Origin of the sequence: Aliivibrio sp. S10_S31, from assembly GCF_014694495.1 — a bacterium.
Lineage (GTDB): Bacteria > Pseudomonadota > Gammaproteobacteria > Enterobacterales > Vibrionaceae > Aliivibrio > Aliivibrio fischeri.
Genome location: NZ_JAAUWR010000024.1, coordinates 1 through 57460, shown reverse-complemented (window position 1 = coordinate 57460; position 57460 = coordinate 1). Strand labels below are relative to the sequence as shown.

Here is a 57460-nt window from a genome sequence, read left to right as displayed (position 1 = left end):
AATCTTCAAATCAACAACAAAACTATGCTGTATTGATTTTGATGCGGGCAGGTTTGTGCTTTGGTAATGGTATTGCAGACAAGCTTGAACAGCTAGGTAGCAATGTATCAATAATTTTCGTCAATGATGATCTGATTTCTAACGAAGACCTCGAAATTGTTAGAGACAAGAACATTATTATTGTTGATGCAGTAATAAATTCAGGTAAAAGTGTTTTTGGCCTGATTGACCAACTTCCAAATACGGACTCTGTAAAGCTCGCTACAACAGTGATCCCAAGTTCTTCGACTGAGCTACTTGAGAGCTATGATTTATATACTGTACGAGTATCAGATAACAAGTATGAGGGAGCAAAGGTTCAAGTCATCTCAGGTGGAAAGGGACCTGATACTGGCGATAGACTGTTTAATACATATAGCTAAGACATTTACCAAGCAAGAGCAGTATCATTTACCATATTGCTCTTGTTTGGTGTTATATGAGTCAATAGAAAACTATTTGTCAGCATTCGCTACTATATAAGCAGCAGTACCCCATAGAGGGACTGTAGAAAGGCTGTGTTTGAAACTACCTTCCGTTTCTTTTGTTGTGTATGACAAGTACAGCAACGTCTGATTTTCAGCATCGTAAATACGTCTAACTTTCATTGATTTGAAGAAAATACTTTTAGATTGCTTGAAAACAACCTCACCAGATTTACTTCTGTCAATTTGAGCGATCATTTCAGGTGTGATTTCACCTGTTTGACGACATGAGATAGAGCTGTCACTTGGATCTGAAAGGCTTAAATTTGCTTCAACTGATGCGATGTGGCAAGTAACACCAGGGATCTTTTCATCATCCAAGTTTGAAATTTTGATGTCTTTCATCGTGAACATACCTAGTGATACATCACCAACTTCGTTATCAGAACAAGCGCTAAGCAATGTTGTGATAGCAAGTGCAAAAATGATTTTTTTCATTAAAGATTCTCTGATTTTAAACGATATAAAAGAGTGTAGCATAAGCGCGATTTGATTTAAGCATCGACGTTATACTAAAAAAAGAAGCTATGTCATTACTTTAGCATAAAGTAACTAACTTTATGTACTAAAGGAACTAATTGGATTTTTGAATTCAGATGATATGTATTAGTATGCGTTGGATAAAATATATGAGTGGAGATATAACTTGAAAAAACAAATGATTACTGTCGCTTTAATGGCTCTTCTATTAACGGCTTGTAGCTCTCCATCCCAACCACGCATGTGCGTTCCTGATTTTTGCAATATATGGGGTCAATGATTTAAGTTAGATTGCTTTTATCTTCGATTCAACGTATCAATCTCATCAATTTAAGCCTATAATCAACGGGTTCAAGACATTGTTAGGATTTTAGAATGAAAGTATGTGGCGTAGAGCTTAAAGGTAATGAAGCAATCATTTGTTTAGTTAATAAATCAGATGGCATGATCGACTTACCTGATTGTCGAGTAGCTAAATTTGATATTGTTGAGCCATCAAAAACGGAATCAATCCGTGATTTTCAATTTAAATTTAAAAAATTAATGCAAGATTACCAAGTTGAAACGGTTGTTATCAAAGAACGTTTAATGAAAGGTAAATTTGCAGGTGGTGCTGTTGGCTTTAAATTAGAAGCTGCAATTCAACTTATTGAAGATGTTGAAGTAGAAGTTCTTAGCGCTGCTGATCAAAAAGCAAGCCTGAAACGCGCTCCAGAAATGATTCGCGTAAAAGAAATTGGTCTAAAAGGCTACCAACAAGATGCCTACGAAACAGGTTATGCATTTTTGAATTTCTAATTTAAATAAAGGATGGGGTACCATCCTTTTTTGTAGGTGATATGAACAGCGAAACATTCAACAAGAACAAGTTATCTTGGTTGGCAGAACAGGTAAATGTTGATTTCCCAACCCCTGAAAGTCTTAGAGGTAGAGATATCTACCTAAGTCAAAATGCATGCGTACCAACTAAGCTTGAATTTGTTAATTCAAATATTCCTGATGGCGTATTTGTTTTACCTGTTACAGAGCATAGGCTAACCATTCGTTGGGCAATGATTGTTGCAAAACAATGGGATAAAGAATATGACGACGTTCTTGAGTTTTTGACTCAAATCGAATTGTCAGAAGAATATCAGTTATTTGTTGCTTTAAATGGAATGATGCCAATTGCTGCGTGTTTATCGCAAGTTATTGATGGCGAATTATTTATTTCAGATATTGTTATTACGGATAATACCCTTGATGTTGATGGATTCTTAGGATCTGTAATGGAGCAACAATCAAGTTTACATGGGACTACTTTTACAACTTGTATTAAAGCCTAATACATCTTCAGAGTCTTGAAACATGCGTCATTACCTATCTCTAGTTTGTGGTTTTATTTTCTTATTTGCACCAATGAGTTTGTTTGCTCATGAAATGAAACCACTGAACATACTCGTGTTGCACTCATATAGCCCATCTTATGAATGGACAATGAATATACAACAGGGGATTTCAGAATCCATTGCTAAAGTTGATCGAAATGTTCGACTTTCTGTTGAGTACATGGATTCTAAGCGTGTAAACGGTAACGACTACAAAGCGCAATATCTAACATATTTGAAGCACAAATACTCGGAAGGGTATTTTGATGCGATCATTGCATCGGATGATAATGCACTTAATTTCTTAATTAAAAACGCAAACACAACTTTTCCTAAGCTACCTATCGTTGCTGTAGGTATCAATAATTTGTCAATTGATTTAGCTGATATTGAAGATAGAACAACCGTTTACTATGAACGTGACCATATCGTAAAAAATTTAAAGCTCTCGCAATCTCTTTTCCCTGAAAGAAAAACAGTATATTTGTTTAGTGATAACAGTTTAACTTCCCAACTTGTAAGAAAGCAATTTATAGAAGACGCTAAGGTGTTTCCTAACTTAACAGTTAAAATCATTGATGATTTATCTTTAAGAGAAGCAGAGCAGTTCTTAGCAAGGGCAGGCGATGATTCGGTCGCTTTCTTAACTCATTTTAATACTGAGTTAAAAAAAGGGAATTACTATGACTATGGGGCGATAGCTTCAGTGTTGTCCAAGAAAAGCAATATACCTATTTTTGTATTTTGGGAACACTATATTGGATATGGTGTATTAGGTGGTTATGTTAACCGTTCTTACGCTTTAGGGATCCAATCCATTTTATCGCTATCAAATAAACTACATTTTACGGTTAACGAAAAAGTATCAGCATATCCTGTAGCATGGGAAGGTTATGTATTTGATTATGGAATTGTAGATAAATTCAATATAGATAGAGACGATTTACCTTATGCTTCAAGCATTGTTAACGAGCCTGAATCATACTTATATAAAAACAGAAATATCATATCCGTAACGGCTCTACTTATCATTATGATGTTAGGGATAATCGTTACTCAGTACATTGCGATTTTACGTAAAAAAGAATTAGATGAGAATAAAACGCATATTCTTAAATTACAAAAGAAAACGTTGAACGTTCAAAAAGAGATGATCAACGTCCTCGGTGAAGCAATCGAGACCCGTTCAGGTGAAACGGGTAATCACGTAAAGCGTGTGGCAAAAATGTCTTCTTTGCTTGGGCGTTTATATGAGTTACCAAAATCAGAATATAAATTGCTTGAAGTTATTAGCCCTATGCATGATGTTGGAAAAATAGGGATCCCTGAGGCTATTTTAGATAAGCCCGGCAAGTTAACACCAGAAGAAAGAACCATTATCGAGACCCATACTATTATGGGGTACAAATTATTAATGTCTGGTGATGGCGAAATAATGCAATCAGCAGCTCGAATTGCATTAGAGCACCATGAAAGATGGGATGGGAAAGGGTACCCAAATCAGTTAAAGGGTGAAGAAATTCATATTTTCGCAAGAATAACAGCCATTGTTGATGTCTTTGATGCCCTTATGAGTAAACGTTGTTATAAAGAAGCGTGGCCATTGGAAAGAGTTATTGAGCTGTTTAAACAAGAACGAGGTCGACAATTTGATCCCAATTTGTCTCAATTATTTCTAGATAATATATACAGTTTTATTGATATTCGACTTGAATACCCAGACTAAAAATAAAGTTAACAAAAACAACTTAACTTCTTGGTATAAAAAAAGCCCTAACTCCATGAGAGGTAGGGCTTTTTTCTTGGTTTTTTCTTATCCGATAAAACTGATGTAAGTTTGTAAGATAATCAAATTTACAATATCAATAAAGAAAGCACCAACAATTGGAACGACCATAAATGCTTGTGGAGAAGGGCCGAAACGAGAAACCAATGAGCCCATGTTCATCACTGCTGTCGGTGTAGCACCAAGACCAAAACCACAATGACCACCAGCCATTACAGCTGCATCATAATTTGAACCCATTACTCTGAAGGTTACAAAATATGAGAATAATGCAAGTACAACCGTCTGAATAGAAAGAATGATAAGTAATGGAATCGCTAGATCAAAGATATTCCACAGCTTAAGACTCATCAATGCCATTGCTAAAAACAGAGCCAATGAAACGGTACCTAAAATATCGACAGTTTCAGTGTCGATTTTATGTACTTTAGTGACTTCGGTAATATTTGTAATGAATACACCAATGAATAGAGCGTATACAAAATCAGGTATTTTTAACCATGCGATGTCGAATGTTGCAATGAAGTCACCAAGATGACCAGCACCAACCACGCAAAGCAGTAATACAAATAACGTCTCGATTACTTTTTTTGCGGTTACTTTTTCTTCTTCACGTTCATTGTAGGTAACAACTTCAGGGAAGCGTGAATGTGTATCAACGCCAGTGCCGTATTCTGATTCTAAGTTATGTTTATGAATTAATTTTTGTGCGATAGGGCTACCAATTAATCCACCCATGATTAAACCAAATGTAGCTGAAGCCATTGCAAGCTCAAGCGTATTTAAATGGTATGTCTCAGCAAATGTATGTGACCAAGCTGCACCTGTACCATGACCGCCAGATAGTGTAATTGAACCTGCGATTAAACCCATAAGAGGGTCAAGTCCCATTAAGCTAGCAAGGCTTACGCCAATACCATTTTGAATAATGATATAAACAGAAGCTACAGCAAGGAAGATAAATACTTTACTTCCGCCTTTAATTAATTGTTTGTAGTTTGCAGCAAGTCCAACTGTACTAAAGAACATCAACATGAATGTGCTTTGTAATGGCAGTGAGAACTTTAAGTTAATCCCTTGGAAATGTAGGATCGTAATGAAAAAAGCTACGATTAATCCGCCTACAATTGGCTCTGGGATATTGTATTTTTTAAATAGTACGACTTTTGAATTGATCAAGTGGCCGAGGAATAACACGGCAATTGCAATTAAAAATGATTCAAGCGCACCAATAGATAGAGTGTGTGACATAGTACTCCTAAGTTGAAATATCTAATTTATAGTTTCGTCCACAATTTTAAATTATGCGAAAATAAATGAAGAATACATGTATTTTAATGCATTCTTAATCTAGATATTGTCTGATTTCAGGGACTGATAGTATCATTTTTATTAATAGAGTTGGGTTAGTGTATGGTAAAACATATGAATGCGCTGTTAATATTGAAAATAACAATGACAAGTTTGGTTGCTATTCGTCGTAAAAAAGGACAATGCTGCCACCACGTAAGGCACTTCCAACGTTAAATGTGAAGCCGATTCCAACATTATCAACCAAAGAAATCCACTTTCTCGTATCGATTAACCATGCAATATTGAACTCATAATAAAAGTTTGTTCCAAGTGGCTCATTTGCGTCTCCACCAAGATCAACTCGTTTAGCCTTTAGATATAAAACTTGTGCTAAACGATTCCAATGCGCCATGTTATATCGCAGTTGAATGCTGTTTACGAAACGCCAAACCTCTGGGTTGGCATCAGAACTGTAATCTGATGAGCCACCAAAGCCTTGCCCATAAGCATAGTGGTAGCTATTGTTAAAACGCCATTCACCCCAATCGGTCTCTTTTTTATATTGGAAGGTGATTTTGGGTTCAATAATGAACGCATTACTTGATACGTTGTAGTACAAGCCATCTAAAACAGGAGCGAAACTCTGACTGAAATCAGAATTATAAGTATGAGTATTTCTATAATGCATTAAATGAAACGCATTGCCGACAGAAATGGTCCAATTCTCATAAAAATCGTAGTTTTGCGCGTATTCCGCATATAAACCAAATATTTCATCTAAATCAGCATCAGGTGAGGTTTTATCTTTGAACTCGACATCAATATCAGTATTAACGTATGACGCTCTTACTGTGATTTCATGTGACCAGCGTGAGTCAGGATCTTCAGTGAGTTCAAAAGTATAGGGTAAAGAATACACCGTCATTTGGTTACGCAGCTGAATAGAATCATTGCTACCTAAGCCATTATCAGGGTTATTTTCGTCTTTAGATAAATAGCGGTTTGGATTGAAATCAGCAATACCAAAAGTGATCATATTACTGTCTGATAAAACTAATGATGTTGCGAAGGCTTCTTCAAATTGGCTTGCAGGCGTAAAGTTACGAGCTTCAGCTTTATCGTATGCTAAATAAAGCAATATCATAACAAGCAGTGAAGGACGTAGCCTTATCATTCGTCTATAACCTCATATCGTTAATTTATAAATATCTAGATACAATTTAGTTCAAAATCAAGTATTAATCTACTTTAAATCAGTATCTTAAATGATAATCGAGATAAAATTATTCTAGATAAGATAAACACGCTACATAAACGTTAGTAGCGTGTTTATTTCTCTTAGAGCTTATGTTACTCGCTAATAAATCCACCGGTTTGATGGTTCCAAAGTTGAGCGTAAATGCCACCTAATGCAACGAGCTCTTTATGTGTGCCTTGCTCAACAACTTGGCCTTTATCCATCACTAATAAGCGGTCCATTGCTGCAATGGTAGATAAACGGTGCGCAATGGCGATAACAGTTTTGCCTTGCATTAATTCATCAAGGCTATCTTGGATCGCAGCTTCAACTTCAGAATCTAATGCTGAAGTTGCTTCATCTAAGATTAGTAAAGGTGCATCTTTTAATAGTACACGCGAGATAGCGATACGTTGGCGTTGACCTCCCGATAATTTCACTCCACGCTCACCAACTTGTGCGTCATAACCTTTGCTACCAAAAGAGTCTGTTAAGGTCTCAATGAATTCGTGAGCTTGCGCTTGTTTAGTTGCTGCAAATAGGTCTTCATCAGTAGCATCTGGGCGGCCATACTTTATATTATCGCGAATAGAACGATGAAGTAGGGAAGTATCTTGACTCACCATGCCAATTTGGCTTCTTAATGAGTCCTGAGAGACATCTCTAATATCTTGCCCATCAATAGATATCGAACCTGATTCAACATCATGAAAACGCAGTAATAAATTAACAAGTGTTGATTTGCCAGCACCAGAACGACCAACTAAACCGATTTTTTCACCGGGTTTAATTTCCAGATTCAAATCATTAATTACGCTTTTGTTTTCACCATAATTAAAGTTTACGCTGTCGAACTTAATGGTTCCTTTAGATACATTAAGCTCTGAAGCGTTTTCTTTATCTGTGATCTCAATAGGCTTAGATAGGGTGTTAATACCATCAGTAACCGTTCCAAGGTTTTCAAATAACGAACTAATTTCCCACATTATCCAGTGTGACATGCCATTTACACGCAGAGCTAAACTAATCGCAATTGCAATGGCGCCCACGCTAAGTACATTATCTAACCAGAGTGCAATAGAAACTGCAGCAATTGAGAAAACCAATAAGTAGTTAATGATTTCAACTGAGATATTAATCCCTGTTGCTAAACGCATTTGTTTATGAACCGTACCTAAAAATTCTTCCATGCCTTCTTCAGCATATTGAGTCTCACGCTTACTGTGACTAAAGAGTTTCACGGTGTTGATGTTGGTGTAACTATCAACGACACGTCCAGTCATTGTTGAACGAGCATCAGCTTGTTGTTCTGAAATAGCTTTAAGTTTAGGTACAAAGTGAAATTGAATCGCTACGTAAGCTGCAAACCAAATGAGCATTGGCAACATTAATCGCCAATCTGCTTGACCAACCATGACAACCATAGAAGTAAAGTAAACAGAGACATAAACCAATACATCTAATAACTTCATTACCGTCTCACGAACGGCTAAAGCAGTTTGCATTACTTTTGTTGCAATACGACCAGCAAAGTCATCTGAGTAAAATGAAACACTTTGTTTTAATAAGTAACGGTGTGCTTGCCAACGAATTGCCATTGGGTAATTACCTAATAACGTTTGGTGCGTTAGCAAAGAATGTATAAATAAAAGGATAGGAACAATAACAACAATTAAAAAACCAAGCAGTAGTAATGTTTGTCCTTCTTGAGCTAAAAAGGTTTCTCTATCATGAGTTGATAGCCAATCAACGAGCTGTCCCATAAAGCCAAATAATGATACTTCGATCATGGCAATAATGGCACTTAATAGTGACATGCTAATTAATGGAACTTCAAAGCCTTTAGTGTAATGACGACAGAATGCATACAAACCTTTGGGTGGTTGGTCGGGCTCTTGTTTTGGAAAAGCAGTCGTTAACCGCTCAAAGAATTTAAACATAATTAAACCTTAAAATTATTAGCCAACGTTCACTATAGTGAAGTTGTTTGTACATATTATTAACATAACCTAAATCAAGTGCTTATTGTAATGTTTTTATAGGATAAGTAGAGCTGTTTATTAAAAAAATTAGTAGGTTGAGACTCAGTAGAGGTATGATGAAAAAATACCATCACAACAGAGTAAGCAAATGAAAAAAATACCAACCAATATTATTACGGGTTTTCTAGGTGTAGGAAAAACCACCACCATCTTACAATTACTAAAAAATAAACCAGAGAATGAATCTTGGGCAGTATTAGTAAATGAATTTGGTGAAATTGGCATTGATGGTGCTTTTCTTGCTGAAGGCGGTGCCATGGTGAAAGAAGTTCCTGGCGGCTGTATGTGTTGTACTGCCGGTCTTCCTATGTCTGTTGGGATTAACGCGTTACTGAGACAAAAACCGGATCGTTTAATTATTGAACCAACAGGGTTAGGGCACCCTAAAAAAATCATTGCTATTTTACAATCAGAAAACTATGAAAAGTACATTGATTTGAAGGCAACGATTGGCCTTGTTGACCCAAGAAATCTATCTGATGATAAGTATGTATCTAATCAAAACTTTAATGATCAATTGGGTATTTCTGATGTCGTTGTCGCGACTAAGATGGATATGGTTTCAGATTACGATGAATGTTTATTTGATTCATGGGCAAAAGAACTGTCAACTCAACCTAAAACAACGAAGATAAATCATGGTGAGCTACCACAATCTTGGTTGGATGAAGATCGTACTATTGAGTTAACGATTGAAGAACATCACCACCACCATGCTGAACAAGATATTGTCGAAATGGCTCTTGAACCAGGTCAGAAGTTTTGCAGAAAAGAGAATAAAGGCCAAGGCTATGTAAGTTGTGGATGGTTTTTTGGCGCTGAATCAGTGTTTGATTTTGAAGAATTGTTTTCGATGTTATCAGATTTGAATGCAGAACGGATTAAAGCTGTGATGAATACAGATAAAGGGTGTTATGCATTTAATGTGGCTAACCGTGTCGTCTCTGTTAATCAGTTAAGTATTGAAGGAATGGAGTCAAAACTTGAAGTAATTGATACTCAATTGCTTCCATGGGATCAGTTAGAAACAATATTGCTAAGTCTGATCATTGAATAATTGATATTGATGTACAGATAAAAAAGGGGAACGTAAAGCTCCCCGTTTGCATTTTTGTAATGGAATATTAGCGTTTGTTTTTCAGATAACGTTTACGACGCTCTTCTTTTTTCTTCGCTTTTTCTTCTTCTTTACGAGCGGCATCAATTTCAACTTGAATTAACTCTTCAGTGATCATCTCTGGTAATTCAAGAGTGACTTGACCAAGAACACCTGAGCGTAATTCATGAAGTAAAATCTCAGATGCTTTGTAAAGGTTGATTCGACCACCAGCTTGTAAACAACCACGGCTACGTCCAATCGCTTCCATTAGTTCTAAATCATTGTCTGGTAGTTCATCTAACTTGTAACGTTCTTTTAAACGTTCTGGGTATTGTTTAGCAAGATATTCAACAGTGTAGAATGCAACTTCGTCATATTCCATTGCTGTATCTTTTACCGCACCAGTTGCCGCTAAACGGAATCCACTGTGTGGGTTTTCAACTTTTGGCCATAAAATTCCTGGGGTATCAGAAAGTACCACACCGTTTTGAAGATTAATGCGTTGTTGACGGCGAGTAACCGCTGGTTGGTTACCTGTCACAGCAATTGTACGACCGGCTAAAGTATTAATGATGGTTGACTTACCAACATTCGGAATACCCATGATCATGGTACGAACGTTTTTCCCCATTGCCTCTCTGTGAGGAACAAGTTTACGACATACTTCCATGATTTTATGGATTTCTTCTGGGTTTTCTGTAGTAACCGCCATTGCAGTTACGCCTTGTTCTTTTTCTAAATGCTCAATCCAAAGTTGAGTTACTTCTGGATCCGATAAATCACGCTTATTAAGTACTTTTACACACGGTTTGTCTTTACGAATAGAAGAGATAAGCGGATTTTCACTACTAAAAGGAATACGGGCGTCAAGAACTTCAATGATAACATCGATTTTTGGCACAACTTCTTCAATCTCTTTACGAGCTTTGTGCATGTGTCCCGGGAACCATTGGATGGACATGGCGTGAATCCTTTAAAAACGAAAAGGGTTATTTTAACGGTAAAGTGGAAAGTGTAAAGAGCTCCTTGTATTGCTTGGTGATTTAGTATGAAAAAAACGGCCTAAATAGGCCGTTTAAATTAATGTTTAGGGTTAATGATGTTTATAAAGTGGCAACAACAGTATTATCAACGATATCTATCATTTGTTTTATTTCACTGCCTAGTGCTGAAGGGTACCAAATTTCCACCCAAACCTTATCGACGTGGTTTGGAAGCATCATACTGCTTTTAAATTCGGTACTGTCATTCATTGGGGTTAGAATGATTTGAGATGTATAGTCTACGGCACCTTCATTAAATTCAGTGTAGATAGACATAAAACCTCGATCACTTTGAGAGCTTGCAACAGAAAGGTCGAAAGTGACTTCTCGTTCTGTTGAGAATGTAAAACCTTCTGGTACCGACAACTCACTTGTTTTAATACCACTTTCTTTTTTAGGTACATCTGCCGCTGCAGGTGCTGCTCCCCCCGATGTACCAGATGACGAATCACTACATGCCGAAAGAAAAGTAATGATGGCGATACTTAGTAATATATTAATTCGTTTCATAAATCCTCCTTGTTAGTCAGCAGTTGACCAAGTATTACTAGCTGTAGGGTTAAGGTACCAAGTTGTTTTTTCTGTACCGCCTGATGTTGCCCATTCAGCGAAGTCTGGGTAAGCATCACCAATATCAATATATTCTGATGGATGATTCCAAGGTGATGAAATTAATATCCCCCATGGAAGATTTCCGGTTGTACGGTAGTATTTACTTGTTGCAGGGTCTGAATCATCCTGAGCAATACCATAGAAACTGCTCACCAATGTCCCTCTACTTGTCGGTGGGAAATCCGCTGTGTGAATTTCTAAATCTGTCCCTGGCGCTGTAGAGAAGCTATCACCGTGATACAAGCCATAGCCTGCAGCAAAGATGAATGGGTCGGCACCATTTAGAGGTAATAGTGAACTTACACTAGGCTCACTACCATCATTGAAAGGAAGTGAGATGCTAAATGTCATCTGCTCCGATTCAAGTGATGCACTACATGATGGATTTGTACGGTGGAATTTACACTCTTCGTTAATGATTATGTCTTCTCGTAGATTTAATGAAGCAACAACAATCAAGTCTCCACCAGCAGAGGCGATAGATTTGTCTTCGCCAGTAAATGGTGAAATATTCGCTCGAGTAACGCCATTTTTTTCTAAACGAGCCAACGAAAGGTTTATATCCGATTCAGAGAAGCCGTTGAGTTTCCAACCTAGACCGTTACCATAAGATGCGCCGTATGCCATGATGGTCCCGGTAATATCAAATCGTAATACTTCACCATCTTTACTCACAATAGTCGTTCGGTAATAGGCAACCACATCATTTAAGTCAAAATCACCAATTTCAGGCCAGTTATCCTCAAACGCTGCAGTATAATAACCAGAATGTTGAATCGTTGTTCCCGGGTCTGTAACATCAAAAACATAGTCTTCGACCTCACCATCACCAACGTAACCCGAGCTTGGTATATTAGGGTTGCTTGATAAACGGAAACGAGTTTGTACAGAACCTACGGTTGCGCTATCACTGACTCTAATTGGAACGATTTGTACGCCACTCACCACGGGGTGGTTTGTTAAAATTTGTTCACCCTCATCAAATGAACCGTTCATATCCCAGTCAGCCCATGCTTGTAGATAACCACTGCCACTGGCACTTACATTTATTAACGCGTCTAACCCTTTCTCTAAACTGGTTAAGATAGTGATACCGTCATCGTCGTTACCGTCAACATCGAGATCATCACCATTTGACGCTATTCCTGGTTGGCCATCGGCATCTGCATCGACGTTACTACCTAAGTAAAGAGTACTTGTCATAGCATGTTCTGCACCGTCATTGGATTTTAAGGTGTTGTAGCTATCAGGAGCATCACCAAAATCAGATTCATCAGAGCTTCCAATTGGTGAAGTAAAATCATCAAGATCCCAGTTACCATCAAAAGCAGAAAAAATTGGGTTTGGCAAAGGACTGTTGCTAGCGGTAACGGTTTCAAATTGAAGAGTCACAATAGACGTGTTTTTATAGGTGAATTTTACAGCACCTGAAGTGTCGGTTTCACTATAGTTTGTGCCAGGACCTGTGAATAAAACAGAAAGACCATCAGGACTTTCTTCGGCTGTTAGACTTGCCCCAGCAGAACCGGTTTGATAGCTGAAAAAACCTTCGTTTTTATATACACGAACTTGCTCTGATTGTACTGGCTCACCATCGATATCATAACCAATCATCTCAAATTCAGGGATAGTATAAGGGATTGAAAAAGTACCAGACAATCCATCGGTTCCATCAAAAAATTCAAAAGTATAAATAAGACCAGCAGGGCCTGGAGAGTTTGTTTGGTAGAGGAAACCAATATCTCCACTAGGTTGTGTTGAACCTTCTTTATAATTAGGTGTGTGGTACAGGAAAGTGGCATCACCAATAATTCGGCTGCTTATCTTCGCATCAATAGTTTTACCGTTATGAACACCAACATTTAGGAAGTGCATAACAGGGCCATCATATGAGGGACCAAAACTATTATTTAGATTGGTGTCTTCAATATGATTTGAAAAGTCCAAATCGACGACGGTTGCATGAATAGGAATGCTCGCAGTAGCGAGAGCAATAATTGGTATTAGTTGTTTGTATTTCATAATAAGCCTCTATTCTGTTTGAATGAGATTCATGTGATCTCAGCAAAATGTATAGATGTAGCATCTGAAACTACGGAATAAATAAAACAACTGGTTTGAGCATAAATACGTTCATTTAACTGTAAAAACACCATACTAATTAGTTGTATTCGCTAATCGTTCTAAGCATTGTTTTATTCAGTACTTTAAATGTAGCAATATGCATACCATCAATTGCGAATAAAAGGTATTTCGTTTATCTTATTGATTGGTAATGTTTTTATTTGATGGGTTGTACTCGGTGGGAAAATAGTAATCCAGAAGGATAATGCTATATTCAAAATAAGAATCAATATGAGAATCTGTTTTGAAAATGTTATTGGTATTCAAAGTAACTGATTAATGTATCACTAGTCAGTTACTTATTAATGTGGAAATTTACGCGGCTTGGTGATTTTGTTCGTGTAATGGAAGTGGTTTCCCAAGTAAAAAACCTTGGAAATAACCAATGTTTAATTTTTTCATTAGCTCATATTGATGAGGTGTTTCAACGCCTTCAACAATAGTTAACGCATCCTGTTTTTTTGCGATAGAAAGGGCAGATAACAGAGGGGCTTTGACGCCAGCTTCATATTTTAATAAGAGCTCTCTATCGATTTTAATTACGTTTGGATTTAATTGTGAAACTCTATGCGCAGAAGAGGCTTCCGAACCATAGTCGTCAATAGCAACAAAAAAATCGTGCTCTTTGATCATCTCGATAGCATTGATGAGCCTCTTTTCATCTTGATAATGAAATTCTACTAATTCAAATACGATGTTTTGGGGAGATAGATTTAATGCACTGATTCTTGATTCTAATAGCATTGCATTTATATCAGGTAAATGACTGGTATAAAGAAGAACAGCAGATTCAGGCAAAACATTTAAGAATAGTTTGCAATTTAATGGAGCAAAGGTAGAAAAGTTTCGAATATGAATAACACGGCTTAAGCGCTCGATATTCAGTATCTGTTCTAAGGTACGAGATAAGTCCGAAAAGAAAAGGTCGGGTCTGATTAGCTGATCATTTGAGTCTTGAATTCTAAGTAATGCTTCATAACCAAAAATGTTCATTTTTTTATCAAATATTGGTTGGAAAACACTTCTCAAAATGAAGCCGTCATATTGAGCGCAATATGAACCTGCGTCATCAATGAATAAATGAGTTTGAAACTCGTCCTGTGTTGCCAATAGCATTCGTAACTCCTTATACGTTCCAGTATTGATATCTGAATCAATTAAATTAAGCAAATGAACGAAAAAGAAAAATCGAGTGAAATCACAGATTAAGTGTTTCAAAGTTAAGAAATTAGAAGCCCATTTACATCATAAATGGGCTTTAATTAGTTACGCCGTCACGGTAACTTCATAAGAACCAAATTTACGGATGTTGATAACACCAGTATCAAACAGTAGGTATTGACCTTTAACACCATTAAGAACGCCTGTGACTTCAGGGTTTTTATCAAAGTTATGGCTTACGATTTTTGTCGGGAACTCATTAACAGGAAACGCGATATCAAGAATGTGCTCGTCTAATAATTCAACAGAGTTGTCACCATGCTCAGCTTGAATCTTTGCAATTGCCGTTTCAACTTGAGGCAATAGTTCTAAAGCCGCTTCTTTTAAAGGTAGGGGATCACCGTTACCTTTTAATAGCGTGCGCCAATTGGTTTTATCTGCAATGAGTTTTGCTAATTCAATTTCAACTAGGCCTGAAATTAAGCGGTTTTTCACTTTAGCTATAGGCAAACCTTGAGTCGCACCTTGATCAATCCAGCGTGTAGGAATCTGAGTATGACGAGTAATGCCGACTTTCATACTCGATGTATTTGAAAGATAAACATAGTGATCAACAAAGCAATTCTCTTCACCCCATTGAGGTTCACGACACGTTCCTTCAGCGAAATGACATGTTTCAGGTTTCATTATGCACATATCGCAACTTGCTAGCTTTTTCATACATACAAAGCAGTGACCTTGAGAATAGCTCTTTTTCGTTTTCTTGCCGCATGAGCAGCAAAAGATATTACCTGTATGAGTAAGGGTTAGCGTTTTACCGATTAAAGGGTTTAAACTGATTTCTTCATCTCCGACAGGTAGACGATATTGAACGGTTCCTTCAGATAAAGAAGAACGCATTTTTGCTAATGTTCCAGTAATTTGAATGCTCATGAACTTTCTACTTTTATTTTTATAAATGAATGTTTATTAGAATAAAACCATTGTAACAAAGTCATGAGAGAGTGTAAGAGCTCAAGTGAATATTTATATGCAAGGATAAACGACAGTTATGATATACTCGTCACATTAGACCAGAATGACTGGTTATTTATCAATAATACTCGAAATTGGAGTGCAGCTTTTGCAATTTAAAGATTTAGGTTTAGATAATCGCCTATTAAAAAATCTCGCTCACCAGAACATTAAAAAACCAACTGAAATTCAACGTAAGGCTGTTCCTGTTGCTATTGCAGGTAAAGATGTTCTTGCGTCGTCAAAAACAGGTTCAGGTAAAACATTAGCATTCGTTTTACCAATGCTTCATAAATCACTAAAAACGAAATCTTTCTCAAAGAATGATCCTCGAGCAGTGATTCTTGCGCCAACTCGTGAATTAGCTAAGCAAGTATATAGCCATTTACGCGCAATGTTAGGTGGCTTAACTTATGATGCGACATTGATTACTGGCGGTGAGAACTTTAATGACCAAGTGAATGCATTGCGCAAGCACCCTAAGTTCATAGTTGCCACTCCAGGACGTTTAGCTGACCACCTTGAGCATCAATCTCTGTACCTTGATGGTTTAGAAACGCTGATCCTTGACGAAGCTGACCGTATGCTAGATCTTGGTTTTGCTGAACATTTACAAAAGATTCATAAAGCGGCAAGTCACCGTCGTCGTCAAACGCTAATGTTCTCAGCAACGCTTGATCACGATGCAGTGAATAAGTTCGCAGGTAACATGCTGGATAATCCAAAGCGTATCTCTGTAGGTTTATCGAATGATGAGCACAAAGACATTACGCAACGCTTCTATCTATGTGACCATTTAGATCACAAACAAGCGATCTTAAACAAAATCATTGAGACTGAAGATTACTTCCAAATCATGATTTTCACTGCAACACGCTCTGATACTGATCGTTTAACTAAGTTATTAAACGAAGAGAATTTAAAAGCAGTAGCGCTAAGTGGTGATATGAACCAAACCGCTCGTAATAACATTATGAGTCAGTTTGAGCGTCGTGTTCACAAGATCTTAGTAACAACTGATGTTGCTTCTCGTGGTTTAGACTTAACAAGCGTAACGCACGTAATTAACTTTGATATGCCAAAGCATATGGAAGAGTATGTTCACCGTGTTGGTCGTACAGGCCGTGCGGGTAAGAAAGGTACTGCGATTTCTCTTGTTGGTCCAAAAGACTGGGAAAGCTTTAAACGCGTAGAAACCTTCTTACAACAAGATTTGTCTTTCTCTGTATTTGAAGAATTAAAAGGTAAATTTAAAGGATTGAAACCAAAACATAAACGTACGTTTGTGAAAAAAGGCGATCCTAAGAAATTTAAAGCGAAGGGTAATCAAAACAAACCTAAAGCGCCTAAGAAACGTGATAACTCGTTCCATACAAATGTGGCGGTTGGCGATCAGGTATTTATGCCAAAGAAAAAGCCAAAACAAATTGTTGTTGATGACGAGTAAGCTAACTAGTTTACTTTTATAGAGTAAATCATAAATAAAAAATGACAAGGGAGCGAACTTCCTTGTCATTTTTTTTAAACTAAAAACGAGTAATAGTGTGAAACCAGTATTGTGATTTAATACTAATTTAGATAAATACTCGTATTACAAATACTCACATAAATACGCAGTTTCGATTTCTACTTTTACTTCAAATGAAGAGTTACCTTCAACTGAGAAATCTTCACCAGAAGAGAAAGTTACCCAGTCAGCATCTGTTGAGCGTTTAATGGTAAGAGCACCAGTGATAACACTCATTTTCTCAGCAGCAGCTGTGCCAAAAGTGTAGTTACCCGGTAACATTACACCTACAGAAATTGCGTTACTGTTTTGTTCAAATCCAATAGATTTTACTTTATCTTCAAAATAGCTATTTACGGTTAACATGTGACATCCTTGAAATTAAAATCGAGTAAACAATATGTTATTCGACCATTATTTTCAATAGTTACTTTATATAACCAAGTGATTGAATAGTCTTAGTCGCTTCTGGTGAAGCAATGTAATTCATAAACTCTGTCGATTCTTTAGATACTGTTTGGTTCTTGTATACAAATAAGAAAGGGTGAGAAAGAGAATACTTGTTTTCCATTATTGCTTCTTGGCTTGGTAAAACACTATCTACCTTTAAAACTCGTAATTGAGCTATATCACCGAGTGTTCCTGCTGAAACATAACCGATAGCATAAGGATTCCGTGAAACAATACTTTTCACCATGCCCGTACCATTAACAACAAGAGCATTATCGCTAATATCTGACACGGTAAATGAATTGATTTCTTGTGTTAAACCGAAGTGTTTTTCAAACGAGAAGCGAGAGCCAGAAGCAATTTCACGTGAAATTACAGAGATCTTACGATCAGTGCCACCTAATTCTTTCCAGTTTTTAATATCACCGTGATAGATCTTCCAGATGTTCTCTGTAGATAACTCAGTAATTGGGTTGTCAGGGTGGACAACAATTGCGATGGCATCATAAGCGATAAGAGTTGAACTTAATGATTTTTTTTCTTTGTCTGTTAACTCACGAGAGCTGATTGCAAGATTTACTGTATCATCAACCAGTAGTTTAATGCCTGCACTTGAACCAATACTTTGTAAATCAACAAGTGGTTTATTGTCTTTATTGTATTCATCAATAAAGGGCTCTAATAGTGTAGAAACAGATGTAGAACCTGCAATTACTGTATTTGCAGCAAAAGTTGAGGAGCTAAAAAGTAACGCTGTAAATAAAGAGGTGTAACTAAACGCTTTGAACATGAGCTAAATCCATTGTGAAAAAAAAGCATCATAATCTGGAAGTGTTACACCATTGTGACAAGTTATCCTTGAAGTGAATCACGAAATTCTTTGGGGGTGATCCCTTTTACGGACTTAAAACTCGTACTAAAGTGCGCCGCTGTTTTAAAACCTGTGTCATAGGCGATTTCAGTGATGGTTTTTCGAGTCAGTCTTAGTTGTGTTGCCGCATAATTAATGCGTTTTACTTTAACTAGATGAGCAAAAGAGAGCTTATCTGATTGAAGTTTGCGTTTTAATGTTGATGCAGACATACCTAGTTTTGGAGCAACCATATCAATGGTTAAATCTGCTGATATATGCTCTTCTACGTATCTTATAAGTTGCTGAGAAGTCGTTAATACCGATATTTTTTGGATAAAAGGAATCAGACACGGTTGTTTATTTACCATTTCACTAAGCAGTGCTAAGGTCAAGAACTCTAGAGTGTCGCTGTTGTCGTTATTAGCTAATTGTTCCTTTAGCAATTCGAGTAGTTTGACTACTGACGTATCATTAGCTGTAAATATGAAGGTATCTGAATTACATGGTGCATGAGCAGGGGCATTACTGTAGGACAAAAACTTTTGAAATAAGGCAACGTCGATAACAACAGATTGAGCTTTAAAATTGTTATTATCGTTTGTCATTTTTATTTTTGAAATATCACCTGAGCTGTATAACAAAAAATCACCAGCATTAAGCGTAATATCATCACCACTTCTATCGCGATAATGAAATTGACCAGAAGTTACAATGAAAATACCATTACGCTCTACAGGGTAGCGATCTGATTTTCTTCTGGTATGAGTATTAAACTCGTGTAACTGGACTGGAGACATCATGATTTCCCTCTATTATCATTGAAAATTAGTGTAAACTTACTTATTGAAAAATCAAGAGTATTAGTTTGAAGTCTTAAAAAATGAGTAGAAAATTAAGACTTACTTCAACCTACAGAACGGAATTTTATGGGCAGCCCACGATTACGAAAGCAATTCGAAAAATTATACGGTCATTATCACTTATCGTCTGACGGCGTACAGATTGATGATATTGCCGATCTATTGTGCTGTACTCGTCGTAATACCCGTATGGTTCTTAAAAAAATGTCCGAAGAAAAATGGATTGATTGGATCCCTGCGGTTGGTCGAGGTAAGAGTTCAGTTCTTGAGTTTTTATCTACGCCTGATACGGTCTATCTGTCCCTTGCTCGACGTAATATTGAAGATGGAAAACTTGACGTTGCCCTTGATATTTTGGATGGTAATCAAGACGCATTACTGGATTTGATCCATAAAGTATTAGGGGTTTCACACGAAAAGGGCAAACAAGTGGTTAAGTTGCCTTATTATCGCCAACTGAACCTATTAAAGCCATCGTTAGCAATTCGTCGTTCAGAGCAGCATTTAATGCAGCAAATTTTCAACGGCTTAACTCAATGGAATAAGCAAGGAGAAGTGGAAGGTGATATTGCCCACCATTGGGAAATGCTTTCACCTACACATTGGCGCTTTTACTTAAGGCCAAGCATCTATTTCCATGATGGAAAACTACTGACATTTGATGACATTAAAGAGACATTTACTCATTTAAAGACAAACTATGTTTTTAGTCATATTGAGGATGTTTTAAGTCCAAATCTCAATGTCATTGATTTTATCTTAAATAAAGATGACCATTATTTTGATTCAAAATTAGCTCAGTTTAATGCGAAATTGGTTCCAGCAACCAGTCATGATAGTGATGAGCAACAACATTTACCTATTGGAAGTGGGCCTTATAAAGTCGCTGAAAATACAGATAAAAAATTAATCTTAGTGGCCAATGAGCAGTATTTTGGTTATCGGCCTCTTATTGATTCCGTTGAAGTGTGGACTCTACCAGAGATCGCGCCAATTCAACTGAAATTGGGTTTGGAAGTGTACGAGGGAAATGATCAATCACTTGATTCATATGGTGAAACTGTTGATGTCGATCGTGGTTGTAGTTACTTATTATTTAACCGTAAAACTGGCATTGCAAAAGATCAAAATTGGTTAAGTTATTTATTAAATACGATCACTCCATTACTCCTATTGAATGAGCTTCAAAATTCAACCATGAATGGTATCGGCCTTTTTAACGCATATGGACTATTACCGGGTTTTCAACATTGCTTAAATCGTACGATTCCACCTTACGAGTTACCAGAAAGAGGGAGTGTTGTTCATTTAGGATTTGAGAATGAACATCCGTTGTATCCATTACTTGGGAAAATCATAAAGCAACGATTAGATAAAGATGGGATCATTTTAAAGATACATCAATTTGATACCTTAGATTTACTTGATTTAGATAAGGCTGCCACCATTGATATTTGGCTACGAGGTATGAGTTTGGGGACTCAATGCCCTGAAGCGTTATTATCTTGGTTATTTGCCTTTGATGAAATTGAACGTGTGATGCCTGAGGATGATTTCCAAACCATATCGAACATGATTGAAAAATGGCAATCAACGTCACAGTGTCACTTTCCAGTGAATGATATTTGTCGATTTTTAATTGATTGCGGCCAAATCAATCCATTATTTCATGGTTGGATGGGAATTAGTGAAGATACAAACAACAGTATTCAAAATGCTTCATGCAATGGATTAGGTTGGTTTGATTTTGAGAAGGTTTGGATTAAACCTACTTTATAATAAGAATGGTTACCACCACGATATGACGCGTGGTGGCATTATACATGTTATTTTTTGTAAAATGCGCGAATGGCTTGAGCTAGGTTAGCCTTAACTTCTTTTGTTACTGAACACGTATTTTCACAAGGAAGCGCTGCTAATAAGTCTGAAACTAACCGGTCTGTTGGTTGAGGAGTTAAAGTTTGCCATTCTTCTAGAAGAGAACGGTTAATGTGTGATGGCAAAGAGCCCAAAGTGCCTACATCATTTTGATCGTGAACCAATAAACCCGCCGTGGTTCCTTTGTCTAAGGTTAATACTTGATAGAAGTAAAGTGTGTGGTAATTTAATTGAGCCTGTTTTAGCTTTTTCGTTATTTCAATTTTTTGCAGTAAGTGTGAGCTAAGAATATGCACATAAGTATCAATCACTTTTGTTGCAAATTGTTTTGTAAATAACTCACCATTTTCTCCCTCTGGATTAAACCCTTCTAAATAAAAATGACTCACGCCTCTGCGTTTTTTTAATGCAGGGATATCGAAATATTGATTACCAGCCTTAGTTCCTTCTAAATAGTACGATTTTGCTGCAACTTTTAATGTTTGATCGAAGTATTCTTTGTCTTCTTTATCAAAGTGAGAAGGGTTTAAATCAGCCATGATTCGCCAATAACTAGTGCCATCTTTTAATTCCGTTAAACTAAAATGCATATGAATCGATGGTGCGAGGGGGTGATTGGGATGGATAATAGTAGAGAGGGCTGTCGCGCTATTGTAATGTTTGCTGGTGTCGTCTTCGTATTGAATTTGTGAAACATTGATGGATGCTCGATTAAATATTCCACCATCAATGGCTTCAAAGCGCTCACCACCACCATGACTTCCATTATCCCTTAGCCATTCTATGGCTTTAAATTCAGTTGATTGTGATGTTAGACTGCTTGTTTTTAAAAGCTCAGATTTAAAATAAGATTGAATATCGGTAAGTAATTGTAATGCACTTTTAGCGTCGGGGTTTTTAGCATTAATTCGCATAAAAAGGCCTTTATAGACAAATGATAGAGAAAGGGTTAAGCATTTATTAATTGAGTGTAAAATAAAGCCTTTGTATCTGGCAACCACAAGTTATGGAAAGAGATGGCTAAACCAAATAAGAAAGGTCCAACAAAGACCATCATGATCTTTTGTTCAAAATGTAAAGCTCCTTTATACAAATATAGAAAAGGTGGGAAAGGCGCTTTAGTAAAATGTTTTGTGGAAAGAATAGTCGAAGATCACACTACAGCGAAATGTGAATGTCCGCAATGCCAGTCAATCTTTGCAAGAGAAACGCTTATTCGAGGGACACCCGCATATAAAATGATAGGTGGTAAAGTCATGGCAAAGTAATACTTTGTCAATTTGAGCCCACTTTGAGGAAAAGATGAACAGTTGTAAAAATAAAGTATTCGTATTCATTTGGAACTATAATATACTGATAAATTATGCTTTATTATATTTTTTCTTAGGGGTTTACGTTGCTCAATAAGCGCTTTCTACTTACGACTTTATTGTTATTAAGCTTCTCATCATATGCAGATAGCCTAGCAACGAAGATCGATAACTTTAAAAAAGCGTTTAAAAAACAACAAGCCGTCGAAATTTATGACATTCGCTTAATACAAAAAGAATATCCTACCGTATTATTGTCTCCTGATACATTGTTGCCACAAACAGCATCTTACCCATTTAAGCAATTACAAAGGCTGTATCGTAGTGCGCAAACATGTACTGGTCCTTGGCCTGTAAGTCCATTAGTGGGTGAGCCTCTGGTTTTGATCCGTGCGATGTGTCGAGGTATAACATTGCCAACAAGATGGTTTGCGCGCTCAGGAATGATTCACCCTGGTGGTGGCTCTTATGCATATCGATATGTTCAATTGCATCCAGATGAAAAAGAACATTTGTCACCCTATATGCATATAAAAGAAAGAGCCATTGCAGGAGAAGGGACATTATTGCACCATTTGCAAATGATGGATGATACAGCAATTAGAGCCATCATTAGTGGTTCAGATACCATTATTGCAGATGATTTATTGTGGCTACGTAAAGGCAGCCGTTATTATTTATACCCGACAGAGTTAAAGAATAAGTATTTAGAAAATTACCAACTTGAAGCGACCTTATTTAAACAAGGGGCTAATTGCTATGTAAGAAATGGTAATGTGTGTTGGCAAGATCAAACAGACTCCAAAACATTATCTTATATTGTATTGTTTTTGGTGTTCATTAATGTTTGCTTAGCGATTGGTTGGGGTATCTCTCAGTGGAACGGTAAACGTAGAGAGATGAAAAGTCGAATGTTAGTCTTGCAAATTCTAACGCACGAATTGAGAACGCCAATCGCAAGTTTGGGATTAACCGTTGAAGGATTTCGACGACAGTTTGAAGCATTGCCGGAATCCTTGTACGATGAATTTAGGCGTCTATGTGAAGACTCAAGGCGTTTACGCCAATTAGCTGAAGCAAGTAAAGATTATTTACAATCGGATGATAAAGGGTTCTCAACAGATTGGATACCTTCTGTTGAAGAATGGCTCAGCTATCGTTGTTTGGAGTATACTCAACCAGTTGAATTTAAAATAAATAAAGATGCCTCCATTAAAGTTAACTTATATTGGTTGGGCAATTGCATAGATAATTTAGTTAGTAATGCTCATAAATATGGTGTACCACCCGTTATTTTGAACGTTACTGTAGAACAGAAAAAATTAAGAATTGAAGTCATTGATGGTGGACAATTAACAAAGCGTGATTGGAAAGAATTAAAAACACCTTTTGTTAGTAAAGCAGGATTAGGCCTTGGTCTAACCATTGTAGAATCAATGATCAAAAGAATGGGCGGAACCATGACTCTTCAGGGGCCACCGACGACATTTATATTGGAGATACCTTGTGAAACAGACAATCCTACTTGTTGAAGACGATAAAAACTTAGCGGACGGACTGATTGTCAGCTTAGAAGAAGCGGGTTATCGCTGTTTACATTCCGAAAATGCCGCAAATGTATCTGGTCTTTGGAGCGAAGCTGATATTGTCATTCTTGACCGTCAGCTACCTGAAGGCGATTCATTAACTTGGTTAAGTCAGTGGAAACAAATAAAAGATGTTCCCGTTATTTTATTAACGGCTCTTGTTTCTGTTAGAGATAAAGTAACAGGCCTTGATTCTGGTGCTAATGATTATTTAACTAAGCCTTTTGCTGAAGCGGAATTGCTGGCTCGTTTACGTGCACACTTACGCTCACCAGAAACCGATGAAGTAAAATCAAAATTAGTCGTTGGTAATCTGGCTATTGATACCTCTACACGTGATGTGGTTAATTCAGGTGAGAATGTTACGTTAACTCGAACTGAGTTTGATCTTCTGCTTTTCTTAGCATCAAACCTTGGAAAAGTGTTTACGCGTGATGAGCTTTTGGATCAAGTTTGGGGTTACAACCATTTCCCAACAACACGTACGGTAGATACGCATATTCTTCAGTTACGTCAAAAGATTGTTGGAATAGAAATTGAAACATTGCGTGGCGTTGGCTACAAAATGAAAGCGTAATTTTTTATGATGTTTGTGCGTAAGTTTTTCGTTTTTTGCTCATTGGTTTGTGCATCATACACATCTTTTGCAAATTCAGTGGATTGGTTTAATGAGCAATCTGCATTGTATACTGCGCATAAGCAATTTTTAGAAGGGCATGCAAGAAAAGGCTTTGCCACTTCGATAGAAGTTTTACAGAATTCGGTTAATGAGAATATCACCAATAATATAGATAAATTACTTAGCTCTGCAATTTCAGTAAATTGTGGCCGCGATTTATCAAATAAAGTGATACCTAACTGGTTAAAATCAGTGAGTGTGCAACGTGTTATTATTCAGAGCCCGGGAAGATTACATCATCGATTGATTGTTAAGTTTGATACTAAAAAGCCTATATCAAGTCTTTCATTTATTAAATGGCCGCAAGAAGAACAATTAACTAATCCGTCAATTAAAATAACACCAACACAAGATGAAAGAATCACGCAATACACTTATGCCAGCGAGTCCTTGAATAACCGAATTCAAAATGGACTGTATAAGCTGATAATTATTGCGGATGATAAAGAAAAAACACAATGGGAATCATGGGTTGTTTTAACCACGCCAAAAACAGAAATGCAAGTGGTGTGGTTAGGCAAAGATAAATGGAAAACGACACAAACCGGTTTACTTAAATCAAATTGTCCATTACCAGAAATGGCTGTTGGTATTTATGATCATCAAGATAATGAATATATAAAGTTATGGGAACAGAAGTACGAAGAGAGGTTTCCTAAATCTTTACCTTCGACAAATGTGCTACCGGGCAGCTATATTTTAAGTGTGTCGTTTAATCATAAAAGATTTCAAGGACCGATTTCCATCCAAGAAATTCAGGCAATAACCAAAGTAATGAATTTTGGTTCAGATGAAAATACAGAGAGTAAATAATGTTAGATTTACCAACATTAACCCATGAAGAACAGCAACAAGCAGTAGAGAAAATCCAAGAACTGATGCGTCAAGGCGTTGGTAGTGGAGAAGCCATTAAAATCATTTCAGACCAAATTAGAGCTGAAATTGCAGAAAAAGAGAAACAACGCTAACTAACTACTATTTTAAAGCCGAGCTAACCCCTCGGCTTTTTTGTATGTATTAATATTAAAGCCAAATTTCAAAAAGACATCACTAGCATCAATATTTTGATTTATTTCATTAAAGTTAACTTTTTCTATGTCGATAAGTAGGGAAGTGATTTTTTTAATGGGTTAATCAAATGAAACAGTGGATAAAAATTGGCTTACTTTCGTGCGCGACGGTAGCTTCTTCTCAAGTATCAGCAACAAATTTCAGCGTTGATGGTCGAATTGATGCTATGGGTGGTGCTGGTACTGCAGCCGCTGACTATCTTACTGGTGTTTTTTATAATCCAGCTTTAGTTGCAATATATAGCCGTAAAGATGATGCGGGTCTTTTGTTACCGAGTGCCGGTCTACAAGTCATGGACCAAGGCGGTATGGTTGATGATGTTGACCAAGTACAGAAAGGTTTTTCGAAAATACCGTCTGATCCAACAGGTGCCGCAGCTGATATTGAAAACGGTCTAAGAAATTTAAATGGCGATGCCCTGAGCTTTAGTATGGGAGCAGGGATGGCTGTTGCAATTCCTAACCGTTATTTATCAATGGCATTTTATGGCAAAACTTCGGTTGAGGGCATTACGTTACCTGATGTCGATGCGCTTGGTTTACCAGCAGACCCAGCTAAACCGCTTCAACTTGCTGATACAACGGCGGTGGGAACCGTTGCTTTAGGCTTAGCAGAAGCAGGTGTTGCCTTTGCTGGTTACACAAATTTCCTAGGACAAAACATCACTATTGGTGTAACACCAAAAATTCAAAGTTACTTAACGTATACCTATGTAGAAGCTGTAAACAATTTTGACTTTAAAGACTTTGATAAAAACAAAACAACTGATAATTCATTCAACGTAGATGTTGGTGCCGTGTGGTTTTACGGTCCTTGGCGTTTTGCTGCTGCGGGTAAAAACCTAATTAAGAATGAAATTGAAACCAAAGAAATCACTGTTAACTTTAAAAATTCAGATCCATTAGTTGGTGGAAGTTACGGTAAAAAAACATATAAATACAACTATGAACTTACTCCGACTTACACTGCGGGCGTAGCCTTCATGACTAACTACTTTATTGTTACTGCAGATTTAGACTTAAATGAGCAAGAACGTTTTGTTGGTTTAGATGATAATGTTCAAATGTTCAGAGCAGGTGCAGAAATCGACTTACTGTACCAAATTCAGCTACGTGGTGGATTCAAGAAAGATCTTGCGGGTACTTATGATGATGCATTTACCGCAGGTATTGGTTTCTCGCCACTTAACATGTTCCATTTTGACTTAGCAGCGATCTATTCAGTAGATTCGACCTATGGTGTATCTGTGAACATGGCTTACGAATACTAGATAAAACGCCTTTTTAGTAGAAAAATGAGTAACCGCTTGTAATAATAGTGGTTACCTTACTTTAAAAAGATACAGATTATGACTCAAAAAGCGAAAATCGGCATTGTAACCGTAAGTGATCGTGCAAGTGTTGGTATTTATGAAGATATTTCAGGACCAGCTATTATTGAAACACTAAACGATTATCTAACATCTGAGTGGGAACCTGTGTATGTGGTTATTCCAGATGAGCAAGATGTTATTGAAAAAACACTGATTGAATTAGCTGATGAAAAAAACTGCTGCTTAGTTGTAACAACGGGTGGAACAGGTCCAGCTAAACGTGATGTCACTCCTGAAGCAACAGAAGCTGTGTGTGATCGCATGATGCCCGGTTTTGGTGAGCTAATGCGTGCAGAATCATTAAAGTTTGTGCCAACAGCTATTTTATCTCGTCAAACTGCGGGTTTACGTAAAGATTCATTAATTGTAAATTTACCTGGTAAACCAAAATCAATTCGTGAATGTTTGGATGCGGTTTTCCCTGCAATTCCATATTGTATCGATCTAATGGAAGGTCCATTTCTTGAGTGTAATGAAGAAGTGATTAAACCATTCAGACCAAAAGCAAAATAATCAATACAAAGCCAACGTAACTGTTGGCTTTTTAACATCCTTTTTCTTTCCTTAATTTCTTTAGTGCCTTTTTCTCTTTTAATCTCTCTTTGTATTCCTTTCCCTCACTAAAGCTGAGTAGCTTATTCACATGAGTTAATGTTCTATTTAATGTCTCACAACGTTTTGGTTGATGTTCTTTGTAGTATTTTTGAACTGATTTTGCTGATGATGGAAAAGAGCATAAAACAGCCAAAAAGATAATGAGAGTTCGCATACGATCGCCTTATAAAATAAGAACTAGTATATAAGAAAGCAGTATAAAGTAAGTTTTCGAATCAAAAATTTCGAATGAAAATAAACATTCAAGCCATGAATGGTAACTAATAAATCTATAAGTGTTACTTAGATCACTTTGTAGGTGATTTGTTTGCAATTGCTGAACCGTATAGAGTATTTTTAGTTATACTCACCAAATACGATTAAGTTATATCTATTAATAATTTAATTAATAAATCTTAAAGATGTATATTCGATTAAATATCTTAGTTTCTAAAATAGTTAAATTGGTTTATGAGGAGAGTTAACGCGGATGAAGTGGATAGAAAATGCATCATTGCGCCAGCGTTTATCTTTACCAATAATCATATTTGCACTGAGTTTATTCGTTATGTTTCATGGTTATAACTATGTAAGCACGTATAAAACGGAAAAAGATAATTTAATTAATCGTATTAAGATTTTATCGATTGGAGTTAGCCTTAACCTAAAACCGGCTTTAATTTTAGATGATAAAGCAACCGCCAATAAAATTTTAGATACGTTTAGTGCAGACGAAGCAATATTACAGGCTGTCGTGATAGACAATGACGGTCAAATATTTATCGAATATAAAAAAACAACCCAATTATCGCATGCGCCTAATGCTGAATTAAAACAACAAATGCTAATTGATGGGTATGCCATAGGTGACCATTTCATTTATGTGTCTATTCCGTTTGTTTTAAATCCACAAGAAACAGCACAAATGAATCTGATTGTTTCAAAAGACATACTAGATGAAACTAGAGATACCGCATTAAAGATGTTTATCTTTATGCTTCTGTTTTTTGTTATTTGCGGTTACTTCATTATTTGTAAAATACAAAAGTGGGTTATTACTCCTGTCAGCAGCTTAAACCATGCAATGCAAGGGATTATTACAAGAGGTGTGTTCGATGAACGTCCGCAAGTTGTTACGCATGATGAATTGGGTGACTTGACTGCTTCGTTTAATAAAATGACAAGTAAACTTGAAGAGCGTCAAAAGCAATTAAGTTATGTATTAAAAAAAGTAGAACATGAGAGAGACTTTGGAGAGCAAATCATCACAGCTGTCCAACATGCACTTTTTGTTATTGATAAAAAAGGTCTTATTATTTTAAGTAATGAAGCATCAAAAACGATGTTTCCTAGTTTGTCGATTAATTTGCTTGAAAGTCGTAATTTACTCGATGTGATACAACTAAGTAATGAACAAGATTTATTAGAGATTATCGATAATCGTAAAGAAGTGGATGATTTACTTATTCAGACATGTGATAGCAAGACATTACAAATCACATCAAGAGTGCTATCGAATCAAAATCAAGTATTACTTTCAATGGTTGACGTAACTGAAGCATTGAGAAGTCGAACTCAACAGAAATTGGCAGCAAATGTATTTAAAAATAGCCAAGACGGTGTGTTGATATACGATGCAGACGGAAAATTAACACTGATGAACCCTGCATTTACCGATATCTTTGGTTATCAAATGAGTGAGTTAAGTAATATTCCCATGTTGACCTTATTCGATGGTCATCATTTCACAACATCAACGAGTTTGATTACAGAGTCAATTCAGCGTTTTGGTCAATGGCATGGAGAAGTTTTAGAAAAAGATAAGTTTGGTGCGGAACTTCCTCTGTACGTTAAAGCGAGTAAGATCATTGATACTGATCAGTATGGTCAAAATAGTTATATCTTTATATTTACAAACTTATCTGATGTTAAAGAAAAAGAGAGATTGGATCACTTAGCGCATCATGACGTATTAACCGGCCTACCTAATAGAGCAAAATTTTATCAAGCAGCGAATGATACAATATTGCTGAAAAAAGGGAGCATAGGGCAGATGGGACTTTGCTACCTTGATCTTGATGGATTTAAGCAAGTTAATGACACTTATGGGCATGATGCTGGTGATGAAGTGTTAAGAGTGGTTGCAAAGCGATTAGAACATGCGGTAAGAGCGAATGATTTGGCATCGCGTTTAGCTGGTGATGAGTTTGTGTTGTTTATTAATCCGGTTGCAAATAGAGAGCAACTGATAGAGTTAGCTGATAGGGTTATTTATTCGATACAAGCCCCCATTTCATATAAAGGTACTTTATTGTCGGTTAATGTCAGCATAGGGATTACAGTCGCGGATTATAATGATGGTAAAGATGTAGATGCATTGTTAAAAGAATCAGACAAGGCCATGTATGAGGCAAAATTAACAGGCAAAGGAAAGTATATGTTTCACAAAATTTGACAAAAGTTTTACAAAATTGAGTTATATCTATTTAACTAATGTCATATGATGTTATATTAATCAGGTCTTTTAATTTTTAACACGAAATAAGGTAAGTTTAATGGAAATTTTATTATTGGTTGCATTTGTTATCGCTGGTGCAATTATGGTAAAGAAAGAAAAAGCTGAGCAATCTAAGTAATATAGATATCCCTTTTATAAAACAATTTTGTATCTATATTAAACCAAGATAAATCAAGTGTTTATCTTGGTTTTTTTATACTTGATGAAATATTTACAATGATATGTTTTACAGTTCCAAAAACATATCAACTACACCGTCACTCATTTGAATGTCTACTGAGAAGCCTAGATGCTGTGCTAGTCCAATCATTCCGTGATTTGCTGGCATTGTCATTCCTGTCATCACTTTAATACCAATACTTTGGCAATAACGAATAATTTTTTTCATCAAGATTTTTCCTAATCCTAGTCCTTTTAGATCGGATCTAACTAACACGGCAAATTCAGTGTTTGTATGATTGGGATCGGAAAGAGCTCGTACAACAGCAATAATAATTTCTTCACCATCTACTTGTTTGGTTGCAACGAACGCCATTTCTCGGTCGTAATCAATCTGCGTAAAATTGGCAAGGGCTTCGTGATTAAACTCACCAACTTCTGAGAAGAAACGTTTATATAAATCATCATGCGATACTTGAGAAATAAAAGAAGCATGTTTGGGTTCATCTTCAGGAAGAATAGGGCGAAGTAACACAGAACTGCCATCTTTAAGCTGTGCAAATTCTTCTAATTCATTTGGGTAAGGTCTGATTGCTAAGCGCTTATGAATATCGCCGTTAAAGTGTTGTACTTTCATCGAAGAATCAATAATCGTGAGATCCATACCAGAAACAAGAAGTGGGTGTATATCAAGTTCAACAATCTCAGGACAATCAAGTATCATTTGTGACAAGCGAACGAGAAACGCACTTAAATCAAATAAACTCATTTTGTTAGGAGAGTTGCGGTTATGAATGATATTTTCTTTAATAGCATGCTTAATTAGGTTTTCCGCTAATGCCATATTCAAGGGTGGTAAGGCTACCGCTGCATTATTGTTAAGATCCCATTCAGATCCACCTTCGCCCAATAAGATCACAGGCCCAAAGACAGGATCTTGGCAGACCTTAATTCTTAGTTCTTGTGATCCTGCTCTTGCCGCCATCTTCTGAACACTTAATCCTGAAATTCGTGCCGATGGATAGCTTAATGAGACTCGGTCGAGTATGGATTGCGCAGCGGTTATCACTTCTTCATTGGTGTTTAAGTTTAATACAACGCCATGCACATCAGATTTATGTGGAATATCTGGTGATCGCAATTTTACTGCGACAGGATAACCGATCTTGTCAGCGACATAGCCGGTTTCAACTGGATCTTCAGTTATCCATGTATCCAATGTTTTGAAACCATAACAAGAGTAAAGAGCTTGGGTTTCATGCGTATCTAATTCAGTTAGGTTATGCGTAACACAGTTCTCTAACCATTCACGAGCCATTTGTGCGTCATGTTTACTAATGTGACCGGATGACACAGGCGTCTCTATTAATAACCCTTGGTTTCTATGGTATTCAACCAGATGCAAAAATGCAGATACAGCACTTTCAGGTGTTCTATATGTTGGTATTCCGGCTTGCGTAAAGAGTAATCGAGCTTCTTTTGAAGAGGTTTCTCCTGACCAGTTCGTCAATATGGTAAATTTTGCTTTTCGTTTATGGTTTTGAATCAAGCTTATTAATTTTTCAGACGTTTTTGTTGCGTTTGAAACCGCTGATGGGCTGTGCATAATGAGTATGGCATCACAATCATCGCTGTCTAGCAGAGCATTAACCGCATCACAATAACGTGTGTCATTGGCATCACCTCCGATATCAATAGGATTAGCGTGGGACCAGTTTTCAGGTAGTGTCTTATTTAACTTTTGGATTAATGTTTCACTAAAATCCGCTAATTTGCCGCCTTGCTGCATGAGACTATCAACTGCCATGATTGCTGGGCCGCCACCATTAGTCACAATTGCTAATCGATGACCTCTAAATGGGATAGGGTGTGCAAGTGTTTCTACAGCAGCGAAGAGCTCGTGAGTATTAGATACTCTAAGCATTCCAGCTCGTCTGATTGCAGAATCGTAAACCGCATCCAAGCTCAATTGCCCATTAGTATGTAATTGAGCCGCTTTACTTCCTGCGACAGAACGTCCACTTTTAACCACTAATATACGACGATTACGAGCTGCTGCACGGGCGGCGGACATAAATTGACGAGCATCTTTAATTGAATCTATATACAGAAGAATGGCTTCTGTTTTTGAATCAGTACATAGGGTATCGAGCAGTTCACTGAAATCAATATCCAGACCATCACCTAATGAAACAAAAGCAGAAAACCCAATGTTCTTTTCATTTGCCCAATCTAAAATTGTCGTACATACCGCAGCTGATTGCGATATGAATGCAATGTTTCCTTTATTCGCGTTGATAGGTGAGAAAGAGGCATTTAAATTAATCCACGGAAGAATAATCCCTAGGCTATTAGGACCTAAGATCCGCATATTATATTTGGCAGCAATACGTTTGGCTTCATAAGGTAAAGGTTCACCTATTCCATTACAGTACAAATTCATATCTGACGATAAGATAATGGCGCAACGAACGCCTTTTTCCCCAAGTTCTTCAAGAATAGAGACGTTCTTTTTTGCTTCGGTACACAAAATGGCAAAATCAGGTGTAATAGGTAATTCAGAAATTTCTTTATATGCCAAGATGCCACACACAGATTTATAACTTGGGTGAACAGGCATTATTGGCCCATTAAAACCACCTTCTAATAAGTTACGCATTACAATATGTCCTGCTCTATCAGGGTGTGTGGAAGCACCAATAACAGCGATGGATTCGGGGCGCAGTAATTGTTTTAAATCTGGCATATAAACGTCCTTTATTCCTTTATATAAGAATAAGATAGCTGAGTAGTATAGATTTGACGCGAATGAAAGCAAATAAACGAAGACCAGCGCACAAAATAACCAAAAAAATCAAGTATTGAGCACAAAGATATGAGTAATTTGGTTCTTCATTAGCTAAAGACTTGATTGTATTTAGCATCGGGTGCAGAATTACGGTAACAGCATGACTATTATTGTGAATTAAAATGAAAAGAATCATTCCTATTACGTTAACCGCACTGCTAGCAGGATGTACAAGCAGTTCGTATACCACAAACATTACTACTGATTCATCTGAAGAGGTGTATCAAGTTTCTCAGCCGATTGAGCAAGAAGAAACCACTTTTGAAGAAACAGAGGTTGTTGCTGTAGCTGAAGCTGAAGTAGAGAAACCTGTTGTAAAATTAACACCAGAAGAAGCGGCTTCTCCTGAAGCAACAGACGCTGCTGTTAAGATTTTACCACCAACGGAAAAGCAACAAGATATGCATAACCGTTATGGTTATACACTTCAAATTTTGGCTCTAAGTCGTAAGACTGACCTTTCTACTTACGCTGCTAAACTTTCTGGCGAGCAGCCTGTGTGGATGAACCGTAAAACAGTAAACAATATGCCTTGGTATACAATTTTATACGGTGATTACGCAACACCTGCAGAAGCACGTGCTGCAATTAAACAACTTCCTGCTGACATTCAAGCGTACGGCCCGTTTGTAAGAAGTATTAATAGCATTAAACAATCAGATAATCCTGAATTACATAAGTTAAATTAATCATAATCGGTGCATCTAAATATGCACCGATTGCTTTTTATAGTGAAAATTATGACTCATATCCTTTTACTTTGTGGCGGTGGCGGCACTGAACACGAAGTTTCATTAGTTTCTTCAAAATATATCGCTCAACAACTTTCTGAACTTGATGCCTTTGATATCACGCATCTTGAGATTAAAGATGAAGGTTGGTTTCATATTGAATCTGGCTTGAAGTACGAATTACGTTCAGACAAAACATTATTAAGCGGTGAGACAGTTAGCTCTCCAGTGGATTACGTTGTTCCGTGTATTCATGGTTACCCTGGTGAAACCGGCGATATTCAATCTATGTTAGATATGCTAAGTATTCCTTACTTAGGATGTGATGCAGAATCAAGTACAAATAGCTTTAATAAGATCACATCTAAGCTTTGGTATGATGCGCTTGGTATCCCAAATACACCGTACTTATTCTTAACTGAGAATAATGAAGAAACTCACCAGTCAGCATTAGCGGCATTTAAGCAATGGGGCGGACTATTTGTAAAAGCTGCGTGTCAGGGGTCTTCAGTTGGTTGTTACAAGGTAACGTCTGAGGCTGAATTGTCAAAAGCAATTAATGATGCATTTGGTTATTCACAACAAGTACTTGTTGAAAAAGCAGTTAAACCTCGTGAGCTTGAAGTTGCAGCATATGAAATCGATGGTCAACTATTTACGACGGCTCCAGGTGAAGTAACGGCACCAGACGGCGCTTTCTACACTTATGATGAGAAATACGGTAGCGGTAGCCATTCAACAACATCTTTAGATGCACAGAATCTTACTGAAGAGCAAGTTAAGCTGATCGATCAATACAGTCGTAAAGTGTTCACTCAAATGAAACTTAAAGATCTTTCTCGTATTGATTTCTTCCTAACGGATGACAATGAAATTTACTTAAATGAAGTGAATACATTCCCAGGAATGACGCCAATTTCTATGTTCCCTAAATTATTGGAACATAATGGCGATTGTTTTAAGACTTTCTTGCAAAAAGCGGTACTTAACGCAATTAAGTAAGTTGGTTAGATTTAAATAAAAAAGCCTGATAATTCAGGCTTTTTTGGTTTTAAATAAGGACTTTTGTTTTTCAGAACGTTCAGTATTACCAATGTATTGGTTTGGCATTGCTGGGCTTACCCAACGTCCCATCTCTTGTATTTCATGAATAGAATAACCTCGTTGCGAGAGCTCTTTCGTTGCTCCAACACGTGCGGACAAACCTGAAAAGTTTACATCATGATTCAATAATTCATTTGCTCTACGAAATATACGGTATATAGAAGAATCGTTTAAACCGTTAACTGCCACATTTTGATGCCTGTCTATAGCTCTAAATAAATGGCCATCATGGATATTTGAATGTTGAAGCCAGTTAGAAAGTAGCTCAGTTGTTTCTACTGAAATAGCGTAATAATTTTGGTGGATTTGTACCAAACAAGAATCTGTTTCGTCATTAAAACAAATATCGTCAAGCTGTAAGTCTCTGAGCTCTCCGCGCTTTAGTAGTAATTCAAACATTAAATGCCAAATGGCAAGATCACGAATGTCTTTGAGTTCCATTGAGTTGAATAATTGATGTCTGAGTTCATCAAGCATATCAGAGGAAATTCCTTCCGTTTGTTTATTATCATTGACCTTATCGACTCTTATTTTTCCTAGTGCAGACTTTACGTGAATGGATTGTGTTGGATCTTTATATTCAAATGCAGTATGAATATGAGAGATAGAAATTAATGCGCGCTTAATTGACGCAAGTTTTTTCTCTTTTGCCTGTTTTTCTATGAAGATGCGTACTGCTGTTGTAGAGGCGGGTAGAGCAATAACGTTATGCAGCTGACAAAACTCGACAAAATTATTCCAATCATTTTTAAAAGAAATAAGGCTGTTTTGAGAATATGGTTTCATTAAACATGCCGCCAATGTTTCAGTGTCTAATTGTGTTGATAGGAAGTGATTTTTATCCATTCTGATGCACCATAACTTACGCTTTTAATTAATATAACACAGTTTCATATTTGAGGTAAGATCACGAAAAACAAAGAATTAACTAGCATTTAGTACTGATTTATTTAACCCTTAACTTATGTTGAAACACGAAGAGAAAACTATGAAGAAGACATTATACAAAGGATTCTTTATTGAGAACAAAACAGGTATTCCGGATGACTGGAAGGTTTTGATAAGAACTCATGTGTTACACGGTCACTTAAGTGCGGTAAAGAAAAGCATTGATTGGTGGAATGAAACCGGCACGATTATCGATCCAAAAGAATTTGGTGATATGGGTGAATCAGCGCTTAATGAAAAGCGTAGTCAATTTAAATCCGAAGAATATAAAGGATTTACCATTAAGAATGATACAGGTGAACCTAAGACTTGGTACTGCTTATATCAAGGTAAATTAGCAAAAGGCTCGTTAACTGCAATTAAAAGCTTTTTGGATAAACATGAAAAATAAATTACAATCTTAATATCTTTAAAAATCCGAGATTAATTATGTCTTTAGTATATTCAACAGATGTTGGTCGAATCAAACAAGAAGAACCAAAAGCAGAACGTCCAAAAGGCGACGGTATTGTACGTATTCAACGTGAAACCAAAGGACGTAAAGGTAAAGGCGTTTGCGTTGTAACGGGTTTGGATATGGAAGACACTCAGCTTAAGTTGCTTGCAGCTCAACTTAAAAAACTATGTGGCTGTGGCGGCTCTGTAAAAGATGGCGACATTGAAATCCAAGGCGATAACCGCGAAAAGATTAAAGACTTTCTAACGAAACAAGGTCACACAGTTAAATTAGCTGGTGGTTAACAAATCGTTGTTAGAGTTAAGCTAATAATCAAACGATGAATACGAAGTATTATTGAATGATTATTAGCTATTTTATGGTAAATAGCCTTATGGTTAAATACGTTGAGAAGCAATTAAGAACAAAGGGGGATAATTCGCAATAACATATTATCCATTATTAAACTCTATTTAACATAATATACATAATGCGCACTGATGTGTATTGTTGTTAGAGGATAATTTATAGCTTCTACCGGTGTTCAAGCCTTAATCTAATGGTTTTCTAACCTTCATTATATAGTTGTGTTACGCTGGCTCTATCTTAGATTGAAACTATTTTAGTGGTGATCTCCACAATCTGAGTCATGAAACAGATTAAAATGTGGCATAGATATATCCATTCCGTGGTCTAGATGTCCATTAAATGCGTAAGCGGTTCCAACTGATAATGCAAAAACGGCAGCAATTATTACTATTATTTTTTTCATTATTTATTCCTTTTTTATGCAGATTTGACGTTTCATATTCATTATCCACGGTATTTTTCTGCATAAAAACGTATTTACTTTGCTTTACATAAGAATGAGATTGTTTACCAACAATGTTCGTTTTTAACCGCTTTTACCCATCTGGTTCACCTAATTGAAAACCACTGTTTACGTATAGGATACTTAAACCAAAAGAAATGAGAAAAATTACAGTATTCTCACCGCAATCCTTTTTCTTGTGGTATAAACTTGCCATAATATAAACATCACTAAACAAACAGGCACTATTTTATGAGCATTGCAAAAACTCTATTAACTCGTTGCGATTCTAAATGTGAACTATGTGGTTCAACTAACTCACTAGCTCCATTTGCAGTTCCGCCTAAAACAGATATCACGGTTGATAACTGTGTAATGATTTGTGATACATGTACAGCACAAATCGAAGACGCTGATAAAATGGATGTTAACCACTGGCGTTGTCTAAACGACTCTATGTGGAGCCAAGTACCAACTGTTCAAGTTATTTCTTACGTTCTTTTAAGCAAACTTGCTTCTGAATCTTGGGCTCAAGATGCGCTAGATATGATGTACGTTGAAGAAGACGTTAAAGAATGGGCTGAGAAAGCACTTCTTTCTGACGGTGAAAAACCACGTGATGTTAACGGCGTTGAACTGAAGAAAGGTGACGACGTAACAGTAATTAAAGACCTACCAGTTAAAGGTACTAACCAAGTAATCAAACAAGGTACAGTTATCCGTGGTATCAGCCTTGGTGACGATCCTCGTTTAGTTTCTGGTAAAGCTAACGGCGGTCAATCTATGTATGTAATCGCTGAGTTCTGTCGTAAAAAGTAATTGATTAATTATTAAAAGACATAAAAAAGACGCGAATATGCGTCTTTTTTTATGCCTGTATATTATTGAAATAGCTAATCCCTACTCCATTCATACACGTCACTCTGACCTTTCCTTTTAAAGAAATTAGAATGTTGCTGTATAAACTGATCTTTCTTTAATTCATCAATTGGCCATTCAGAAAAGTTTTCTTTTAGCTCAAATTTATCTGATTTGATTTGTACTGATGTAAGTTGATTTGCGGTGCGTCTAAACAGATAACCTCGGCCATTCTTCTCACATTGGAAATTGATCTGTTGTTGTTGTGTTTGATTTAACTTTAGCTTAGCAGGAAAAAATGAGCCAAATAGACACGAGTCTTCATACGTTACTATGATTTCTAGCTTATTGATATAAGTAATATTGAACACAGTAGTGAGTTTTGAACTGATATCCACGCGTCTAAATAACAGCTGCTTAGTGTCTTTAGTGCGTGTGGTTTGAATTCCATTAGAAAACGGTTCGTAGTACATCCATGACCATTCCCAATCCATGTCTCGTGATGCGTAATTAAGTTGAGATGATGAGTGTTGCCATAAAGCAAATAAAACAGCGCAGACACCTAAAATGAGCGCAACAGAGAAAGCTTTGAAAAAAGAAGTGACTGAAAACATGATGATATTGATTAATGAACGATCTTGAAAGTTTACCATATGGAAGATATAGGAACTAACATATTCATTAAAATGCATGAATAATCAAAAGCCTTTGTATAACCCCGGTAATTTTTCTAACCAACTGAATTTTTATGCTCATTGATATGTTGCAGATACAAAAAAGCCGAGACATTACATCTCGGCTTATCGACTCTATCAAACTAACATATTAGATATGTTTGCTGATTTCCACACAACTTTCTTTAGCATCACCGAAAAGCATTTCAGTGTTTTCTTTAAAGAATAGTGGGTTTTGAACACCAGCATAACCTGTGTTCATAGAACGTTTGAACACGATTACGTTTTTCGCATTCCACACTTCTAGAACTGGCATACCAGCGATTGGGCTGTTTGGATCTTCCATTGCTGCAGGGTTAACTGTATCGTTAGCACCAATAACTAGAACGGTATCTGTTTCAGATAAGTCATCGTTGATCTCGTCCATTTCTAGAACGATATCGTAAGGTACTTTAGCTTCTGCAAGAAGAACGTTCATGTGACCCGGTAAACGACCTGCAACTGGGTGGATACCAAAGCGCACTTCAACACCTTGAGCTCGAAGTTTTTCAGTGATTTCGTGAACTGGGTATTGAGCTTGAGCTACTGCCATGCCGTATCCTGGAGTGATAACAACAGACTTAGAGTTTTTAAGCATTTCTGCTACTTCTTCAGCTGTTGTTTCACGATGCTCGCCCTGCTCTTCATCACCAGATGAAGCAACAACGTCTTGACCGAAACCACCAGCAATTACGCTGATGAAAGAACGGTTCATTGCTTTACACATGATGTAAGACAGAATTGCACCTGATGAACCTACTAATGCACCAGTAACAATCAGTAGATCGTTTGATAGCATGAAACCTGCTGCTGCCGCTGCCCAACCAGAGTATGAGTTAAGCATTGAAACAACGACTGGCATATCTGCACCACCGATTGAAGCAACCAAGTGGTAACCGAATGCAAATGCGATCAGTGTTACTAGAATAAGAGCGAACATGCTGCCTTCAACACTTACAAAGTGGTAAAGAAGACCTGCAGATACAACTAATGCTAGTAAGTTCAGCTTATGACGGTGAGGTAATTGAAGTGCAGATGAGTTAATCACTCCACGTAGTTTACCGAATGCAACTAAAGAACCTGTGAAAGTAACCGCACCAATGAAGACGCCTAAGAATACTTCTACAAGGTGGATATTTAGCATAGCACCAACAAGCACACCGTGATCGATGTAACTGTTGAAACCAACAAGAACCGCAGCCATACCAACAAAGCTGTGAAGAATTGCCACAAGTTCTGGCATTTCAGTCATTTCAACTTTTTTCGCATAGTAAAGACCAATCGCGCCACCCATAGCCATTGCTACGATGATCCAACCTGTTCCTGTTGAGTCTGGGCCAAAGATGGTTGCGATAAGCGCGATAGCCATACCAGTAATACCGTAGTAGTTACCGCTACGAGCTGTCTCTTGTTTAGACAGACCTGCTAAACTCATGATAAATAGAACGGCAGATACAATATACGCTGCTTGAACTAATCCTGCTGACATTGTCCTACTCCTTATTTATCTTTACGGAACATTTCAAGCATACGCTTGGTTACAGCGAAACCGCCAAATATATTAATACTTGCGATAAGAACTGCGATAAATGCTAAAAATGAAACGACGCCATTACCCTGACCTACTTGCAGTAATGCACCTACAATGATGATGCCTGAGATAGCGTTTGTTACTGACATTAGTGGTGTGTGAAGTGAATGACTTACATTCCATACCACGTAATAACCAACCACACACGCAAGTACGAATACAGTAAAGTGTGCTAAGAATGCTGCTGGAGCTACAGACGCAACCCAACCAAATGCGGCAATACCAGCGCCGATCATTGCAAATTTCTTAACTGGTGATGTTGGCTCTTCAACTTTTGGCTCAACCTTAGCTTTTGGAGCTGCTTTCGCTTGTGGTTGTGCTGAAACTTGAATTGGTGGCGCAGGCCAAGTTACTTCGCCTTCTTTAACAACCGTTACACCACGAAGAACAACGTCTTCAAAATCGATGTTGATGTTGCCATCTTTTTCTTTACATAAAAGTTTTAGAAGGTTTACTAAGTTTGTACCGTATAGCTGAGATGATTGAGTTGGTAGACGACCAACCATATCAGTATAACCAACGATCTTAACGCCGTTTTCAGTTACGAAAACTTCGTCTTTTACTGTGTATTCACAGTTACCGCCGTTTGCTGCTGCTAAATCGACAATAACACTGCCCGCTTTCATGCTATCAACCATTTCTTTGGTGATTAGCTTCGGCGCTGGACGACCTGGGATAAGTGCTGTTGTAATGATGATATCAACGTCTTTAGCTTGAGCAGCATATAGCTCCTCTGCTTTTTTGTTGAACTCATCAGACATTTCTTTAGCATAGCCATCACCTGAGCCAGAGTTTTCTTTGAAATCAACTTCAAGGAATTCTGCACCCATTGATTGCACTTGTTCTTTTACTTCTGGACGAACGTCAAATGCACGAACGATTGCACCAAGGCTACCAGCAGCACCGATAGCAGCAAGACCTGCAACACCAGCACCAGCAACAAGTACTTTAGCCGGTGGAACTTTACCAGCCGCTGTAATTTGACCGGTAAAGAAGCGGCCAAATTCATGCGCAGCTTCAACTACAGCACGGTAACCTGCAATGTTTGCCATTGAACTTAGGGCATCAAGTGCCTGAGCACGAGAAATACGAGGGACCGAATCCATAGCAAGAACGTTAATGTTCTTTGTTGCTAGCTTCGCTAGTAGTTCTTCATTTTGTGCAGGCCAAATAAAGCTGATTAAGCTTGCGCCTTCTTGAATTAAATCGAACTCATCAACACCCGTTGCTTCATTTACTTGAGGTGCATTTACTTTCAGAATCAGTTCTGATTTCCATACATCATCTGTTGAAACAACGGTTGCGCCAGCTTGTTCAAAAGCTGAATCATCAAAGCTCGCTAAGATACCAGCGTTTGATTCTACAGCAACAGTAAAACCAAGCTTGATAAGCTGCTCAACCGTTTTAGGCGTTGCAGCAACACGGGTTTCACCCGCGAAGACTTCTCTAGGTACACCAATTTGCATAGTAATTCCTTGACTATTGGCATGAATTTGTCAGTTAGTTTTATCCAAGCTAACCGATTAATTCAAGTGTTTTGTAATAAAATGACATATTTTCATTACTTAAAATTTTATACGACCTTATTCTCACCGCTATTTAGTAAAAAAACAACATTTTGGTGACAAAAAAGAGGTCAAACCACTAATTGTTACTTATTGATTTTCAAGAATAAGTCGAAAAAACAATCAAATTGTTTATTTTTTAATATCAATCTAGTTACATTATTTAAATAATGAATCACCAAGTTGATCGATCAGTACTTTTGCTTTACTTACCATAAGTTCATCGGCGTTGGCTTTTGATGAGATAACATCAGAGCGAATAAAGCGATGTTCTTTTAATTCGCCGTTGATTTCTTTGGTGAGTTTTCCAGCAATTCGAAATTGCGAACCATCAGGTTCTGAATTTGGATAGATGAGAAAAGATTTGTACTCAACTGGTTCAACAGTAGATTCAGTTGCAGTTGATGAGCCAAATAAACGTGAAAAAAGCCCCATTTCATTTTCCTTTTTGAAATAAGGCTTATTATACATGAGAGAGTTAATTATTAAGTAGACTTACTCTAATAAACTGAGATCATTCTTTGTCAAAGAGCTCAGATATGGGTGTTATTCTGATCTCGATACGGCGGTTCTTTTTACGCCCTTCTGCATTTATGTTAGTCGCAATTGGCTCTGATTCACCAAAACCATAGGTATTGATTCGATTACCATCAACGCCATTTTCTTCTAGTAAAGCCAGAACAGAATCAGCACGTTGATTGGAGAGAGACATATTGAATTTTTTGCTGCCACGGCTGTCAGTATGACCTGCAATAAACACTTCTGACTCTGGTTTATCATTCAGTAATTTAGCTAACTGTGATAGTACAAGTTTGCTCTCATTTTTTATTTCTATACTGCCAGAATCGAAGCTCTTATCACCATTTAGTAAAATGATAATCTCTTCATTTGCTTGAGCAACACTACCAATATCTTCCGTAACAAATTGTTGTAGTTGTTGATTGTGGTAATCAACAAATGATGCAACGGTTGGTGTTTCTGCAATATCTGCCATTTCATCATCTGATGTGCTCTGACACCCCATTAATAAACTTGCTGATATGATAATTCCAAGTAACTGTTTTTTCATTATAAGTATCCCTAGTCCAAACTAAGAACAATTTACCAAACTTCTTATACAGTTACTCACTCAGTAAAAATGAAATCGAGTCACTTCATTTACTTTTGAAATTATGATGTTACTCAGTATCACCTTTGAGATTGTTTTTATTTCGAGTAATGAAAAATAGAAAAGCATAAAGGATACAAAGAGCGTACAGACCACCTAAATTCGTTAATACACCGCTTAACCCTGCCCCTTGCTGATTCAGTTTTAAAAATCCGTTAATGGCAAAACCACTAGGTAATAGATGCATGATATCGGTAATAATACTTGGTACCATTTCTGATGGCCAAATAAAGCCTGCACTAAATACAATTGGCATAGAGCTAAACAAAACAAGCAATAAAATACTTTCAGGCGTAGGAAGTATTTTACCAAGGAATAAGCCAAGTAAAATCACAGATGATATGAATGGCACCAATAAAACCAGTATTTCTAATGGTGTGCCAAATCGACTAATAGAATAAAAATCAAAGAAATAACCAAAATACAAACACGCTAATAATAATTCAGTAAAGAGGAATATTCCAAACCTAACGATCAGATGCGTTGCTGTATTTTCATTAGCTGATGATTGTTTTTGTCTCACCCCGACAGCCATTAATAAGGTTTGCTGAAGAATAAGCACAAATACCGCTGGTACGACATATTGAACATACCCCATGTAATGGTTAAATACAGGAATGTAATTAGATTGGAATGGCCTAAATGAATGAATAGCCGCATTTATCGGTGTACCATCTATAGCTAAGTGAGCAATTCGATATTCTGCTGAAATAGTTCCACCAGCGGTCATTAATCCTTCCACTATGGTACCGTAAATCAAGAAATAAGAGGCGTCACCTGCATAGCCAACCGTTGGCGCTTCGCCTAATTGAAGCTTTTTTGAAAACTCTGATGGGACAACTAAAAAGCCGGTTATCTCATTGTTCAAAAATTGACTTTTAGCCTGCTCAATACTGTTTGCTTGTTCCACGACATTAACTTGTTGTGAGGTATTGACCATTCGTGCAAACTTTCTACTTAGTTCAGATTTATCGAGATCCACCACTGAGATCTTTTGCTCTTCAGGGCTTTGATGTTGATACGGTAATGGATACAAGAACGCATAGAAAAGTACACCACCAATCATTGCTAGTACAATCGTAGTGTTACTGAATATGGCCTTTGCTTCTTTTTGAATAAGTAGAAATAGCGACATAATTTATTTCTTTAGCTTAAGAGAAAGTAATAACAAAGGAAGAGTAAATAAAGTCAGCACCCCAATGTTAGGAAATGCACTAACTAAAGAATCTCCGTAATTTGATAATTCAATTTGAGCTCGAACAAAATGGCTTGCTGGTAAAATAGAATGCCAAAACATTGCTAATGAGTTCATATCAGTTACGGGAAATGTCACCCCTAAAAATGCAAAACTCGGCGCAGTATAAGCACCTGAAATGCTCATTGCTTTTACAATGTCATTTGTACCATAACCGATGGCAATACCTAGACTGATGCAAGCAAAGCTCATCAAACTCATGTTTAAAATAAATGCCGTGATTGAACCATTAAATGGAAATCCAATTACACCGTATAAAAAATAAAACAGCACAGCGCCTAGCATCATCGCTATGCAAAAATAAACCAAGGTAAAGTTGAATATACTTAGCCGTTCTTGCTTATCAAACCACTCTCGAAGCGAGTCACATCCTATTCGTACAGATTCATTTTGCATAGCCCAAAGCATGCCAACAATAACCGCCATTTGCCAAATAGCAGGTAAGATAGCAGAAACAAGGAATTGATTATAATTACTACCAAGGTTAAACAATGGTGTAACCTGTACCTTAATCGGAACGGCTGAATTAATGGCCTGAGTCCAGGTGGTTTCTTTAATGCTTAATTGTTTAATTACTGACAGTTTGGCTTGTGCTGTCATGTCTGTTTGCATTAACGCCGAGTTTATTTGCTTAGCGATAAGAATGAACTGACCATTGTAAAATCCTGTTATTTTTGGACTTTTACCAAGCATTACGTTCTTTTCAAAATCATGAGGGATAATAATATAGCCATAATTATCGCCTTTGGTTAATGCGAGGTTGGCTTTTTCTTTATTTGGTTGAATACTTTTAACTGAAAGTGTTGGCGTTGCATCGTAATCACGGATCATCATTCTTGATAAATGAGATTGATCGAGATCGACGACATCAATGGGTAATTCTCTAACGACATTTGAAGAGAATATCCACCAAATCACAAGCGAGATAAGTAGCGGTAAAACAAAAGTTACCGCCATAACCCAAGGGCTTGTAAAGTATGAACGCCAATATGTTTTCATTGATATCATCGTATTCTGCACTTGATTCTTATTTATTTTCAACCGTAACAATGGCACTCATACCAACTCGAAGATCGGAAATAGGATTAACCGGGTGCGCCTCTATTTCAAAGGTTTTAAGATCAAAACCCTGACTATTATCAGTTGCACGCCATGTAGCATAATCACCTAAAACGGAAACATGAGTGATTTTGAAATCTTCAGTGCGATCAAGCGCAGGAAGGTATACTTTTAATACCTCACCTTTTGTGTAATTTTTTAGTTTGTCTTCACGAACATGAAAAAGTGCCCATGCTTCATTCATATCAATGACACTAACAACAGGGAACCCTTGTGGCGCTATTTCACCTGCATTTAATAGGACTTGTGAAACTTCACCTTGATACCAACTGTCAATTTTTGTATCAGCAACATAAGCTTCAACTTCTGCTACTGAACCCATCGCCATTTTTACTTTCTCGTTAGCTGCACGTTTTGTCTCAGTACGAGCACCTTCTTTGGCCATTTGATACATTTGATAAGCTGCACTTTCCGTGTATTTAGCTGCTTGCCATTGTGTGTAGGTTTCGTCTTTTTTCTGCTCAGCTACAACACCGTCTTTATATAAGTTATTTACACGAGCGTAGGTTTTTTCAAGCAATTGACTTGCCGCTTTTGCTTTACGCCATTGATCTTTTGCTGCGGCAACTTGTTGAGTTCTTGCTCCTTGTTCAGCTTCTTCTGCTAATGCGCTAGCTGCAGCTTCTCCCGCTTTTGCTTGTGCTAATTTAGCTTCGATTTCAGGGCTATAAAGTGAAAATACCGCTTGGCCTTTTTCAATCATATCGCCCTTTTTAACGTAAATGTTTTCAATACGTCCAGGGACTTTGGATGAAATATTGTATTGTTCAGCTTCAATTTGACCTTGAAGTAATTCAGGACGAGGTTGATATGCGGCCCAAAAGCTGTAGCCAATCCATCCAATAACAACCGATAAAGTAACAATGCTAATAATTTTTTTTGAGTTACTCATGAATTTACCCTTGTCTTGCTTGTAGTTGATATTGTACAAAAGTGTCTGTTTGATTGCTTAACGCCAGCAATTTAACTAAAGAAATCACATAATTAAATGAAGCTAAAGAACGTTGGGTTTTAATGCTAGCAAGATAAAGCTCAGCATCGACCACATCTAGAGACGTGGATAGCCCTTGTTTAAAGGCTTTTTCACGAAGTTCCACATTTTCTTTCGCAAGCTCTAAACTGGAAGCCAAGCCGTTATATTCATCAATCGCTTGAAGTGCTTCTCGGTAGGTTTTCTCTACCAATAATGCGAGATCTTGCTTTGCTTGTGTTTTTAAATATTGAACCTGTTGAATGGCACTGTGTGCTGCCACCACTTTATCCGAACGACCCTTGTTATCGATTAAAGGAACATTAACCCCTACTCCTACAAGCCAATCAGGTGTAATTTCTGCAGATAAACTGTCCCCTTCATATAGATTGTAGTTACCATACAGATAAACTTCAGGGTAATAGCTTCCTTTTTCGGCTTTCACTAAGCTTTTTGCTTGCAGCTCTTTTGCATCTAAGAGCGCTAACCCCGGATAAGTATCTAATGTGCTATCCACAAATGCATTTAATTGAGGCAATGATTTATTGATGAATAATTGAGTTTCAGGAGTGACGGTTTCTGTTGTTTGTAGCATGCTAACCAATGCTGCATTAGCGATGTCGTAATCTTGCTGTGCTTTTCGCAAGTCGACTTTTGCTTTGTCGTAAGACGCATCTGCTTGAAGGCGCTCTACTTTAGCAATTTGCCCTTGTTGTTGTAGTTTGATTGCATTATCACGGTGTTTCGCTAAGCCTTGCTCTACTTCACTATACGTATTAACCACTTCTTTCGCTAATACGGTACTAAAGTAATATTTTGCCAAATCTTCATAAGACGCTTGTTGTTTCATTAATAGTTGGCTACGAGCTTCCGCTGTTTTTCCTTCAGCGGCACTTTCTGCTGCTGAAATTCTACCACCAGTAAAGATCGGCCAAATAGCACGAATCGAACTGGTAAAAATATCACGCTCAGTAAGTGTTGAAGTGACTGGACCTACTAATTGTCCAAGTAATCCAGCTATTGCAGGGTTTGTATTTGTGCTATCAATTAACTGTTGTCCAGAGACGGTAACATCATCATCAAGGTAAGTGTAATTTGCACTTAACGTAATTGAAGGAAGATTGAGATCTGACGTTCCTGATGCCAACGACTCTTGTCTCTGTACATTCATTCGTTCAGCAGCAATACCGTTGTGATTATTTAATACATTTTTCCAAGCGGAATCGAAATCAACAGACTTAGCCTGTACTGATATAGATAGTAATGTAGTAATTAAGATTGAGACACGTGTCATTTTTAGCATAAACCCTCCGTTAAATAGAGTATATACTCTAAATAAACTTAGATGCAAAAAAAAGCTTATCACTAAGATAAGCTTTTTAATGCAATTAACCAGATTTATTTTGCCATTCGGATAAGAGATAGACCTATTAACCACTCTAGATCTTTACGACTCTCTTCGCCATATAGGTCTTCAACCATGCTATATAGACGCTCAATACCGTTATGTGCAAATTCATGTGCATTTGCTGATGTTACGATATGGTGGAACAAAAGGCGTAAAATAGCTCGGAATTGTTCATCTTCTAGAGATGAAATCCAGCTATCAATAAATTGTTGTTTGTCACCTTGCATATCAAGGCGCTCAGCAAAAAGACGGAAAATACGACCATCTAGCGCTGCTGTAAAATCCGTTTTCTTTGGAAAATGATGGCTAATGCCGGTTCTTGAAACACCAGTCTGTTGACTTAGTGTTGTGTACGACATTTTGTCATAGCCTAAGCGTAATAGTTGATCAATAACCGCATCCATGATTTTCTGGATGGTGATTTCAGTATCTTCTTTACTTCTTTTTGGCATAATAAAGCTCTTCTAAGTGGTTAGTCCATTAAGAAATCAATCATAAAAATGTACTAATAGTGAAATCTAGTAGATTTGTAAGATTCAAATCCTTTTATTAATTTATTTTTATCGTGTATTGCTTTCTAAGCATCATATAACAACTTGTCCGTTAAATTCGTTCTCAAAAGTAAGAAATAAAAAATGTAACGTAAATACGAAGTTGTGGCCTAAGAAAGCGTTTAGAGTCTAGTTTGCGGTATACAGTATTGAATTACAACAAACGCCTGCTGATTCTTACAAAAATTTGTCATATGGGTGCGTTTTTTGAGAAATTCATCCCAAGTTAAGTAACTGTGCGTAATTCTTTGTTCAGATGTTATCTTTTATGCAACTAGATATTCAATATGATAAAAATGGTAGAGTTCTGATAAAAAGCAGCATAGTATTACCCTACTACTACTATTGAGGATACAAGCAATGAGTTCTGAAGTTGAACAAAACGTACCATGTGAAGCATGTGGTTGTAGTGCAGAAATGGGTTTTGTGATTAAAGAAGGTGATGATGTTGCTGAAGTAAGCATCTTCGCTGACAATAAAGTATTATTAGAATCCGAATTTTCTAACTACCTAGCATTGGCTAAAGAAGTATGTGCAGACGTTGAGCACAGTATTGTAATTACCGAAGATGAAAAAGAATTGCATGCGCGTCTTAAGTTTTCATGCAGTGCAGAAAAACTAATTTATGAATTAAAAACACGTTCTTTACGTCGCTAATTTTTAGTTCAAAATGAAAAAAAGGCCCTAACTAGTTACCTAGAGGGCCTTTTTTATTAATTCTGTTTTATTAAAGAGCTACGATATTAGCTGCTTGCGGGCCTTTTTGACCTTGCTCAACATCGAAAGACACTGCTTGGCCTTCTTTTAACGTTTTGAAGCCTTCTGATTGAATTTGGCTAAAGTGAGCGAACACATCAGGTCCATTCTCTTGAGCAATAAAACCAAAACCTTTTTCTTCGTTAAACCATTTAACAGTACCAGTTGCTTTAGCCATGATGTTTCCTTAAACCTTAAAAATTTGAGTTTACTAGTGACACATTTGTCGCTTCGGTATCCATTACCGAATTTCACTATAACAAAAGTAGTTTCATAAATGAAACGTAAAATAAGGACCTATATCACTGATTTGAGATTAAACTTATTTGCAAATTTGTCGATAATATAGGAATAGATTCATTTACCGTGAAAATTATGTCTAAATTCAATTACCTGCTGACTGGCCTTATTGGCTGTGTATTTTTAAGCAATCCAGTTTATGCAGAAAAGCTAAACAAACATCGTTTAATTAATCATATTGATAGTTATGGAAATATTACGCTTAGAAACACAGATTACACAGAGTTGCCTGATGACCTTGTTCTTAAAGGTAATTTGAATCTTGCGAATAGTAAAATCAAAAAATTACCAAAAGGTTTAGTTGTAAAAGGCAACTTAAATTTAGCCAATACGGTTATTAGAACCATTCCTCGTGGTACGAAGGTTGAAGGTTATTTGAACTTAGCTGGTACGACTGAACTAAAACGTTACCCTCGTGGTATTAAAGTGGCAGGCTTTATTAATTTTGCTGGCTCTAATGTTACAGAACTTCCGCAACGTTTAACGGTAAATGGTGACTTAAGTGTAATTAGAACTCCCCTTACTCAATTACCGAAACAGCTAACGGTTACAGGAAATCTATATTTAGGTTATTCAAAAATCACAACGCTTCCTGATGATTTAGTTGTAAAAGGCAACATTTATTTAGGTGGCCAACAAATTACTGAATTCCCAGAAACCATAAAAGTTGATGGTTATATTTTTAAGTAGCATTACAATAAGCTCATAAAAAATATTATGGGCAGTATTATGTTAGACAACCTACACGAGATGGTTATTTTTGCTACCGTAGCAAATGAATTAAATTTTACTCGAGCTGCTGAAAAGCTTGGGATATCTAAATCTCATGTATCCAAACAAGTTAAAGCGTTAGAAACTCGATTAGATTGCCAACTGGTTCAACGTAATAATCGCTCTGTTTCCATTACGGAGTTAGGCAGCCAGTATGCGGAGTATTGTCAAAAATTAATTGATATTGCTTATGAAGCTGATGCTCTACTTGATGCCCATCATGGTAGGATCTCTGGTGTATTTAAAGTTGGAATTGCTCAATCGTTTGGCAACAGCCACATTATTCATGCTCTAGCTGAATTCCAAGCACAGTTTCCTGAAATTGAACTCGAAGTGAGTCTTTTTGATCATAAACCAAAACTGCTTGAAGATGGTTTAGATTGCTGGATTGCAATTCATGATGATTTACCTGAAGGTATGGTGGCAAGAAAAATAGCCGATTGTCGATTTGTTGTTGCTGCTTCTCCTGGTTATATTGAGCAACATGGCTGCCCTACACGTCCTGCTGAGTTGGTAAAACATAAATGCATTACTTATCAAAGTAACGAACGAAGATTTAATGATTGGGAGTTCACTCGTGATGGTGTACACCAAGTGGTTAATGTTCAAAGTAATTTTAAAATTGATAATGCTTCTGCCATTTTAGACGCAACAAAAGCCGGTGCAGGTATCGCATACTTAGCAAGCTATTTATTAGAAAATGAATTTGATAATGGCAGCTTAGTTCGATTATTAAAAGAATGGCAGGCAGATATGAAGTTACCGATTTATGCTGTATACCCAAGGAGACAGCATTTGCCTCCTAAGGTAAGAACCTTTATCGATTTCTTATCCCAACAAGTTGGTAATCCTCCTCATTGGGATAAAAAGCTATTTAACTGATTTATAAGCTAGGTTCAGTTTTGCCTTTGTGTGCGTTGTTAACTGGATTAGCGTAAAGCGCACGTAGATAAGGCTTTTCTTCTTCTGTTAATTGAGCGAGTTTTTCATTTAACTCGCTGATTACGCCTTGATTAACATCATTTGACTCAATATTTGCAGCAGCGTAATTGATTGGGAATAAGTGGTAGTTTTGTGTGATTTGCTTATCCATCTCGACCGCTAATTCATCTGCATTTTCAGGCGCATTAGTTACAACGTCACCAAAATGAATATGGATGCGTTTTTTATTGCCGATGATACCTTTAATAATGCTATCGATATCCTCAAACTCGCCTTTTTCATAAGAGCCTTGAGTTGCTAACGCATTCAGTTCTTTCGCCTTTTGAAGATCCAGAGGGTCATTTTCGTATGAAATGGATACAGGAACAATATTTAAACCGTTCATGTAATCGGCGAAACTTTCTTTACGCTTACGCCCTTCTACATGAAACATTTTTAAAATAGCTGGATCTGTAAAATCATTACCGTCTTTCGCTCGACCTTCTTTTTGGGCAATCCAAATTGAATTATTGGTTTCTAGCGAATGTTTGATGTATGAAGATAATAAGCCTAATGCTTGAAGCATTTGACGAGGCGCTTTTGCTGAGCGTTTTACAATAAAACTTTTATTCAGTTTCATTAACTCAGTACTGCACGCTTTCTTTAATAGGTTGTCACCAATAGCAATACGTACCGTCTGCATTTTGTTGTTGTATAAAACCCAGTTCATTAATGCTGGATCCATTGCAATATCACGGTGATTAGATACGAACAAGTAAGATTGTTCTGGATCTAATTTATCAAGACCTGAATGAGTAATACCACCGGTTGTGGTTTTTATGGTTTTATTCAAATACTTTGCAACATTAATTTGCACATCTTCAACTGTTTTGATTTTTGATAATGTGCTACGTAATTTGTAACGTAGTAATGGAGCAAGAAGCCAAAACAAAAACTTAGATGCTGATGGAAATTTGTAGTGAAGAATGGCTGTTATAAATTCATCATCAGAAATTAATCGCTCAATAGCCGCAGGCACTTCGTTGTCGTTATATGGACGAATTTCTTGATAGATATCTTGTGTGGTCATGTTTGGACTTCTGGTTACCGAAAATGGAATAAGCGCACATTCTACTTGATTTTTATGTCGTTGTACGTGATCAATTTCAGAGGTCGTACCATTGGGGCTCAAATCAATGATAAAGCATGAGAATGCATTGATTTTTTAATGGAAACCAGTAAAGTTACGCACTTCAATTTAGAGGTCGATATGAAAAACGCTATTACTTTTGAGTCAGACACACTTACTACGCTTTTTTACACTGCTCGTAAGAAGAAAAATCATTACGAACTGGTTTCGGTTGAATCTGGCGCAATGCTAATTCGTCTTGGCAAGTGGGAATATTTAGTTGAAGCTGGAGAGATGTTTTGGCTGCCGTTCGACTCTTTAATCTCAGAAACGGTGGTTCCTAATTCGACCATTTCTAGAATTTGTTTTTCTATAAGAACTCGTGAAAACTTACCGCACCAAGGTGGCTACCTTCACTCGACTCCATTACTTTGTGCTGCTTTAAATAAGCTTCAAACGAAAACTATCAGCAACGAAGCACAGCAACGTCTATTATCTGTAATTCAGGATGAGATCTTGGATTCGACTTGTCACACATCACTTTCTGATAAATCCAATTCGATAACGCGTTATGTTGCAGAATTAGGGAAAAGCACAATTCCAGAAGACGTCGATTTATCTGCCGATATGATGATGCTATTAAAAGTTCGTGAAGCAGACAAACTGAGAAAATCCGGTGGTAAAATGGATGTTATTGCTGAAAGGCTGTTTGAGGGTAATGTTCAATTAATGGAGCAGGCTTTTGCTATTTTAAGTGAATAACTGCCTGCTTTAACAAAGGTCTTTATGAATTAGATGGTTACTGAAAAGGCACTTCAAATTGCATAAAGACCTGATCATCTGCTTTATCGTGCCAGCGATAATCAATACGAAATCGTGCACTTTTGCCTTTTTTCTCGCCACCAAACGCCAAGCTCAACTGTAAACCGTGGCTTTCAAGCCATTCGCCATACGATTCAAATTCTTCAATTTTTTTATCATAATACTCTTCTGGTTGCCAAACGGTAAACCCAACAGCACTATCGCTTAAATAACCCGTTAGTAATGGGTCATCACCTGTACTGTAAGCCCAGCTTTCCCAGAATGTAGGTTCTTCAAACACTTCGCTTTCGATTCTATTGGTCATACTGGTCAGTTGATTAATGAACTGGTTTACTTCAAACAGTGGAATTAAGCATGATGAGGTTGAAGAGTAAATTTCACGAGAATAACTATCGTAACTTTCCTGAAAACAAGTGGCCTTATTCCCTGCACTCACATTTAAAGGCAGTAAGAAAAGTAGACTAAGTAAACTCACTTGTTTCTTCATTTATTGTTACTCGTATAATCGATGTTTCTTTATATAATCCGCAACATGCGGTGTTGTTAAGTGGCTAATTTCCATATTGTCACCAATTGCGTTCCTTATGTCTGTGCTGCGGATCGCAACTGTTTCAGGACATGCCATGACAGACCAACGTTTTACTATTTCGTCTGACTTATGAAACTTAGCAAATTGTAATAGGTTGTCTGGTCCTATTATGAAAGTTATATCGGCGTTTTTTTCATTTTCTTGAAGCTTATTTAGCAGTGAAAATGTAGTTACGCTCTGATCTGGAATGTAAATCTCTTTTTCCAATGTCGAGATTTCGACATTTTTGATAATTAAATCTTTAGCAAATTCATTCAACATTTCTACACGAGTATCAAATGAAAGCATGGTTTTTCCCCACGCATGGGCAATACTCGGTACGAGTAATACTCTATCAAAATGCCCAAGACGCTCGATAACGCTTTTATGACCAAGAGATGGCGGATTAAACGCGCTTCCAAATACAGCAATCTTCATACAAACTTCCTATCGACTTGATTATAAACAGCATAAGTGAAAATTTTGTCAAAGGCTATGCCATGTATCATTTCTCTATTATTAATTACATTATTTCAGTATTATTAATCAACATTAATCGTAAATAAGACTCGAATGAGCAAAGGAATGAGTAATGCAGCAGCAAATTGTTGAAGAAATGAAAGTAAAGGTGTCAATTGACCCTGTTGAAGAGATCAAAAAACGTGTGGACTTTATTAAAAGTAAATTGCTTGAAGCTCACTGTAAATCGTTAATTCTTGGTATCAGTGGTGGTGTTGATTCGACAACTTGTGGTCGTTTAGCTCAACTTGCCGTAAATGAACTTAACCTTGAGACTCAAAGTTCTGATTATCAATTTATCGCAGTTCGTCTTCCTTATGGTATCCAAAAAGATGAAGATGAAGCACAATTGGCACTTCAATTTATTCAGCCGACCCACTCTATTAGTATCAATATTAAAGAAGGTGTTGATGGTTTGCATTCTGCTAATCACATCGCACTTCAAGATACGGACTTATTGCCAACAGACAGTGCAAAAATTGATTTTGTAAAAGGTAACGTTAAGGCTCGTGCTCGTATGATCGCTCAATACGAAGTTGCAGGTTATGTCGGTGGTTTGGTATTGGGTACTGATCATTCAGCTGAAAATATTACGGGCTTTTATACTAAATTTGGTGATGGTGCGTGTGACTTAGCGCCTTTATTTGGTTTAAATAAGCGCCAAGTTCGTGAGGTTGCAGCACAATTAGGTGCGCCTGAACAGTTAGTTAAAAAAGTGCCTACTGCTGATTTAGAAGAGTTAGCACCACAGAAAGCGGACGAAGATGCTTTATCTGTTAGCTATGATCAAATTGATGACTTTTTGGAAGGTAAAAAAATTGATGCTGATGCAGAAGCTCGATTAATTAAAATCTACCAAATGTCTCAGCATAAACGTAAGCCTATCCCAACCATTTATGATTAATCATTAATAGTTGGTAATGGTATTTGATTAATGACTAAGGCTTCTTTTGATGCTTTAGTCATTTTTTTTATACGATATTCGTATTTTAAAGCAATGGATTTATTTTCAACGTCGCAATGCCAAACTAAGGTCAAAGGGCCTTTTCCTTTAAGGTATTTTGCCCCTTTCCCATCTTGATGCATTTTAAAGCGTCGTTCTAAATTATTAGTAATACCGCAATACAAGCTACCTACCCGAGTTCTTATCAGGTAGATAAACCATGTGTTCTTTTCTTCAATCATTATTTATCAAGTAAATTGTTGATAAGTTTCTTTAGTTCTTCTACTTCAAGTTTTAAATCAGCCACGTCTGATTCGAGTGCCACAATACGTTCATTATCACGTGACTCTGAAGGCACCTGTTGAAACGTTGCTGTTGCTTGACTGATTTCCCCACAGAATAAATGAGCAAAACGTGCCTCTCTTTTACCTGGTTCTTTTTCTAATTTGATCACTTTAGGGTTGTGTTCATCTGCAGAAAGACCATTTAATACATTTTCAACTTGAGCTACGTTATCAAATTCGCACAAACGCTGTGTTCTTGTGCGAAGTTCGCCTGGTGTTTGCGGACCACGCAAAAACAAAACACATAAAATAGCAAGTTCTTGCTTAGAAAGCTTAAGGCTACCAAATTCAGTATTGCAGAAACGATGTTGGTATTTCGCTACGCGTGAATTACCTCGAGTTTCATCAGTAATGATACGTTCTTGGATCAGTGCATTCACACTATCTAAGACATCAGAATCCGTTAGTGAGGTTACAGGGTCACGATTGCTTTTTTGATTACAGGCGGTTGTTAATGCATTGAGAGTTAATGGATATTGCTCTGGCGTTGTGATTTCTTTTTCAATTAAACAGCCGATAATACGGATCTCAGTCTCGCTAAATATTCTCATTTTATCTTTTCCTTGCTTATAACCGCCCAAAATGACGTAAGTGTGAGCTAAGCGGTTAAAATATGTTATTAACTAATCAATTAGTAGATACGCTATATTCTATTCATGATAGTATTCTTTAGTTAAATTAATATCAATTGGAGAAACACTCATGGGCCTTTTTAGTAGTCGGTCTACCTCGGCATCTTTATCTATCGTTGCAAAAGGTTGCCGTATCATCGGTAATCTAGAATCAGAACAAAGCATCCAAATTGATGGTTATGTTCAAGGTAATATTGCAACTGAAGCTGAAGTGATTGTTACTCCTACTGGGAGAGTTCAGGGCGATATCAAAGCGGGATTAGTTTTGATTAATGGTTTGGTTGAAGGAACTTGCCAAGGTGGCGAAGTGAATATTCAAGCTAAAGGTAAATTTAAGGGAACCATGCAAACCCAACACCTTACTATCGATAAAGGTGGTTTGTTAATTGGTGAAAACCTTGAAGTTGTTGAAGTTGAAAACGTCACTAAGATTTCTTCAAACAGAGACCTAGATAAAGAAGCAAGTGAAGATAGCTCAAAATCTGCGTAATACCATCTTTTTAACACTGTATTGATCTTGTTATTGTTTTCGCTATCGCATTTATGATTTAATCAAGATAGAAGCTATTAAATATTATAGGAAATTGAAATGAACAACGTTTTTGAAATCATCAACCAAGCTCGTCGTAAAAACAAACTGAAGCGTGAACTTCAAGACAACCAAAAGAAAATTCGTGATAACCAAAAGCGTGTAACGCTTCTAGAAAACATGCTTGATTACATTCACCCTACTATGACTACAGCAGAAGTTATTGCAGTTGTTGAAAACATGAAAGCAGATTACGAAGACCGTGTTGATGACCACATCATCAAAAGTGCTGAAATCTCTAAATCTCGTCGTGATATCAGCCGTAAGATCCGTGAACTGACAGAAGCTGATAAAAAAGCGAACAAATAATCGCTTGTTTATTTTGTAAAAAAGGAGGCTAATTAGCCTAATGCCGATCGTTTAAGGGACTTGAACGATCCTTGGCAGCCTTCATAATCGGTCTTAAATTTATTTTAAGGCCGATTTTTTATGTCTGAGTTTTCTCGTGAATTACAATTAACTGCAGAATTT

The 57460-nt window shown here is 37.0% G+C and carries 60 protein-coding genes (1 of these 60 cut by a window edge); 27 read left to right on the top strand and 33 right to left on the bottom strand.

Annotated features, from left to right (window positions below):
• Positions 1-422 carry the 3' portion of a uracil phosphoribosyltransferase gene (locus HC728_RS17490; RefSeq protein ID WP_190395814.1) on the top strand. It extends 142 nt beyond the left edge of the window, so the window shows 422 of its 564 coding nt (coding positions 143-564); its start codon lies beyond the left edge, outside the window; it ends in the stop codon at positions 420-422.
• 72 nt (positions 423-494) lie between these two features.
• Here the strand turns inward: HC728_RS17490 and HC728_RS17485 are convergent, their stop codons facing one another.
• Positions 495-962: a CreA family protein gene (locus HC728_RS17485; RefSeq protein ID WP_065641181.1), complete on the bottom strand. Its 468-nt coding sequence runs from the start codon at positions 960-962 to the stop codon at positions 495-497.
• Between the two features lie 417 nt (positions 963-1379).
• Here HC728_RS17485 and HC728_RS17480 point away from each other — a divergent pair, with 417 nt between their 5' ends.
• Genes HC728_RS17480 through HC728_RS17470 form a run of 3 tightly spaced genes read left to right on the top strand, consistent with a single transcriptional unit; the run spans position 1380 to position 4097 of the window.
• Positions 1380-1802, top strand: coding sequence for a DUF3010 family protein (locus HC728_RS17480; RefSeq protein WP_005422668.1), 423 nt, complete (start codon positions 1380-1382; stop codon positions 1800-1802).
• A gap of 41 nt (positions 1803-1843) precedes the next feature.
• Positions 1844-2329 (top strand): hypothetical protein, encoded by a 486-nt coding sequence (locus tag HC728_RS17475; protein ID WP_012534940.1) that lies wholly within the window; start codon positions 1844-1846, stop codon positions 2327-2329.
• Positions 2330-2351: 22 nt separating this feature from the next.
• Positions 2352-4097, top strand: coding sequence for an HD domain-containing phosphohydrolase (locus HC728_RS17470; protein ID WP_065622675.1), 1746 nt, complete (start codon positions 2352-2354; stop codon positions 4095-4097).
• A gap of 87 nt (positions 4098-4184) precedes the next feature.
• Here HC728_RS17470 and gltS read toward each other — a convergent pair whose 3' ends face one another.
• The 3 genes from gltS to HC728_RS17455 all read right to left on the bottom strand — a co-directional run bounded on the left by gltS (position 4185) and on the right by HC728_RS17455 (position 8627).
• The gene (gene gltS / locus HC728_RS17465) at positions 4185-5408 is read right to left on the bottom strand and encodes a sodium/glutamate symporter (protein ID WP_005422679.1); all 1224 of its coding nucleotides are present in this window, start codon (positions 5406-5408) and stop codon (positions 4185-4187) included.
• 220 nt (positions 5409-5628) lie between these two features.
• Positions 5629-6624 (bottom strand): Solitary outer membrane autotransporter beta-barrel domain, encoded by a 996-nt coding sequence (locus HC728_RS17460; protein WP_190395813.1) that lies wholly within the window; start codon positions 6622-6624, stop codon positions 5629-5631.
• Positions 6625-6800: 176 nt separating this feature from the next.
• Positions 6801-8627, bottom strand: a complete 1827-nt coding sequence (locus tag HC728_RS17455; RefSeq protein WP_190395812.1) for an ABC transporter ATP-binding protein — start codon at positions 8625-8627, stop codon at positions 6801-6803.
• A gap of 190 nt (positions 8628-8817) precedes the next feature.
• Between HC728_RS17455 and HC728_RS17450 the strand changes: the two genes are divergently transcribed.
• A complete protein-coding gene (locus tag HC728_RS17450) occupies positions 8818-9786 on the top strand; it encodes a GTP-binding protein (RefSeq protein WP_012534602.1) in 969 nt (322 codons plus the stop codon).
• Between the two features lie 67 nt (positions 9787-9853).
• Here HC728_RS17450 and ylqF read toward each other — a convergent pair whose 3' ends face one another.
• From ylqF to HC728_RS17425, 5 genes are all read right to left on the bottom strand, one after another.
• Entirely contained in the window at positions 9854-10789 is a 936-nt protein-coding gene (gene ylqF / locus HC728_RS17445) for a ribosome biogenesis GTPase YlqF (RefSeq protein ID WP_005422686.1), read from the bottom strand.
• Positions 10790-10931: 142 nt separating this feature from the next.
• Positions 10932-11381: a lipoprotein gene (locus tag HC728_RS17440; RefSeq protein WP_005422687.1), complete on the bottom strand. Its 450-nt coding sequence runs from the start codon at positions 11379-11381 to the stop codon at positions 10932-10934.
• Between the two features lie 12 nt (positions 11382-11393).
• Positions 11394-13505: an LruC domain-containing protein gene (locus tag HC728_RS17435; protein ID WP_190395811.1), complete on the bottom strand. Its 2112-nt coding sequence runs from the start codon at positions 13503-13505 to the stop codon at positions 11394-11396.
• A 417-nt stretch (positions 13506-13922) separates the two neighbouring features.
• On the bottom strand, positions 13923-14723 hold the full coding sequence (locus tag HC728_RS17430; protein ID WP_005422689.1) for an EAL domain-containing protein: 801 nt from the start codon (positions 14721-14723) through the stop codon (positions 13923-13925).
• A 150-nt stretch (positions 14724-14873) separates the two neighbouring features.
• Positions 14874-15701: a DUF2797 domain-containing protein gene (locus HC728_RS17425; RefSeq protein WP_190395810.1), complete on the bottom strand. Its 828-nt coding sequence runs from the start codon at positions 15699-15701 to the stop codon at positions 14874-14876.
• A gap of 145 nt (positions 15702-15846) precedes the next feature.
• Here HC728_RS17425 and HC728_RS17420 point away from each other — a divergent pair, with 145 nt between their 5' ends.
• Positions 15847-17229: a DEAD/DEAH box helicase gene (locus tag HC728_RS17420; protein ID WP_012534711.1), complete on the top strand. Its 1383-nt coding sequence runs from the start codon at positions 15847-15849 to the stop codon at positions 17227-17229.
• 144 nt (positions 17230-17373) lie between these two features.
• On the opposite strand, the gene HC728_RS17415 is transcribed toward HC728_RS17420, so the two are convergent.
• The 3 genes from HC728_RS17415 to HC728_RS17405 form a co-directional block, all read right to left on the bottom strand.
• Positions 17374-17655, bottom strand: a complete 282-nt coding sequence (locus HC728_RS17415) for a pyrimidine/purine nucleoside phosphorylase (RefSeq protein ID WP_005422703.1) — start codon at positions 17653-17655, stop codon at positions 17374-17376.
• A 61-nt stretch (positions 17656-17716) separates the two neighbouring features.
• Positions 17717-18529, bottom strand: coding sequence for a phosphate ABC transporter substrate-binding protein (locus HC728_RS17410; protein WP_190395809.1), 813 nt, complete (start codon positions 18527-18529; stop codon positions 17717-17719).
• 62 nt (positions 18530-18591) lie between these two features.
• Positions 18592-19392: an AraC family transcriptional regulator gene (locus tag HC728_RS17405; RefSeq protein ID WP_081305878.1), complete on the bottom strand. Its 801-nt coding sequence runs from the start codon at positions 19390-19392 to the stop codon at positions 18592-18594.
• Between the two features lie 126 nt (positions 19393-19518).
• Between HC728_RS17405 and HC728_RS17400 the strand changes: the two genes are divergently transcribed.
• A complete protein-coding gene (locus tag HC728_RS17400; RefSeq protein ID WP_012535316.1) occupies positions 19519-21231 on the top strand; it encodes an SgrR family transcriptional regulator in 1713 nt (570 codons plus the stop codon).
• 47 nt (positions 21232-21278) lie between these two features.
• On the opposite strand, the gene HC728_RS17395 is transcribed toward HC728_RS17400, so the two are convergent.
• On the bottom strand, positions 21279-22244 hold the full coding sequence (locus HC728_RS17395; RefSeq protein WP_065641176.1) for a coproporphyrinogen III oxidase: 966 nt from the start codon (positions 22242-22244) through the stop codon (positions 21279-21281).
• A 102-nt stretch (positions 22245-22346) separates the two neighbouring features.
• On the opposite strand from HC728_RS17395, the gene HC728_RS17390 reads away from it, so the two are divergent.
• The 7 genes from HC728_RS17390 (at position 22347) to mog (ending at position 27861) form a co-directional block, all read left to right on the top strand.
• Positions 22347-22598, top strand: coding sequence for a hypothetical protein (locus HC728_RS17390; RefSeq protein ID WP_017019427.1), 252 nt, complete (start codon positions 22347-22349; stop codon positions 22596-22598).
• Positions 22599-22726: 128 nt separating this feature from the next.
• Positions 22727-24172, top strand: a complete 1446-nt coding sequence (gene vxrA, locus HC728_RS17385; RefSeq protein ID WP_017019428.1) for a sensor histidine kinase VxrA — start codon at positions 22727-22729, stop codon at positions 24170-24172.
• Positions 24147-24803: a response regulator transcription factor gene (locus HC728_RS17380; RefSeq protein ID WP_011263415.1), complete on the top strand. Its 657-nt coding sequence runs from the start codon at positions 24147-24149 to the stop codon at positions 24801-24803. Before vxrA ends, HC728_RS17380 begins: the two co-directional genes overlap by 26 nt.
• Before the next feature lie 6 nt (positions 24804-24809).
• A complete protein-coding gene (locus HC728_RS17375; protein WP_017019429.1) occupies positions 24810-25718 on the top strand; it encodes a DUF2861 family protein in 909 nt (302 codons plus the stop codon).
• Complete coding sequence (locus HC728_RS17370) at positions 25715-25873, top strand: YoaH family protein (RefSeq protein WP_170618941.1); 159 nt, start codon at positions 25715-25717, stop codon at positions 25871-25873. The genes HC728_RS17375 and HC728_RS17370 overlap by 4 nt, the downstream gene beginning before the upstream one ends.
• A 170-nt stretch (positions 25874-26043) precedes the next feature.
• Positions 26044-27246: a conjugal transfer protein TraF gene (locus HC728_RS17365; RefSeq protein WP_017019430.1), complete on the top strand. Its 1203-nt coding sequence runs from the start codon at positions 26044-26046 to the stop codon at positions 27244-27246.
• Between the two features lie 78 nt (positions 27247-27324).
• A complete protein-coding gene (gene mog / locus HC728_RS17360) occupies positions 27325-27861 on the top strand; it encodes a molybdopterin adenylyltransferase (RefSeq protein ID WP_005422732.1) in 537 nt (178 codons plus the stop codon).
• 31 nt (positions 27862-27892) lie between these two features.
• Here the strand turns inward: mog and HC728_RS17355 are convergent, their stop codons facing one another.
• A complete protein-coding gene (locus HC728_RS17355) occupies positions 27893-28117 on the bottom strand; it encodes a hypothetical protein (RefSeq protein ID WP_012534943.1) in 225 nt (74 codons plus the stop codon).
• A 315-nt stretch (positions 28118-28432) separates the two neighbouring features.
• Between HC728_RS17355 and HC728_RS17350 the strand changes: the two genes are divergently transcribed.
• Positions 28433-30397, top strand: coding sequence for a diguanylate cyclase domain-containing protein (locus tag HC728_RS17350; protein WP_190395808.1), 1965 nt, complete (start codon positions 28433-28435; stop codon positions 30395-30397).
• Between the two features lie 289 nt (positions 30398-30686).
• Here HC728_RS17350 and HC728_RS17345 read toward each other — a convergent pair whose 3' ends face one another.
• Positions 30687-33365 carry a bifunctional acetate--CoA ligase family protein/GNAT family N-acetyltransferase gene (locus HC728_RS17345; protein WP_065597506.1) on the bottom strand — a complete coding sequence of 893 codons (2679 nt, stop codon included), beginning with the start codon at positions 33363-33365 and terminating at the stop codon, positions 30687-30689.
• A gap of 224 nt (positions 33366-33589) precedes the next feature.
• On the opposite strand from HC728_RS17345, the gene HC728_RS17340 reads away from it, so the two are divergent.
• Together HC728_RS17340 and HC728_RS17335 are read left to right on the top strand one after the other, a co-directional pair.
• Complete coding sequence (locus tag HC728_RS17340) at positions 33590-34156, top strand: SPOR domain-containing protein (protein ID WP_012535643.1); 567 nt, start codon at positions 33590-33592, stop codon at positions 34154-34156.
• A 51-nt stretch (positions 34157-34207) separates the two neighbouring features.
• Entirely contained in the window at positions 34208-35200 is a 993-nt protein-coding gene (locus tag HC728_RS17335; RefSeq protein WP_190395807.1) for a D-alanine--D-alanine ligase, read from the top strand.
• Positions 35201-35233: 33 nt separating this feature from the next.
• Here HC728_RS17335 and HC728_RS17330 read toward each other — a convergent pair whose 3' ends face one another.
• On the bottom strand, positions 35234-36148 hold the full coding sequence (locus HC728_RS17330) for a tyrosine-type recombinase/integrase (RefSeq protein ID WP_065604613.1): 915 nt from the start codon (positions 36146-36148) through the stop codon (positions 35234-35236).
• Between the two features lie 142 nt (positions 36149-36290).
• Here HC728_RS17330 and HC728_RS17325 point away from each other — a divergent pair, with 142 nt between their 5' ends.
• Together HC728_RS17325 and yciH are read left to right on the top strand one after the other, a co-directional pair.
• Positions 36291-36641 carry a DUF3319 domain-containing protein gene (locus tag HC728_RS17325; protein WP_017019435.1) on the top strand — a complete coding sequence of 117 codons (351 nt, stop codon included), beginning with the start codon at positions 36291-36293 and terminating at the stop codon, positions 36639-36641.
• Between the two features lie 38 nt (positions 36642-36679).
• Positions 36680-36991: a stress response translation initiation inhibitor YciH gene (yciH, locus tag HC728_RS17320; RefSeq protein ID WP_017019436.1), complete on the top strand. Its 312-nt coding sequence runs from the start codon at positions 36680-36682 to the stop codon at positions 36989-36991.
• 317 nt (positions 36992-37308) lie between these two features.
• Here yciH and HC728_RS17315 read toward each other — a convergent pair whose 3' ends face one another.
• Positions 37309-37458 carry a hypothetical protein gene (locus tag HC728_RS17315; RefSeq protein ID WP_190395806.1) on the bottom strand — a complete coding sequence of 50 codons (150 nt, stop codon included), beginning with the start codon at positions 37456-37458 and terminating at the stop codon, positions 37309-37311.
• Positions 37459-37749: 291 nt separating this feature from the next.
• On the opposite strand from HC728_RS17315, the gene HC728_RS17310 reads away from it, so the two are divergent.
• Positions 37750-38316, top strand: a complete 567-nt coding sequence (locus HC728_RS17310; protein ID WP_005422752.1) for a PhnA domain-containing protein — start codon at positions 37750-37752, stop codon at positions 38314-38316.
• 74 nt (positions 38317-38390) lie between these two features.
• On the opposite strand, the gene HC728_RS17305 is transcribed toward HC728_RS17310, so the two are convergent.
• The 10 genes from HC728_RS17305 to HC728_RS17260 form a co-directional block, all read right to left on the bottom strand.
• A complete protein-coding gene (locus HC728_RS17305) occupies positions 38391-39047 on the bottom strand; it encodes a hypothetical protein (protein ID WP_238933823.1) in 657 nt (218 codons plus the stop codon).
• Positions 39048-39180: 133 nt separating this feature from the next.
• Complete coding sequence (gene pntB, locus HC728_RS17300; RefSeq protein WP_005422758.1) at positions 39181-40557, bottom strand: Re/Si-specific NAD(P)(+) transhydrogenase subunit beta; 1377 nt, start codon at positions 40555-40557, stop codon at positions 39181-39183.
• A gap of 11 nt (positions 40558-40568) precedes the next feature.
• On the bottom strand, positions 40569-42125 hold the full coding sequence (gene pntA, locus HC728_RS17295; protein WP_065621621.1) for a Re/Si-specific NAD(P)(+) transhydrogenase subunit alpha: 1557 nt from the start codon (positions 42123-42125) through the stop codon (positions 40569-40571).
• 258 nt (positions 42126-42383) lie between these two features.
• On the bottom strand, positions 42384-42659 hold the full coding sequence (locus tag HC728_RS17290) for an HlyU family transcriptional regulator (protein ID WP_017019440.1): 276 nt from the start codon (positions 42657-42659) through the stop codon (positions 42384-42386).
• Positions 42660-42738: 79 nt separating this feature from the next.
• Positions 42739-43293: an OmpA family protein gene (locus tag HC728_RS17285; RefSeq protein WP_017019441.1), complete on the bottom strand. Its 555-nt coding sequence runs from the start codon at positions 43291-43293 to the stop codon at positions 42739-42741.
• A 109-nt stretch (positions 43294-43402) separates the two neighbouring features.
• Positions 43403-44527 carry an ABC transporter permease gene (locus tag HC728_RS17280; protein ID WP_190395805.1) on the bottom strand — a complete coding sequence of 375 codons (1125 nt, stop codon included), beginning with the start codon at positions 44525-44527 and terminating at the stop codon, positions 43403-43405.
• A gap of 3 nt (positions 44528-44530) precedes the next feature.
• Complete coding sequence (locus HC728_RS17275; RefSeq protein ID WP_238933822.1) at positions 44531-45646, bottom strand: ABC transporter permease; 1116 nt, start codon at positions 45644-45646, stop codon at positions 44531-44533.
• 28 nt (positions 45647-45674) lie between these two features.
• Positions 45675-46658: an HlyD family secretion protein gene (locus HC728_RS17270; RefSeq protein ID WP_155654767.1), complete on the bottom strand. Its 984-nt coding sequence runs from the start codon at positions 46656-46658 to the stop codon at positions 45675-45677.
• Positions 46659-46662: 4 nt separating this feature from the next.
• Positions 46663-48039 carry a TolC family protein gene (locus tag HC728_RS17265; RefSeq protein WP_054776234.1) on the bottom strand — a complete coding sequence of 459 codons (1377 nt, stop codon included), beginning with the start codon at positions 48037-48039 and terminating at the stop codon, positions 46663-46665.
• Between the two features lie 95 nt (positions 48040-48134).
• Entirely contained in the window at positions 48135-48596 is a 462-nt protein-coding gene (locus HC728_RS17260; protein WP_005422766.1) for a TetR/AcrR family transcriptional regulator, read from the bottom strand.
• A gap of 459 nt (positions 48597-49055) precedes the next feature.
• Between HC728_RS17260 and HC728_RS17255 the strand changes: the two genes are divergently transcribed.
• Positions 49056-49352, top strand: coding sequence for a YfcZ/YiiS family protein (locus HC728_RS17255; RefSeq protein WP_005422768.1), 297 nt, complete (start codon positions 49056-49058; stop codon positions 49350-49352).
• 70 nt (positions 49353-49422) lie between these two features.
• Here HC728_RS17255 and HC728_RS17250 read toward each other — a convergent pair whose 3' ends face one another.
• Positions 49423-49629 carry a cold-shock protein gene (locus tag HC728_RS17250; protein ID WP_005422769.1) on the bottom strand — a complete coding sequence of 69 codons (207 nt, stop codon included), beginning with the start codon at positions 49627-49629 and terminating at the stop codon, positions 49423-49425.
• A 197-nt stretch (positions 49630-49826) separates the two neighbouring features.
• Here HC728_RS17250 and HC728_RS17245 point away from each other — a divergent pair, with 197 nt between their 5' ends.
• On the top strand, positions 49827-50441 hold the full coding sequence (locus HC728_RS17245; RefSeq protein WP_065621618.1) for a hypothetical protein: 615 nt from the start codon (positions 49827-49829) through the stop codon (positions 50439-50441).
• Positions 50442-50480: 39 nt separating this feature from the next.
• Entirely contained in the window at positions 50481-51404 is a 924-nt protein-coding gene (locus tag HC728_RS17240) for a LysR family transcriptional regulator (protein WP_005422771.1), read from the top strand.
• A 1-nt stretch (position 51405) separates the two neighbouring features.
• On the opposite strand, the gene HC728_RS17235 is transcribed toward HC728_RS17240, so the two are convergent.
• A complete protein-coding gene (locus HC728_RS17235; protein ID WP_005422772.1) occupies positions 51406-52533 on the bottom strand; it encodes a 1-acyl-sn-glycerol-3-phosphate acyltransferase in 1128 nt (375 codons plus the stop codon).
• 138 nt (positions 52534-52671) lie between these two features.
• Between HC728_RS17235 and HC728_RS17230 the strand changes: the two genes are divergently transcribed.
• On the top strand, positions 52672-53334 hold the full coding sequence (locus HC728_RS17230; RefSeq protein WP_065621617.1) for a hypothetical protein: 663 nt from the start codon (positions 52672-52674) through the stop codon (positions 53332-53334).
• A gap of 37 nt (positions 53335-53371) precedes the next feature.
• Here the strand turns inward: HC728_RS17230 and HC728_RS17225 are convergent, their stop codons facing one another.
• Both HC728_RS17225 and HC728_RS17220 read right to left on the bottom strand, forming a co-directional pair.
• Positions 53372-53881 (bottom strand): hypothetical protein, encoded by a 510-nt coding sequence (locus HC728_RS17225; RefSeq protein ID WP_017019450.1) that lies wholly within the window; start codon positions 53879-53881, stop codon positions 53372-53374.
• A gap of 6 nt (positions 53882-53887) precedes the next feature.
• On the bottom strand, positions 53888-54400 hold the full coding sequence (locus HC728_RS17220) for a nicotinate-nicotinamide nucleotide adenylyltransferase (protein WP_065604624.1): 513 nt from the start codon (positions 54398-54400) through the stop codon (positions 53888-53890).
• A gap of 154 nt (positions 54401-54554) precedes the next feature.
• Here HC728_RS17220 and nadE point away from each other — a divergent pair, with 154 nt between their 5' ends.
• A complete protein-coding gene (gene nadE, locus HC728_RS17215) occupies positions 54555-55385 on the top strand; it encodes an ammonia-dependent NAD(+) synthetase (protein ID WP_065604625.1) in 831 nt (276 codons plus the stop codon).
• On the opposite strand, the gene HC728_RS17210 is transcribed toward nadE, so the two are convergent.
• Both HC728_RS17210 and HC728_RS17205 read right to left on the bottom strand, forming a co-directional pair.
• A complete protein-coding gene (locus HC728_RS17210; RefSeq protein WP_065597492.1) occupies positions 55382-55666 on the bottom strand; it encodes a GIY-YIG nuclease family protein in 285 nt (94 codons plus the stop codon). The two genes, nadE and HC728_RS17210, sit on opposite strands and share 4 nt — an antisense overlap.
• Positions 55666-56319, bottom strand: coding sequence for a YceH family protein (locus HC728_RS17205; protein WP_065621616.1), 654 nt, complete (start codon positions 56317-56319; stop codon positions 55666-55668). Before HC728_RS17205 ends, HC728_RS17210 begins: the two co-directional genes overlap by 1 nt.
• A gap of 151 nt (positions 56320-56470) precedes the next feature.
• Between HC728_RS17205 and HC728_RS17200 the strand changes: the two genes are divergently transcribed.
• Positions 56471-56890, top strand: a complete 420-nt coding sequence (locus tag HC728_RS17200) for a polymer-forming cytoskeletal protein (protein WP_065621615.1) — start codon at positions 56471-56473, stop codon at positions 56888-56890.
• A gap of 99 nt (positions 56891-56989) precedes the next feature.
• Positions 56990-57298 (top strand): DUF496 family protein, encoded by a 309-nt coding sequence (locus HC728_RS17195; protein WP_005422781.1) that lies wholly within the window; start codon positions 56990-56992, stop codon positions 57296-57298.
• Positions 57299-57460: the final 162 nt, after the last annotated feature.

What these genes read in the sequence shown, in the direction of transcription:
- HC728_RS17350 (WP_190395808.1), top strand. Translation starts at nt 28,433, where the DNA reads ATGAAGTGGATAGAAAATGCATCATTGCGCCAGCGTTTATCTTTACCA.
- HC728_RS17230 (WP_065621617.1), top strand. Translation starts at nt 52,672, where the DNA reads ATGGAAACCAGTAAAGTTACGCACTTCAATTTAGAGGTCGATATGAAA.
- HC728_RS17250 (WP_005422769.1), bottom strand. Translation starts at nt 49,629, where the DNA reads ATGGCTAAAGCAACTGGTACTGTTAAATGGTTTAACGAAGAAAAAGGT.
- HC728_RS17420 (WP_012534711.1), top strand. Translation starts at nt 15,847, where the DNA reads ATGACTGGTTATTTATCAATAATACTCGAAATTGGAGTGCAGCTTTTG.
- yciH (WP_017019436.1), top strand. Translation starts at nt 36,680, where the DNA reads ATGTCTTTAGTATATTCAACAGATGTTGGTCGAATCAAACAAGAAGAA.
- HC728_RS17435 (WP_190395811.1), bottom strand. Translation starts at nt 13,505, where the DNA reads ATGAAATACAAACAACTAATACCAATTATTGCTCTCGCTACTGCGAGC.
- HC728_RS17260 (WP_005422766.1), bottom strand. Translation starts at nt 48,596, where the DNA reads ATGCCAAAAAGAAGTAAAGAAGATACTGAAATCACCATCCAGAAAATC.
- HC728_RS17195 (WP_005422781.1), top strand. Translation starts at nt 56,990, where the DNA reads ATGAACAACGTTTTTGAAATCATCAACCAAGCTCGTCGTAAAAACAAA.
- HC728_RS17410 (WP_190395809.1), bottom strand. Translation starts at nt 18,529, where the DNA reads ATGTTCAAAGCGTTTAGTTACACCTCTTTATTTACAGCGTTACTTTTT.
- HC728_RS17235 (WP_005422772.1), bottom strand. Translation starts at nt 52,533, where the DNA reads ATGACCACACAAGATATCTATCAAGAAATTCGTCCATATAACGACAAC.
- HC728_RS17405 (WP_081305878.1), bottom strand. Translation starts at nt 19,392, where the DNA reads ATGATGTCTCCAGTCCAGTTACACGAGTTTAATACTCATACCAGAAGA.
- HC728_RS17285 (WP_017019441.1), bottom strand. Translation starts at nt 43,293, where the DNA reads ATGAAAAAACAGTTACTTGGAATTATCATATCAGCAAGTTTATTAATG.
- HC728_RS17240 (WP_005422771.1), top strand. Translation starts at nt 50,481, where the DNA reads ATGTTAGACAACCTACACGAGATGGTTATTTTTGCTACCGTAGCAAAT.
- HC728_RS17395 (WP_065641176.1), bottom strand. Translation starts at nt 22,244, where the DNA reads ATGCGAATTAATGCTAAAAACCCCGACGCTAAAAGTGCATTACAATTA.
- HC728_RS17280 (WP_190395805.1), bottom strand. Translation starts at nt 44,527, where the DNA reads ATGTCGCTATTTCTACTTATTCAAAAAGAAGCAAAGGCCATATTCAGT.
- HC728_RS17315 (WP_190395806.1), bottom strand. Translation starts at nt 37,458, where the DNA reads ATGAAAAAAATAATAGTAATAATTGCTGCCGTTTTTGCATTATCAGTT.
- HC728_RS17210 (WP_065597492.1), bottom strand. Translation starts at nt 55,666, where the DNA reads ATGATTGAAGAAAAGAACACATGGTTTATCTACCTGATAAGAACTCGG.
- mog (WP_005422732.1), top strand. Translation starts at nt 27,325, where the DNA reads ATGACTCAAAAAGCGAAAATCGGCATTGTAACCGTAAGTGATCGTGCA.
- ylqF (WP_005422686.1), bottom strand. Translation starts at nt 10,789, where the DNA reads ATGTCCATCCAATGGTTCCCGGGACACATGCACAAAGCTCGTAAAGAG.
- HC728_RS17450 (WP_012534602.1), top strand. Translation starts at nt 8,818, where the DNA reads ATGAAAAAAATACCAACCAATATTATTACGGGTTTTCTAGGTGTAGGA.
- HC728_RS17305 (WP_238933823.1), bottom strand. Translation starts at nt 39,047, where the DNA reads ATGCATTTTAATGAATATGTTAGTTCCTATATCTTCCATATGGTAAAC.
- HC728_RS17245 (WP_065621618.1), top strand. Translation starts at nt 49,827, where the DNA reads ATGTCTAAATTCAATTACCTGCTGACTGGCCTTATTGGCTGTGTATTT.
- HC728_RS17460 (WP_190395813.1), bottom strand. Translation starts at nt 6,624, where the DNA reads ATGATAAGGCTACGTCCTTCACTGCTTGTTATGATATTGCTTTATTTA.
- HC728_RS17475 (WP_012534940.1), top strand. Translation starts at nt 1,844, where the DNA reads ATGAACAGCGAAACATTCAACAAGAACAAGTTATCTTGGTTGGCAGAA.
- HC728_RS17265 (WP_054776234.1), bottom strand. Translation starts at nt 48,039, where the DNA reads ATGCTAAAAATGACACGTGTCTCAATCTTAATTACTACATTACTATCT.
- HC728_RS17340 (WP_012535643.1), top strand. Translation starts at nt 33,590, where the DNA reads ATGAAAAGAATCATTCCTATTACGTTAACCGCACTGCTAGCAGGATGT.
- HC728_RS17390 (WP_017019427.1), top strand. Translation starts at nt 22,347, where the DNA reads ATGGCTAAACCAAATAAGAAAGGTCCAACAAAGACCATCATGATCTTT.
- HC728_RS17275 (WP_238933822.1), bottom strand. Translation starts at nt 45,646, where the DNA reads ATGAAAACATATTGGCGTTCATACTTTACAAGCCCTTGGGTTATGGCG.
- HC728_RS17325 (WP_017019435.1), top strand. Translation starts at nt 36,291, where the DNA reads ATGAAGAAGACATTATACAAAGGATTCTTTATTGAGAACAAAACAGGT.
- HC728_RS17375 (WP_017019429.1), top strand. Translation starts at nt 24,810, where the DNA reads ATGATGTTTGTGCGTAAGTTTTTCGTTTTTTGCTCATTGGTTTGTGCA.
- HC728_RS17355 (WP_012534943.1), bottom strand. Translation starts at nt 28,117, where the DNA reads ATGCGAACTCTCATTATCTTTTTGGCTGTTTTATGCTCTTTTCCATCA.
- nadE (WP_065604625.1), top strand. Translation starts at nt 54,555, where the DNA reads ATGCAGCAGCAAATTGTTGAAGAAATGAAAGTAAAGGTGTCAATTGAC.
- HC728_RS17200 (WP_065621615.1), top strand. Translation starts at nt 56,471, where the DNA reads ATGGGCCTTTTTAGTAGTCGGTCTACCTCGGCATCTTTATCTATCGTT.
- HC728_RS17220 (WP_065604624.1), bottom strand. Translation starts at nt 54,400, where the DNA reads ATGAAGATTGCTGTATTTGGAAGCGCGTTTAATCCGCCATCTCTTGGT.
- pntA (WP_065621621.1), bottom strand. Translation starts at nt 42,125, where the DNA reads ATGCAAATTGGTGTACCTAGAGAAGTCTTCGCGGGTGAAACCCGTGTT.
- HC728_RS17225 (WP_017019450.1), bottom strand. Translation starts at nt 53,881, where the DNA reads ATGAAGAAACAAGTGAGTTTACTTAGTCTACTTTTCTTACTGCCTTTA.
- HC728_RS17480 (WP_005422668.1), top strand. Translation starts at nt 1,380, where the DNA reads ATGAAAGTATGTGGCGTAGAGCTTAAAGGTAATGAAGCAATCATTTGT.
- HC728_RS17335 (WP_190395807.1), top strand. Translation starts at nt 34,208, where the DNA reads ATGACTCATATCCTTTTACTTTGTGGCGGTGGCGGCACTGAACACGAA.
- HC728_RS17485 (WP_065641181.1), bottom strand. Translation starts at nt 962, where the DNA reads ATGAAAAAAATCATTTTTGCACTTGCTATCACAACATTGCTTAGCGCT.
- gltS (WP_005422679.1), bottom strand. Translation starts at nt 5,408, where the DNA reads ATGTCACACACTCTATCTATTGGTGCGCTTGAATCATTTTTAATTGCA.
- HC728_RS17255 (WP_005422768.1), top strand. Translation starts at nt 49,056, where the DNA reads ATGAGTTCTGAAGTTGAACAAAACGTACCATGTGAAGCATGTGGTTGT.
- HC728_RS17430 (WP_005422689.1), bottom strand. Translation starts at nt 14,723, where the DNA reads ATGCTATTGGCAACACAGGACGAGTTTCAAACTCATTTATTCATTGAT.
- HC728_RS17290 (WP_017019440.1), bottom strand. Translation starts at nt 42,659, where the DNA reads ATGGGGCTTTTTTCACGTTTATTTGGCTCATCAACTGCAACTGAATCT.
- HC728_RS17345 (WP_065597506.1), bottom strand. Translation starts at nt 33,365, where the DNA reads ATGCCAGATTTAAAACAATTACTGCGCCCCGAATCCATCGCTGTTATT.
- HC728_RS17440 (WP_005422687.1), bottom strand. Translation starts at nt 11,381, where the DNA reads ATGAAACGAATTAATATATTACTAAGTATCGCCATCATTACTTTTCTT.
- HC728_RS17400 (WP_012535316.1), top strand. Translation starts at nt 19,519, where the DNA reads ATGGGCAGCCCACGATTACGAAAGCAATTCGAAAAATTATACGGTCAT.
- HC728_RS17205 (WP_065621616.1), bottom strand. Translation starts at nt 56,319, where the DNA reads ATGAGAATATTTAGCGAGACTGAGATCCGTATTATCGGCTGTTTAATT.
- HC728_RS17310 (WP_005422752.1), top strand. Translation starts at nt 37,750, where the DNA reads ATGAGCATTGCAAAAACTCTATTAACTCGTTGCGATTCTAAATGTGAA.
- HC728_RS17470 (WP_065622675.1), top strand. Translation starts at nt 2,352, where the DNA reads ATGCGTCATTACCTATCTCTAGTTTGTGGTTTTATTTTCTTATTTGCA.
- pntB (WP_005422758.1), bottom strand. Translation starts at nt 40,557, where the DNA reads ATGTCAGCAGGATTAGTTCAAGCAGCGTATATTGTATCTGCCGTTCTA.
- HC728_RS17425 (WP_190395810.1), bottom strand. Translation starts at nt 15,701, where the DNA reads ATGAGCATTCAAATTACTGGAACATTAGCAAAAATGCGTTCTTCTTTA.
- HC728_RS17330 (WP_065604613.1), bottom strand. Translation starts at nt 36,148, where the DNA reads ATGGATAAAAATCACTTCCTATCAACACAATTAGACACTGAAACATTG.
- HC728_RS17365 (WP_017019430.1), top strand. Translation starts at nt 26,044, where the DNA reads ATGAAACAGTGGATAAAAATTGGCTTACTTTCGTGCGCGACGGTAGCT.
- HC728_RS17415 (WP_005422703.1), bottom strand. Translation starts at nt 17,655, where the DNA reads ATGTTAACCGTAAATAGCTATTTTGAAGATAAAGTAAAATCTATTGGA.
- HC728_RS17270 (WP_155654767.1), bottom strand. Translation starts at nt 46,658, where the DNA reads ATGAGTAACTCAAAAAAAATTATTAGCATTGTTACTTTATCGGTTGTT.
- HC728_RS17455 (WP_190395812.1), bottom strand. Translation starts at nt 8,627, where the DNA reads ATGTTTAAATTCTTTGAGCGGTTAACGACTGCTTTTCCAAAACAAGAG.